Genomic DNA, 57,671 nt, shown 5'->3' with positions numbered 1-57,671 from the left:
TTTTCATGTGTTTTCAAGTAAAAGCAATAACGAACTAAATTCAAACGAACATGATCTCCGATATTTTTTAGATAATTAGTGATTTTTTCTAACATTAAATAATATGGATCCATCTTAAATGAACTGTCTGACTTTGAAAAAAAACGATACTTAGCATTAATACTTAAAAGTTTTGTATTTGGATACTCCCATGAGTATGCTTCTAATAAAATAGCTTTCAATACTGATTTATATGGTGAATCTATGCTTTTATAAAGTTGCCAAAGATTTGAACCAAAATATTCTTCTGCTGGAATATGATTTAGCTTTCCAAAATCAATCCATTCATCACTATTAATATAACCTAGTTTACATAAATTCTTTGTATATGTATCATAATCTTCTTCCATTTCTGGAGGAACAATTTGCCAAAGTAATCTTTTACCAGCTAATCGAACAGCTGAACGATAAAATTCATCAAGTAATAAAACATGCTGAGCAGAACCACAGTTTTCACAAGTCATTTCTTTAACATTGTTACCTCTAAAGTGTTTTTCGTCCATTAAAAAGAAATTAGCTTCAACTTTTTGAGTTTTTGCCCAGTTCGTAATCAGTAGACATTTTTTTGTTAGATTATTTCGTTGTTCATAATTCATTTTAGATGAAACAGTAACCCATATATCTAAATCACTAGAGGTATTTTGACCAATAGATGAAGTACTACCCATAGTGTATAGTCCTAAAATCGCTGGAACTTTAATATTTCTAAGTTTTTTATCAATCATCAATTCAATATCTGAAATAAACTTTTGTTGAATTTCATTAAATTGAAATCCGTAGATGCCAAATGGTACATCAGAATCATAATAACCAGGAATTGTTGGGTGATTGAAGTGAAGTAATGTAGGAATTAAGTGAAATACACGTCGGCTTTTTGAATCCATAAGTGCGATCGCCTGTTCAATACGTTTCTGATTTAGGCTATCTAATTTTTGTATTAAAGTTTTTGTATAAGCATCAGAAGACAAAAGAAATCCCTTGATTGAATAAAAAATATGGAATTTTTATTAAATTGCACTTTAAAATCGATAAACTAAATCATTCTAACATTTTTTTTTTTTTGGTAAAGAAAGAAAGAAGAAGAAGCAAATCAACTTGTTATTTAAGTGTTTTTTCCTTAGTTTAATTAAATTAAATATGACGTTTATGACTATATTTTATAGAAGAAAGTCTTACTTATGAAAATGGAACCTATAAAAATTGCCACTAGAGAAAGTCCATTAGCATTATGGCAAGCTAATTATGTAAAATCAGCATTGAAAGCTAAATATAAAGAGCTAGAAGTTGAGTTAATTCCTATAGTTACTAAAGGAGATATAATTTTGGATATTCCTTTAGCAAAGATTGGAGGTAAGTCATTATTTGTGAAAGAATTAGAAGTTGCTATATTAGAAGGACGAGCAGATATCGCTGTACATTCTATGAAGGATATTTCTACAGTTTTTCCAGAAAATTTAGGTTTGGCAGCTGTTTGTAAAAGTGAAGATCCTCGTGATGCTTTTATTTCCAATAATTATTGTTCTATTGATAATTTACCAATCGGTTCAGTTGTTGGTACATCCAGCTTACGTCGTCAGTGCCAAATTAAAGAATATCGTCCTGATATTATTATTAAGCAACTTCGAGGAAATATAGGAACACGTTTAAGTAAACTAGATAATAATGAATATGACGCTATTATTCTTGCTTCAGCGGGGTTAAAGAGATTGAAGTTTAATAAGAGAATTCGCAGTTTAATCAAAATAAACAGATTATTACCTGCCGTAGGTCAAGGTGCCATTGGTATTGAATATCGTCTTGATGATCAAAGAACATATAATATCATTTCTTCATTGAATCACGAAGATACAGCTATTCGAATTTCTTGTGAAAGGGCAATGAATTCTGTTTTGCAAGGTAATTGTCATGTTCCGATTGCTGGTTATGCTTCATTGAATGCTAATACTATTTCATTATATGGTTTAGTTGGGCAACCTGACGGATCACTAATTATACGAGGTAATATTACAGGATTTGTTAGAGATGCTACAAAATTAGGGGTTCAACTAGCTAATAAATTATTAGATGATGGAGCTCGTGAAATTTTAGCTAATTTAAATTCTGAATATTATACTTAATGACTGTAGTACTAGTCACTCGCCCAGATAAGCAAGGAGAAATATTATGTCAAAAATTGGCAATGAAGAATATTGTTTCTATTTATAATCCGTTAATACTTATTCAACCTGAACTTCAGCTAAGGATAATAAGTTTAGCAAAAAAACTTCATACCTTTGATATTATCATTGCTGTTAGTCAACATGCTGTAACTTACATGCAGAAAACTATTGCCTCTTCTTCTTTGGTTTGGCCTAAATCTGCCGAATATTTTGCTATTGGTAAAAAAACTGCACAGATATTAAGTAAAGCTACTCAACAAATAGTACATTATCCAAAGGAAAATGATAGTGAGCATCTTTTATCAATGTCAGAGCTTTCTCATGTAAAAAATAAAAAAGTTTCCATATTGCGTGGTAATGGTGGTAGGGAATTAATTTTTGAGACACTTTCAAAACGTCAAGCGATAGTAAGATATCAACAGATATATCAACGAGTTTTACTTCCATTAGAAAACTCTAATATTCAAATTCTTCAATGGAAAAATAAAGGTGTTGACAGTTTAGTCGTAACAAGTACTTTTCAACTAAAGTTTTTATTATCTCAAATAATAGAGCCATATCATCGAATTTGGTTTCAGGGGCTTGATTTATTTGTACCAAGTAAACGAATTGTTTTTGATGCAAAAAAAATGGGGTTCAATTATGTTATCAGTACAGGTAGTGCATCTAATGCTAAATTAGTAAAAGCTTTGTGCAGAAAAAATAGGAAATTATTTTATGGCTAGTAAAAATAGTAAGAATATTGATTCTATAAAAATAAAAAATCCAAATAAAATAAGTTTCATTAATTTAAATTTTAGAGAAGTTTTTGAAAGTAATATAATAATATTTAGTTTAATGATTATCTTTTTTTTTATCTCTATTATTTTTTCATTTCATAGACAAAGAATGAATTATAAAGAAAAGTTTTTTCAGGTAAATCAAAAACTAGAATTAATAAAAGAAAGAAATCAGGCAGAACTATATGAAATACGACAAGATATCAATAAATTAATAAATTTCATAAAAAAAATAGAAATTGATTTAGTAAAAAGTAATGTTAAAAATCTACATCCAAATGATTGGATATTATCTGAAATTGATTATCTCATTCGACTTGCAGAAAAAAAACTTTACTTTGAGTATGATGTCATTAGTAGTATAAAGTTAATGGAATTTGCTAAACAACGTCTTGAATCTCTTAAAGAGCCTGACTTGCTTGCTTTAAAAACAACAATCTTAAACGATATCAATTGTCTTAAAAAAATTATTTTAGTTGACTATAATAGTATAATTCTGAGTTTAATTAATTTACAACAGAAAGTAGATGAACTGCCAGTAGTTATTTTAGAGAATAAAAAAAGTAATGAACAAATATCAGTATCGGCTAATCATAGTAACTGGAGAGAGAATTTATTAATATCATTCAAAACTTTTGTAAATACTTTTATTAAATTTCGTGTTCATGACAGCAATGTTGTACCATTATTACCATTACAAAAGCAAGCATATTTAAAGGAAAATATTAAAATAAAGCTTGAAACAGCTATACACGCTATTTATCGAAAACAAGTTGAAATATATAAAGTTTCCCTAAACATTGTTGATCAGTGGGTATTTTCTTTTTTTGATAAGGATCATGATACAGTAATTAATTTTCATAAAGAGTTAAATAAATTAAAAAAACAGAACATTCAAGTTAGTCACCTAGTTAAGCTTAAGAGCCCAAATATCCTATTGAATATTAGGACAAAACGTTTAGATTTTAATGTTTAGTTTTCTAATATCACGAGGATATATTATGACTCTATTATTTTTTTTATTTATAATTATTGAAATTGGATTATTTTTAGGTACAAGATATTCTCAACAGAAAAATTATGTGCTAATTTCTTTAGAGAATATCACCATTGAAATGAGTATAACTACTTTAGTTATATTTTTGATTTTTTCTTTTTTAGGTGCATTCTTTTTAAAATATACAATTAAAAAATTGTTATTTCAAAGTTTAATTTTTTTTGGGTGGCTAAATACATTTAGAAAAAAAAGTTTATGTTATAATGAAGGTATAATGCATTTATTTGAAGGCAATTGGACAAAGGCAGAAAAAGCACTTCTTCAATCACATTCAGGATACCATAATTTGAAGTTATTGTATTATTTAATTGCTTCTAAAGCTGCACAAGAAATTGGTAATAAAGAAAAGTGTGATTATTATCTTCAATTAGCTAGTCAACAAAATAATTCAGAACTTGTTGTCCAAATAACTAAAGCTAAACAACAAATTCGTGAATCAGAATTCAACCATTCTTTAAATACTTTGTTGAGTTTAAAAGGGAAATATCCAAATAATAAAATTATTTTGAATTTACTTAAGATAATTTATCTAAAACTCAATTTATGGAGTCCTTTGCTAGAATTATTACCAGTTTTAATAAAATTTAAATTAATTGATTTAAATGAGCTGGAATTACTTACTCAAAATGCACAATCTGGTATATTATCTAATATTGCTAAGGAATACGGTAAGGATAGATTAATTAATTATTGGAGTAAATTATCGAAAAAATATAGATCCAATTATGATTTAATTTTTTGTTTTGCTAATCAGCTTATAATTTGTAAAGCTGATTTTGAGTCTTATCAAGTAGTAAAAGAAGCTATTAAAAATTTTCCAGATTCATCTATTTATACTTTGTTACCCAAGATGAATTTACCATATGATCGTTCTGTTCTAGTTTTTTTGAAAAACTGTTTAAAAAGGGATGCTAATAATATTGCTTTACATAGTGCCATTGCGCAGTTTTATTTGAGAGATCAAAATCTACATGCAGCTCATCAACATTTTAAGCAATGTCTTCCAATTTATATACGTTAATTTTTTTCATACTATTTTTTCTGTTTTATATAAAGTATAAATAATAGCTATAGGTATTAATTTTAATTGTAATTTCTAATTTATTAATAAAAGAAAAAGTGTACTTTATTTAATCAATGTTGAATTGAGTAATCTTATTTATTTAAGTTTAATCTTAAATAAGGTTCCGCGTAATTTTTTGTAAGTAGGTTTTTTTAGAGATATCTAGTGAAAAAAATTAGCATGTCATTCCAATCTATAGATGAATTAAAATTCTATATTAATATATGATTTTTTTTGATAGTCTTACCTTTTTGGTATTGAATTAAAAGGTTTTAAGTTATGTTATCTAAAATTCATGCTTACTATCAAATTATGCGTCTAGGTTCTCCTATAGGGTCGTTCCTTTTAATATGGCCTACATTATGGGCATTAATTATATCTTCTGAAGGCAATCCTAATTTCAATATTTTAGCAGTTTTTATTGCTGGAGCGTTTCTAATGAGAACAGCTGGTTGCGTAATCAATGATCTTGTAGATAGAAAGATTGATATTCATGTTAAGCGAACTCAAAATCGTCCCATTCCTGTTGGTTTAATATCTTCTAAAGAAGCTTTTTACCTTTTTTTAGTGCTTTCTAGTTTAGCTTTTGTTCTTGTAAGTATGACTAATTTATTAACTATTAAGTTATCTTTTATAGCAATTTTATTCGTTATTATTTATCCATTTTTAAAACGTATTACTCATCTCCCTCAACTGTTTTTAGGATTAACTTTCAGTTTTTCCATTCTTATGGCTTGGGCGGCTCAATCTAATGAACTTCCTGCAGAAGCTTGGTATTTATTTACAATTAATGTTCTTTGGATAATTGCTTATGATACTCAGTATGCGATGATAGATAGGGATGATGATCTTAAGATTGGACTAAAATCTACTGCTATCCTTTTCGGTCGTTTTGATAAAATCTGTATTGGAATCTTACAATTTTTAACTGTATTCATGCTAATTATCTTAGGAATATGGTATAAATTCAATATTTCTTTTTATTTTGGCTTATTCATTGTGAGTATTCTTTTTATATTTCAGCAATTTCTTATTAAGAATCGAGAACGTGAATATTGTTTTAAAGCTTTTCTTAATAATAACTATGTAGGTATGATAATTGCCATAGCTTTAAAAATCTCATATTTATAAGACTTTTATCACATAAAATAGTTCAGATAATTAATTTATTAAATTAAAGTTATTTTAAACAAGCAAACAAAATATCCTGCATTGCATTATCATTATGTGGATATGTCTGTGAATTGTGTTAATAAAGTGCACTAGTTAGTTTTTTTAGCTAAAAATAACCAATTATAAGTTTTAATTTTTTCATTGCATTTTTTTCAAGCTGACGAATTCGTTCTGCCGATACATTATATATTTCTGCGAGTTCCTGTAGAGTTGATTTAGTATCATCTAACCAACGAGATCGTACAATATGCTTGCTTCGTTCATCCAAGCTAGACAAAGCTAAGTTCAATCGATTATGAGTGTATATTTTCCAGTTATTTAATTCTATATTTTTTTCTGTATCTGAAGATTTATCCTCCAGGTATACAGAGGGTGAAAAATGAGTTGAGTCATCATTTTCTGCTAATATTTCGAAAGCTGTATCTTGTGCTGACAGTCGAGATTCCATTTCACGTACTTCTGAAGGTTCTACTCCTAGTTCTTTAGCAACAGTTTCAATTTCACTATTATTAAACCATCCTAAACGTTTTTTAGATCTGCGTAGATTAAAAAACAATTTTCGTTGAGCTTTTGTAGTAGCAACCTTAACAATTCGCCAATTTCTTAGTACATATTCATGAATTTCAGCTTTGATCCAATGGACTGCAAATGAAACAAGACGAACTCCAACTTCAGGATTGAATCTTTTTACTGCTTTCATTAATCCAATATTTCCTTCTTGCACGAGGTCTGCCATCGGCAGACCATATCCTGAATATCCGCGGGCAATGTGAATCACAAAACGAAGATGAGAAAGGATAAGACCTTTAGCCGCATTAATTTCGCCTTTATAATGTAGTTGTTTCGCAAGTCGATGTTCTTCATCTGCTGTAAGCATTGGGTAAGAATTAGCAGAACTAATATAATTATCTAGGCTATCTTGAGAAACTGTAGTTATGGAGTATCGTTTTTTTTCCATTTCAATTCCTATACAGAAAAATTTAGTAGTTGTATCAGTTATCAGTATCAATAAATTAGTAGTTATAATTTATTTTTTTATTCTAAATGACAAATTATAGTCCAAACAAAGCATCAATAAATTCTTCGCTATTAAATGGACGAAGATCATCAATAGCTTCACCAATACCAATGTAACGAACCGGAATTTTAAACTTATCAGCTATCGCAAATATAATTCCCCCTTTTGCAGTTCCATCTAATTTTGTTAGTGTAATACCAGTAATTGGTTGAATCTGATTGAATGATTTTGCTTGACTAATAGCATTTTGTCCAGTTCCAGCATCTAATGTAAGCATAATTTCATGCGGTGCAGAAATATCAGTTTTTTGAATTACACGAATAATCTTTCTTAATTCTTGCATTAAATTATTTTTATTTTGTAACCGACCTGCAGTGTCTGCAATTACTATATCAATTGTACGTGCTTTAGCAGATTTTATTGTATCATAGATAACTGAAGCACTATCTGAACCAGTATATTGAGATATAACTGGAACGTTGTTTTGTTTACCTAAAATTTTGATTTGTTCAATTGCTGCAGGACGAAATGTATCACCTGCAGCAAGGATAACCTTTTTATTCTGTTTTTGAAAAAGGTTAGTGAGTTTACCAATTGTAGTAGTTTTTCCGACTCCATTTACACCAACAACTAAGATAATAAATGGCATTTTTCTAGTATCTATTTTTAGTGGTTTTTCCACAGCATTTAAGATGCTTTTCATTTCTTCTTTCAGCAATCTATAGAGTACTTTAGTATTACTTAATTCTTTATACGATGCTGTTTTAAGCAGATTATCCATGATTTTTGTTGTACTATCAATTCCAACATCAGCAACTAATAATTGTTCTTCTATCTGATTAAATAAATTATCATCAATTTTTTTTCCATTAAATAAACGTAAAAATCCATTTCCAATATTGTTTTTCGTATAGCGTAGGCTATGTTTTAGGCGTGTAAGAAAGTTTTTAGTCATGTTTTTTATCCAAAACTAATCTGAGTTCAAGGGAAATATATGATATTTTTCTTTTTAATGAAACTGATTATATACTTTTAATAAAATCATGAACAATCGGATCTTTTCTAGAAAAAATTCTATATTTTCGCAGAGAAGGAAATACTAGTCAATTCTGGCTATTGTAAGTGCTATCATCTAATGATTATTGAAATAATCATTAGATGATAGCACTTACTTAGCTGATGGTCGAAGATTTATGCTAAAAAGTTATCAAAAAAATGTATCTAAAAAAAAACCTGGATTTATTCGTATAATTTCTGGTTCTTTGAAAGGAAGAAGACTCATTGTGCATAATATAGATGGATTGCGTCCAACTACAGATAAAGTAAAAGAAACATTATTTAATTGGTTGGCAAAATATATATATAAAGCTAAATGTTTAGACCTGTTTTCAGGTTCAGGGAGTTTAGGATTTGAAGCTGCATCTCGACAAGCAGAAAAAGTAGTTTTTGTTGAATTAAACTCAATTGCATTTAAACAAATTAGGGAAAATATTATATCATTAAACGGAAAAAATCTATCTGTAATTAATAGTGATGTTTTTCCTTATCTTAATCAAAAAGGCACACCCTATCACATTGTATTTATAGATCCTCCATTTAGAAAAAAAATGATTAATAATACTATTAAATTACTTGAAGAAAATGGTTGGTTAACAGATAATTCGATGATCTATGTTGAAAGCGAAAAAGAATTAATTTTAAATTTTATTCCAAAATATTGGAATTTATATCGCGAAAAAGCAGTTGGACAAGTCATTTGTCGCTTATTTAAGAGAAAAACTGATTAGATAAGTTTTTTTTATAGAGCAGTTCTATTTAATAATTTCAAATGAACTATAATTTTTTAACTTTTTATGAAACTTTTAGTATTATTAAGAACTTTTCACTTGAATACTACGAAACTTTGAGGGCACTATGAATTGTACTGATTCTTCTTTAACCTATAAGGATTCTGGTGTTAATATTGATGCTGGTAAAGCTTTCGTAGAACAAATTCAAGGCTTAGTGAAGCTTACTCGTCGTGCTGAGATTATAGGAAATTTTGGTAGTTTTTCTGCATTATGTGAATTACCTAATAAATATAAGCAGCCTGTTTTAGTTTCTAGTACTGATGGGGTAGGTAGTAAGCTGCGTTTAGCTTTAGATATGAATAAGCATGATACTATTGGTATTGATCTTGTTGCTATGTGCGTGAATGATCTTATTGTTCAAGGAGCTGAGCCTTTATTTTTTTTAGATTACTATGCTACTGGTAAACTTAGTATTAATACAGCATCTTCTGTGGTTTCAGGAATTGTCAAGGGTTGTCTTTTATCAGGTTGTTCATTAGTTGGTGGAGAAACTGCTGAGGTACCAAGTATTTATAAAGATAAAGATTATGATCTAGCTGGATTTTGTGTTGGTATAGCTGAAAAAGATAATATTATTGATAGCACAAACATAACTTCTGGTGATCTAATTATTGCATTAGCATCAAGTGGTTTACATTCAAATGGGTATTCTTTAGTGAATAAAATACTAGAACTATTCAATGTAAATAAAAATGAGAAACTTTCTGGATATCCCCTTATTGAACATTTATTAAGACCAACTAAAATTTACGTTAAATCAATACTAAAAGTTATTGAGAAGCATAATATTCATGGAATTGCTCATATTACAGGCGGTGGTTTTTTAGAAAATATTCCTCGCATACTTCCTGATGATGTAGAAGCTGTTATTAATTCTAGTAGTTGGAAATGGCCCCCTATTTTTCAATGGATACAAGAAAAAGGGAATATTGAAACTTATGAAATGTATCGTACTTTTAATTGTGGTGTTGGTTTAATTGTTATACTACCTGAAAAACAAGCTAATTCAGCTATAAAACTTTTTCAAAAAGAAGGTGAAAATGCTTGGATTATTGGTGAAATTATTCCTGTTCAATCCTTATCAGAGAAGGCTAAATTAAGATTTAGTTAAAATATAGTGAAAAGTATCGTAGTGTTAGTTTCAGGTTATGGATCAAATTTGCAAGCGATTATTAACGTTTCTAATCTTAAAACTAGTAAATTTAAAGTGGCTGCAGTTCTTTCAGATAAAGCATCATGTTATGCATTAGAGCGTGCAAAAAAGGCTAATATAACAGATATTTTTATTAATCCAGAATATTTAAATAGTAAAAAATCATTTGATAAGGAATTAATTTATCAAGTTGATAAGTTTAAGCCAGCGCTAATTGTTTTAGCAGGATACATGCGAATTTTAAGTGGTTTTTTTGTTCGTCATTATTTTGGAAGAATAATTAATATTCATCCATCTTTACTTCCAAAATATCCTGGTTTAAATACTTTTCAAAGGGTAATAAATTCAGGAGAAAAAGAACATGGTACAACTATCCACTTTGTCACAGAAAAAATTGATAGTGGTCCTATTATCTTTCAGGAAAAGGTGCCAGTTTTCAAAGATGATACCATACAAATTCTTTCTGAACGTGTAAAAACACAAGAAAACAAAATTTATCCTATCGTGATAACTTGGTTTATTGAGGGACGTTTAAAGATGCAATTTGGAAAAGCTTTTATGGATGGAAAACAGTTGTACATAAATAATAGTCATTTAAAATTGATCAAAAATGTAAGGTACTGATTATAGAGTATAATGGTCAACTCTTTCTTCAAAAGAATTTATTACAATTATAAGTATTATTATATCCTTTCATTATTGATAAAAAATCTTCTTTTCTCCAGTATATATTGCTTTTATTCGTTTCTTTTATAAAAGAACGCTTGAGTCGAGACAAGTTGTTTTTTTTCCAGTTATTATTTTTATTCTTAGATTTTATATTACATTTATCAAAATCAATAAGCCATATTTCCCCTTTATCATCAAGTAAAATATTGTAAATATTTAGATCAGAATGATTAACTTGTTCATTGTGTAATTTAGCAATCTCAGCACCAATATTTTGATATACATTTTCTGTTATTGGTTTATGTTTTAGAATTTGGCCAAGATTCTTAGCATCTACTATTCGTTCGCAAAGCAAATCAGCTTGATATAAGAAAAAGCCTCTTTTTATCACTCTAGCAGCAAATGGACGTGGAACATTTAATCCAAGATTAGTAAGTTTTTTTAATAATTGTAGTTCTTGATAAACTCGAGTTTTTTCCCAGCTAGAAAAAAAATACAAGTCTTTGATTAATTTCCCTACTAGTCCTCCCCTGTTATAGTGTCGAAGTACAGCTTGAGTTTTAGAAAGTTTTATAAACCATGTTGTTCCTCGTCCAATTGTTCTTCCTACGATTTTTTCATAAGAATCCCAATATTCTTTTGAAAATAAAGAGTGAGAAGGATTTTTTATCATTATATCATCATACCAAATAATTGTTTTTTTATGTTGTATTTTTTTGATCATAGTGAAATTTCTTGATAATACAATTAAAGTTATAGGTATATTCAATTTTACTTTACATTTAGTAAAGTATGCACTTAATTATTAACAAGAATTTAATTATAAATGTCTCTTTTTACTAAAGCTCCTTCATCTGTCTGTTTTTTAAGACTTTCGTCTATTGGTGATGTTTGTCATACTGTTGCTGTTATTCAAGCTTTGCAACAGTATTGGCCAAAAACAAAAGTGGTATGGATCCTTGGAAAAATTGAATTTGATCTGTTGGATAAATTAGAAAATGTTGAGTTGATTGTATTTGATAAAAATTCAGGATTAAAAGGTATGTGGAATGTATGGAGACAATTAAAAGGATATTATTTTGATGCGCTAATTCATATGCAAATAGCAATCAGATCTAGTATTTTAACTATTGGAATTAAAGCAAAATATAAAATTGGTTTTAACTTTAAACGTGCAAAAGAGTGTCAATGGCTTTTTACAAATAAAAAAAATCCTGATACAAAATCAAAGCATGTTCTAGATAGTTTTTTTTCTTTTATAGAATATTTAGGCGTCCCACCTTCAAAACCAAGTTGGAAATTACCAATAAATTGTATGCATCATCATTATGCTGATAATATTATTAAAAACCTTCCAACCATTATCATTTGTCCTTCATCTAGTAAAGAGGAACGTAATTGGTTACCAAATCGTTATGCTAAATTCGCAGATTATGTAATTAAAAAAGGTTATCAGGTTGTTATATGTGGATCAAATAAAAGGAAAGAACGAGATTTAGCTGATGAAATATGTCTTATTATGAAATATACTGCATTAAATCTCGTTGGTAAGACCAGTTTAAAACAATTAACTGCTTTATTAGCTAAATCTGAATTATTATTGGCTCCAGATTCCGGGCCTTTACATATAGCAACTACTCAGGGAACACCTGTTATAGGTTTGTATGGGCATAGTAATCCAGAACGAACAGGGCCATATAATAGTATTAAAAATGTTGTTAGTGTATATAAATATTTTATAGAGAAACAACGTGGTGTTTTAGTTGATGATTTGCCCTGGAGTACTCGGGTTAAAGGTTCATCTATTATGCAATCTATTACTTTAGAGAGTGTAGTTTTAGTTTTTGATGCTATAACGCGAGATAAAAAATTATGTTTAAGAAGCAATTTACGCTAGCTGTGGCTTTAATTGTAAAAAATGAAGAACGACATTTAAAGGAATGTTTAGAAACCGTTTATAAATGGGTTGATGAAATTGTTGTTTTAGATTCTGGTAGTACAGATAATACTGAAGAAATTGCTAGAAGATATACTAAGAAGTTTTTTGTAAATAAAGTATGGCTTGGTTTTGGAGAACAACGTCGATTAGCTCAATCTTATGTTAAATCAGATTATATATTTTGGCTTGATGCTGATGAACGAGTAACATTAGAATTAAAAAGAAGCATATTAAAAGTCATGTTTTCAAATAAATCCAATACGTTATACCGATGTTCTCGTTTAAGCTGGGTATTTGGTCGATTTATTCGTCACTGTGGTTGGCATCCTGAACGAATATTACGATTATATCCAACTAAACTAACCCAGTATAATAATTCATTGGTGCATGAAAAAGTCGAAGTTTTTTCTAATATGAATATAGAAAACTTGCCAGGAGATATTATTCATTATACTTATAAAAATATAAATCATTATCTGCTTAAATCAGCTTCTTACTCTAAAGCTTGGGCAGAACAACGTAAACAATTAGGTAAGAAAGGTAGTCTTAGTGAAGGTGTGTTTCATGCTATTAGTTGTTTTATTAGGATGTACATAGTGAAAGTTGGTTTTTTAGATGGAAAACATGGTTTTTTACTTTCTTTATTATCTGCTTATTCAACTTTTTTGAAATATGCTGAACTTTGGATTCAAACCTCTAAAAACCATTCAAATTATGTTGAAAAATCCAAACTTTAAGCTTTTCTAACACTTTAAATATATTAATGTTACTCATATCTTCATTATTACTTTTATTTTTTTCTCTATAAGGAGGATAAAAGGCAATATGATTCCCTTTTGTATTTATCGGTTTCCAACGAAGTGGTGTTGACGAGCGCTTGCTTGGAAAAAAACCAACTGTTGGGATATCAATTGCACCAGCGATATGCAATGGTCCTGTTGAACCAGAAATAAATAAATCAGAACATGCTATTGACATTGAGAAATCTATTAATCCATTATATTTATTGTATAGAATAGATATATTACTGTTATCCAACACTAGTGTTTTAAGGTATTTCGCTTGTTCTTCTTCTTTTGGACCTGCTGTTAATATGATTTCTCGTCCTTGATATAATCCGTCAATAAGTTGAGCATATTGTTCTAGTGATAAATTATTTGCTGAACCTCCAGTTCCTATATGTAAAAATATCCAAGGCTTATCTTTTGATATGTTAAGTTGGTTGACTAATTTATTTTTTTGTCTTTTTAATTGATTATGTGAAAAAGTCAGATATGGAGCATTAGGTTCAACAATAGGTTGGTTAATATCTTGCAAAAACGCATGTGCTAAATCTAAATTGTATTGAAATTCAGGCTTAATTGATTGGGAGCGTCTTTGTTTAAGGCGTTTGTTATAGAAAATTTGTGAGATTTTAGTTGCTGGTGCTAAGCGATATGGTATTCCAGATTTCCAAACTAGCATAGCATTGTAGATATTTGAAAAGAAGTTAATTGAATAATCAATTTTTTCTTCTTTAATTAAGTTAAGTGTTGTTAATATTTTATTTTGCGTTGGTTCTAATAAAATTTTATCAATCCAAGGACATAACTCAGCAAGTTCTATTGTATAATTAGGGACTAATGCTATGATTTTCCAATCAGGTAGTGTCATTTTTAACATAGCAAAGCTTGGCCAAGCTAACATAAAATCGCCAATTTTATCGTTGCGTATCACTAATAGTTTTTTCATTCTTTTAGATAGGTATATATAATATAAAAATTATCAATGGATAATGATTGAATAAGTTTAGCATATAGTGTTATGAGTAAAAATCAACTCTCTCGAGTTATTTATCCAGGTACTTTTGATCCAATAACTAAAGGTCACTTAGATATAGTTAAGCGTGCGTCAGATATGTTTGATGAAGTTATTATTGCTGTCGCATCGAATCCAAGTAAAAATACTATGTTTACTTTAGATGAGCGTGTTCACTTGATTCAAGAAGCCACGAAATCTTTTACAAATTTAAGTTTAAAAGGTTTTTCTGGATTTATAATAGACTTTATTAAACAAGAGAGAGTTAATATATTACTTCGTGGTTTAAGAGGAGTGGTAGATTTTGAGTACGAGTCTAATCTGATAAATGTATATCGTTACTTTATTCCGGAAATTGAAGGTATTTTTTTATCAGCATCAAAACAATATACTTGTATATCTTCAACCGTAGTACGTGAAATTGCCATTCATGGTGGTGAAGTTTATGCTTTTGTTCCTAAAGTTGTTGCTATAGCTTTAGATTCAAAATTTAAAAAAAATAAACATCTTAGTCGATAGTATAGGTTTATTCTTTTTTCGTTTAGTGTTTCTCTAAAGATTATTGGAATGGGAATAGATATTCTTTATCAACAGAGATAGCTATCCATTCCCCTTGCCAATTTTTTAGCAAGCAGAATTTTTTTTTTGGTAAAATATAATTGTTTGAGGATTTCTGGAATTAAAATAGTATGCTTTTATTATTTTAGGATTATCTAATGAAGAAATAATCGCATTATAGGTTTGCTGATTAATTTTAGTACCAATTATTGATTGCCATCGTTCAGCTAATTGTTCAGCTTTAACATGACCTGTTTTATTTTGGTTTATTATCCAATTTCCGTGAATTTTGTCTAAAGACCAATGTTGAAAATGTAATGATTTAAGTTCTAAATTTGGATTTAGAAGTTTAGCGTGAGATACGGTTTTATTTTCATTTAGATAAGTTTTAACAATGTTAGGGAGACTTAGAACAGTAATAAAAAAAGTGACACCGAGGATAAGAATATTATTCCAACGACGAGAAGAGTTATAAGTAGGCAAATTAAAATAAAACCTTTTTCATTTTTTAAAGAAGTAGATAAGTGTAAATATCTTAAAATTACTTAATTTTAGCTTCTTCATATATGACATGTTTACGAATTACTGGATCAAACTTCCTTATTTTGAATTTTTCTGAAAAATTGCGTTTATTTTTATCAGTTGTATAAAAATGCCCACTTCCAGAAGAAGAAATTAGACGAATTTTTTCTCGAGCACTCTTAGCCATTTTCGTATTCCTTTTAAAATTAAATAATATGCTTATTCTTATTCCGAATATCAGCAAGAACTGTATCGATGCCTTTCTTGTCAATAATCCGCATACCTTTGCTGCTTAATCGTAGTTTTATAAATCGTTTCTCACTATCTACCCAGAAACGATGAGTTCGTAGATTTGGTAAAAAACGACGCTTAGTAGCATTGCGTGCATGCGAGCGATTATTACCTGTTAATGGACGTTTGCCAGTTATTTGACATATTCGAGACATTAATTAAGCTCCAAAAATGAGTTTTAGTTAGACTTATTCTAACTTCCTAACCATTCCATTCTAATAATTTTATATAAATTTCTCAAGGTTTAAATAATAGTTTACTAAGCATCATCAATTTATCTTATTTTCTAGATATGTTTTTAAACCAGTTTTTGTTGTTTTTATCCACTATTTAGAATCATTAATAAAAACTAAATTGCAAATTTATAGGTTAATACTATAATGGTTCTAAAGTTAAGAACTTAGATTTATTAAAGTATAGGAAGTGACTATTTTAAGAGTCTTTCAATTTAACGCGGAATTTAAGTAGGTGTTTGTTCTGACTACTTCCTTCAAAAAATTTTAAGCTTGTTTTTATTGGTATATTGGAGAAAAAAGATGAGTAAAAAAATCTTGCAGTTGACTGATGACAGTTTCGAATTGAATGTCATTAGTGCTTCTGGAGTCGTTCTTGTAGATTTTTGGGCTGAGTGGTGTTCTCCTTGCAAGAGCATTTCACCAATTATTGACGAAATTTCGATTGAGTATGCAGATAAGTTAACTGTTGGTAAACTAAACATTGACCAAAACCCCGTTGTGCCAACTAAATTTGGAATTCGTGGGGTGCCCTCGTTACTTTTATTTAAATCTGGTGAAGTGATAGCAACAAAAGTAGGTGCGCTTTCTAAAGCTCAGCTAAGAGAGTTTTTAGATGCTTATTTGAAGTGATTTAGTATGCTTAATTTATCAGATTTGAATCAAAGTCTAGACTAGAAGATTAATTAATGCTAGTTTGTCGCTTCGTTTATTAAGAATTTTCATTTCTTTCTCATTCCCGAAACTAAATATAATCCTTAAATTAAACTAGAAAAAAACAGATGCATTTTGACTAAAAAAATATCCACTACAATGAATCTAACAGAATTGAAGAACAGGCCTGTTTCTGAGCTTGTGAAGCTTGGTGAGAGCTTAGGCCTTGAAAATTTGGCTCGTCTAAGGAAGCAGGATATCATCTTTTCCATTTTAAAAGCGCATGCAAAAATTGGTGAGGATATTTTTGGTGATGGAGTACTGGAAATCCTTCAAGATGGTTTTGGTTTTTTACGTAGTGCTGATAGTTCTTATCTAGCAGGACCTGACGATATCTATGTATCACCTAGTCAAATCCGTCGTTTCAATCTTCGTACAGGTGATTCTATTGCTGGTAAAATTCGTCCACCTAAAGATGGTGAACGTTATTTTGCATTATTAAAAGTTAATACTGTTAATCAGGATAAACCTGATAATGCGCGCAATAAAATTTTATTTGAAAATCTTACACCATTGCATGCTAATGAACGTATGATGATGGAACGTGGAAATGGTGCAACTGAGGATATAACAGCTAGAATATTAGATCTTGCCTCTCCAATTGGTAAAGGACAGCGAGGTTTGATTGTTGCTCCTCCCAAAGCTGGAAAGACGATGCTTTTGCAAAATATTGCACAAAGTATTGCTTACAATCATCCAGAGTGTGAATTGATGGTTATGCTTATTGATGAGCGACCAGAAGAAGTTACTGAAATGCAACGTTTGGTTAAAGGTGAGGTTGTTGCATCTACATTTGATGAACCTGCATCTCGTCATATACAAGTAGCAGAAATGGTAATTGAAAAAGCAAAACGTCTTGTTGAGCATAAGAAAAATGTAGTTATTTTGCTTGATTCTATTACTCGTTTAGCTCGTGCATATAATACTGTTGTTCCTTCATCTGGTAAGGTGTTAACTGGTGGTGTTGATGCAAATGCTTTACATCGTCCTAAGCGTTTTTTTGGTGCCGCTCGAAATGTTGAAGAAGGCGGTAGTTTAACTATCATTGCTACGGCTTTAGTAGACACCGGTTCTAAGATGGATGAAGTCATTTATGAAGAATTTAAAGGTACTGGTAATATGGAATTACATTTAAATCGTAGAATTTCAGAAAAACGTGTATTTCCAGCAATAGATTTCAATCGTTCAGGTACTCGTCGAGAAGAATTATTAACTAAAAATGATGAGTTACAGAAGATGTGGATTCTACGAAAAATTGTTCATCCAATGGATGAAATAGATGCAATGGAATTTTTAATTGATAAGCTTGCTATGACAAAAACAAATTATGATTTTTTTGATGCAATGCGTCGTTAAATAACGATAACAATAATAGATTTAAAAACCGATGTTCCTATATCTAGAATAATTAGAAAGGTAAATAACTATTTGTAAAATTTAGATTAATTCTTAATTTGTTTTTGAGTGTTATTCCTTCTACATAATAGGGTACTAATGGTTATGAGTTTTAGAAGTTTACGTGATTTTATTGATTATTTAGAAATAAAAAACCAGTTAAAACGAATTTCTTTTCCTATTGATCCTCGCTATGAAATTACTGAAATCAGTGATCGTATATTACGTTCTGTTGGAGGACCAGCTTTACTTTTTGAAAACCCTATTGGTTATAATATCCCAGTTTTGACAAATTTATTTGGTACGTCAGAGCGTATAGCTATGGTTATGAAGAAAGAAAATTTAAAAGGATTGCGTGAAATAGGAAATGTATTAGCCTATTTGAAAGAGCCTGAGCCTCCACAAGGGTTTAAAGATATAGTAGATAAATTTATCATTTTAAAACGGGTGTTTTATATGCCTGTAAAGTGTCTTCGTATAGGATTATGTCAACAGGTTGTTCTAAAAGGGAGTGAAGTTGATTTAGATAAAATTCCAATTATGAATTCTTGGAAAGGTGATGTAGCTCCGCTTTTAACCTGGGGATTAACTGTAACTAAAGGTCCTAATAAAAAACGGCAGAACCTTGGAATCTATCGTCAACAAAAATTAAGTAAAAATAAAATAATTATGCGTTGGTTACCTCATCGTGGTGGTGCACTAGATTTCCGAGATTGGATGGAAGCCCATCCGGATAGAGTATTTCCAGTATCGGTTGTATTTGGTGCTGATCCAGCAACTATATTAAGTGCAGTAATCCCTATACCTGATAATTTATCTGAATATGCTTTTTCTGGATTACTTCGTGGAAGACGAACTGAAGTAGTTAAGTCTATTAGTAATGAATTAAAGGTTCCGGCTAATTCAGAGATTGTATTAGAAGGTTACATTAATCCAAATGAATTAGCTAATGAAGGTCCTTATGGAGATCATACAGGTTATTATAATGAACAAGAAAGGCATCATGTCTTCACTATAACTCATATTACGATGCAAAGAAATCCAATTTATCATAGTACTTATACCTGTCGTCCTCCAGATGAACCTTCAGTATTAGGTGTTGCGTTAAATGAACTATTTATTCCAATTATACAAAAACAATTTCCAGAGATTAAAGATTTTTATCTTCCAGTGGAGGCTTGTTCTTATCGACTGGCTTTAATAGCCATAAAGAAGCAGTATCCTGGTCATCCTAGACGTATAATGATGGGGATTTGGTCTTATTTGCGTCAGTTTATGTATACAAAGTTTATTGTTGTTTTTGATGAAGATGTAAATATTCGTAATTGGAACTCTATTGTTCAAGCTATAAGTGAGAGAATGGAACCCATTCATGATATATTGATAATTGAACGTACTCCTATTGATTCCCTTGATTTTTCTTCTCCAATCATCGGTCTTGGTTCTAAGATGGGTTGGGATGTAACTATTAAATGGAAAGGTGAATTATCCTCAAATTCTAAAAAAAAACCAAATAAATATTCATCAGGAGACTTATGTTTTTTTGAGAAGCATATGCATATCATACAAAAACAATTCTCTAATATTGTTAATTATTATATATTAATGGAGGAGAATTATAGTCAAATAGTAATCGTATCTGTGCAGAAATATTCTTCAAAGCAAATTTTAGAAATAGCAGAAGGTGTTTTTTCTTTATTCGAAAAATATATTAATATTAAGTTTTTAATTATTTGTGATGAAGATATAGATATTCGTAATATGAATGATGTTATTTGGGCAATAACAACACGTTTAGATCCTGCACGTGATGTTATTTTTTTTAAAAAATTTAGTTCGCGATTTTGTCTTAATGCAACTAATAAATTTTCAGATGAAACTTCAAGAAAATGGGGTTTACCAATTCGAAAAGATTCTGCTGTAGTAGATCGAATAGATAAAATATGGGCTAAGCTAGATTGTTAATTTCTTTTCTTATAAAAGAAATTAAGTGCAATACTAAGACTTAAACATTTTAGTTTTTAGGTAAGAAATGTCTAATAAATGTAAGGTAACTCTTATTCAGTTACTAGAAGGAAATGTATATAGAATTTTACTGTGTCCAGAGTTAGAGTTATCTTTTAAAGCAGGACAGTATTTAATAATTGAAATAGGACAAGAAGATAAACGTGTATTTTCTATAGCTAGCAGCCCTTTACGTTACAAAAATCTTTTAGAATTACATATCAAATCATCTAGGAATAACATGTATACTTTGTCAACTATTAAAGCAATAAAGCAAGCTTTTAGGGGAGATGCTTATATAAATATTGATGGTCCATATGGGCAGGCTTGGATAAGAGAAAAAAGCCAACGAAAAGTACTTCTCATTGCTGATAGGAATGGTTTTAGTTATATACGTTCAATTTTTGAACATTGTATTATGGCAAATAAGAGTAATAAAATTTTTTTTTATTTGGGTATAGAAAAATCGAGTCAAATGTATGCTAAAAAAGAAATAATGGCTATTCAAAATAAAAATACGAACATTCATTTAATTTCAGTGATTAAAAATATAGATAATTGGCAAGGAAAGATAGAAAGTTTTCTCCAAGGCATTGAAAATGATTTTAAATCGTTAGAAAAGTACGATATCTATATAGGAGGTAGATTTGAAATGGCAACCATTGCTCGTGACCGGTTTATTCAAAATAAGCAGGCTAGTAGTATGCATATGTATTCTGATGCTTATGCTTTTATTTAAACACTAAATTACCGCATGAATTTTTTCAAAAAAATAAAAAAAGAGGGAGGAGGTATTTGTCTTACAACAACTAGATTGGATTAGATCTAATTAGAACTGGATAGGGTAATGACTAAGGCAAGCATCTTTAGCTAGTCTGATAGAATAAACATCTATACTGGAATTGAGTAAAATATAGTCTAAACTTCTGCTGTAGGTATTATGAGGAAGAGTATATATTTAGTTAGCTATTCCGTAAGAAGCATAGGCTAATTCCCTGTACCTACAAGTCTAGGTTAATATAAGGCATGTAAGTAGTTAGATGAATTTTGTTATCAATTCTATATTTGATAGTTCTTTTTCAAAATTTTCTTTTGAAGACAATAGGTGAATATTAAAAATTGCTGATGCTCCTTGAATTTCTAATATATCTACAAATGCTACTGAGTTTAAGTTTTTTAGTTGTTGTTCAATTTGGAAAATATCCAAAGGATTTTTCATCTTAGTAAATCTTATTTTTATTGTTTCTGATAACTTGTTTGTTAGAGTTAATGAGTTTTTGTTTGCGTAATAATTACTCAATTGATCTATCATTTCTTTATAAGCAAAAGCACCTGAATTTTTTCCAGTTATTGGTATTTTAGTATTAGAATTTGATATAGATGATGCTTTTTGATCGTATAAAATCCAATTAAGATTATTTTTATTATTATTTATAACAACCAAGACTGTATCTGTTTGATAACGTTGGCTAGCAACGCTTAGTGGTTTTAAAATTCCTCCCCATAAATCAGAAACTGTAATATTATTAATATCTTTAAAATCTCCTATAGGAAAAATTAATGGAAGTCCTCGTTTTTTGGCATTGTTTTTAATTGAAGTTGATAGTAGTGTTTCAGAAGATTCCCAGGAAATTTTATAGGTGTGATCTGATTTTTCGACTAGCCAAAGTAATAAATTTTCACGATTTTCTTGCCAAAATGGTATCTTGGCTTGTCTAAATAATGAACGAATATGTTCTCCACTGAAATACATTTGGATGCTTTGATGTTTATTTTTTTTAGAATAACTAATATGTGTTAAATATTGAGACGCCTTATTATTAATCGCATTTTGAATGATTTCATTATCCAGTACTTTTTTATCACCAGAAGAACGAACAATAACTTCTTTCATACCGATAATGCGATGTTCATCTAAACTTTCTTGGTTTTTTTTAGCTATAATTTCCGTATAGTATAAATTAACTTTAGTTACTGCATGAATTGGTAAATTCATCATTAGTAGAAAAATAGGTACAGTCAAACTTAGAATATTTCTGTTGCTTTGTTTTTTTTGATTTTTTTGCAAATACATATTCATTTTTTGGTACTTCTAGTTAGTGAAATAAAAATTATTATATGATATATTTCTGATAATAATTCTGTGTGATAGGTGTAAAAACAATTTTTGATTGCAAGCATTACAGAAATACTGGTACCTAGCGAGTATGGAGAAATTCATCGAGTAACTTATGAGTTTTTAGATTTTTTCCGTTTTCTTCTGCTTGTCTCAAGTAAGGTCTCAGTTCCTAGCATATATATATGAATAATGTTTTATATCATTATTTTTTTTACTACTGCATAATAAAAACCGTCCATATCTTCATCTCCTGGAAGAATTTGATAGCCTGGATGATCGGTTTTAGATCCTATTAATATTGCATTTTTAGTACGTTCTAGAAACGATTTTATTTGTAATTTATTTTCTTCTGGAATAACCGAGCAAGTTGAATATACCATAATTCCATCTGACTTCAATTCCTGCCACATCGCATCTATAATTTCGCTTTGTAATTCCGATAAAGTATCAATATCATTTGAATTACGTAGCCATTTTATATCTGGATGTCGACGGATTACACCAGTTGATGAACATGGAACATCAAGCAAAATTTTATCGAATTTATCTCCTTTCCACCATTTTTTTGGATAACGTGCATCACCACAAATTACATTTGCTTTTAATTTTAGTCGTTCAAGATTGTTATGTAAATTATTTAAGCGTGTAGGATTAATATCAAGTGCAACTACTTTAGCAGTATTAGTATATTCTAAAATATGTGTAGTTTTACCACCAGGTGCAGCACAGCAATCTAAAATTAGTTCATTTTCTTTAGGTTTTAAATAATTAACGGATAACTGTGCTGATGCATCTTGGACAGATATCCATCCTTTTTTGAAACCAGGGAGTATATCTACTTTACAGGCTGAGGCTAATTTTATTGCATTATCAGCTATTGAATGAATAGTATACTGAATACCTAAGTCATCTAGTAAATTTAAGTATTCATTACGTGTATGATATTGTCTATTTACACGTAACCACATAGGTGCTTTTTTATTATTTGCTTCGACAATGAATTGCCATTCTTTAGGATAGTTTTTTTTAAGTTTATCTAAAATCCAATTTGGGTGATTGTATTTTCCTGAATGCTCAGTGATGGCCATCTCATCAAGTTTATCTTTATTGCGTAAGTAGTTGCGCAATATTGCATTAATTAACCTGCTAAGATTTTTTGCACCAAGGATTTTGCTACTTTTAACTGTTTCATACACAGCTGCATGCCATGGAATACGCATAAAACTTAATTGATATATACCAACTAAGATAAGGTAATAAAAGATTTGTTTATCAGTCCTTTTAAATGGGTAATGAATTAAATAATTAGCAATTAATTCTAAGCGAAGCAAGTAACGAAAAACACCATAGCAAAGTTCTTTTAAAAAAGCTTCATCTTTAGGTTTAATATTATTTTTAGCTACATTCAAAGTACGAGTGAATGAGTTGCCCTTATTTAATACCTGAAAAAGTATTCTTGTAGCTAAAACACGAACATTCATAGCATATATGCCTTAATTTTTTAATTATAGACATCTTTCTAAGATGTTTTTTAATTTAATTGTTTGCTGATTTTAAACCAATCTGCCCGAGAATTGAGAATATCTTCTACTTTCATAATTTTTCTATTTGGAATTTGAAGCAACTCAAGGACTAAAGTTCCATTACCTGTAGCAACATATATGCCTGTTTTATCTGATTGTACGATTGTTCCTGCTGGTTTGTTAGTATGTCTTTTTACCGCGCTGCTTTTCCATACCTTAATGCTACAATGATTGTTATTAAAATAACTGACTGGCCAGGGATTAAAAGCGCGAATGCTTCGTTCAATATACTCTGCATCATGATTCCAATTGATTTTAGCTTCTTGTTTATTTAATTTCTGAGCATAGCATGCTAGTTTGTCATTTTGTTTTTGTGGGAACACATTATCTATATTAGTATTTTTCAAAAAATCTAATAAAGTTTTTGAGCCTAATCGAGCTAGTTTTTCATGCATAGAGGCACTTGTATCATTTGGTTTTATTGGTAAAGTAGCAGTTCTTAGTATGTCGCCAGTATCTAATCCAGTATCTATTTTTATTATACTTATGCCAGTTTTTTTATCACCTGATAAAATTGAACGTTGTATTGGTGCAGCACCGCGCCATAGAGGTAATATAGAACTATGAACATTAATACAGCCAAATTTTGGTGAATCTAATATTACCTTTGGGAGTAATAGTCCATATGCTACTACTACTATCAAGTCAGCATTTAGGCTTATTATTTGTTTTCTATTTTGTTCTGACTTAAAATCTTCCGGTTGATAAACAGGAATATTATGTTTTAAAGCTATATTTTTAATTGGATTTATAGTTATTTTTTGACCACGTCCTGATGGACGGTCTGGTTTTGTATATACTGCAATAATTTTATTTTCTGAAGATAACAGACTAATTAGGTGGTGAGTAGCAAAAGTTGGAGTGCCTGCAAAGATAATTTTTAATGGTTGAATCAAAATAAAATTTCCTTCTTTTCTTCTACATGAATTAAAACAGTAGATAAAGAATTAAGTATTAACTAAATTTAGATTGGTATCGTTTAATTTTTCTTAGCTTGTTAAGAACACGGTTACGTTTTAGAGGAGATAGATAATCTATAAATAGTCTACCTTCTAAATGATCTAATTCATGTTGAATACAAACTGCTAATAAATCATGAGCTTTAAAAGTAAACTTTTCACCATTTCTATTCATAGCTTTTATAGTAACTTCAGATGAACGAGATATTAAAGCAGTTATTTTAGGGATTGAAAGACAGCCTTCTTCAATGCTAATTTCACCACGCTTTTCAATTATTTTAGGGTTGATGAGCACTAAGGGTTTATTCTGCGTTTCTGAAACATCTATAACAATAATGCGTTGATGAAAATCTACTTGTGTTGCAGCAAGACCAAAACCGTGTTTCTGATACATTGTTTGAATCATGCTATCAATAATTTCTTTTATCTCAAAGGTAACTTCTATAACAGGTTTAGCCACAGTACGAAGTCGAATATCTGGGAAAGATAATACTTTTAACATAAATTATAATACACTTTAACTGTTTTATTTTTTTTGCCAAAAATTTTTCATATTTTAAAAAGTTTCTTGAAATACTATCAATATATGTCGGTAATTGATAGGTTTTTTGTATTCAAAATATTCAGTTATAAAAATTATTCAAAATAATGAACAATTTTTTATAAAATCAAAATTGTCATTCTTAAGTAAGAGTAATGGCATATACTTCAAAAGAAATGAAGAACTATATCAGTTGTATTCCAATAAGAAGGAGAAGTATACTTGTTTTGTTGAAGTCGTTAATAAGGACAGTCTCTTAAAAGATTGAATTTTTAGTGTATGTTGCTAAGTGTGTACGATAACTTTTTTTTGAAGGGAGAGTCCTCAGTTATGATGATGGATATATTAATGTATTTATTTGAAGCTTATATTTATAGCGATATAGAGTTAAAAGTAGATCAAGAAGCATTAGAAAGTGAGTTACTTCAAGCTGGTTTTCATGAAAAAGATATTGACAAAGTTTTAGATTGGTTAGGGGAATTAGCAGCGTTACAGAAAAGCGATGCATATTCTGCTATCTTAACTAGCTCTGAAACCTCTGCTCGTATTTATACTGATAAAGAAATACAAAGAATTAATTTAGAAAGCCGTGGTTTTCTTTTATTTCTTGAGCAAATTAAGGTATTAACTACTGAAACTCGAGAAATGGTAATTGACCGAGTAATGGGATTAGAAGCTAGTGATTTTGAATTAGAGGATTTGAAATGGATTGTGCTTATGGTTTTATTCAATGTGCCAGGGAATGAAAATTCCTATATATTATTGGAAGACTTGCTATGTGCTAAAGATAAAGGTCTTTTTCATTAGTAAAAATCGATTTATCTGCTATTGAAGAGAATTAATATAAATTTTTACTATAAGTAAAGGTAGTTTCTTTTATTTTTTCTCATTTGCTGTATAATTTTTTTGTATTCAATAGCATTGTGTTTTGAATACTTAGTTGCTTTTTTTCCATCAAGGCTGAAAGAGCACATTGTTTTTTTTGGCATGTGTCAAAAAAATCTTATATTGCTTGAGTTCATTAAATAATTAGTTATTGGAATATTAGAGAGTCCATTTTTGCTATTCACCTATTGTTAAAGCATCTAAAATTAAATTTTATTACCGTATTTGATATCTATCTGTTTAGTAAAGCATTCAAAGGTTTATAGAAATATTTATGTGCATTATATACTATCTGGTTAGTGCTAGTCTCAGGTTATTTTTAAAATAAATTTATTATCATAATAAATTACTATAATGTTATTGTGGAAAGTTTTTCTATTTAGATTAGATCTTTTCTTAAAGACATTTTTGATTATTATGATCTTAATATTTAAAGCTTAATAGTTAAAAGGAATAGCAGACAATGTCATTAGGAAGAGTGCCATGCATTTTAGTAATTAATGGACCAAATCTAAATATTTTGAGTATTCGAGAGCCGTCTTTTTATGGGTTTAAAACATTGGAGCAGATTATAGATATCTTAATTAATCAAGTTAAAAAAATCGGTATTCAATTACAGCATTTTCAGTCTAATTGTGAGTGTAAATTAATAGAAACTATTCATAGTGCTATTGATAGAATAGATTTTATTATAATTAACCCAGCAGCTTTTGCTCATACTAGTATAGCTTTGCGTGATGCTTTAATTGGAGTACATATCCCGTTTATTGAAGTACATTTATCTAATGTGTATTCTCGTGAATCCTTTAGACATTCTTCTTATTTGTCTGATAAAGCTGAGGGGATAATTTGTGGTTTCGGAGCTATGGGTTATGAATTAGCTTTATCTGCTGCCGTTGCATATTTAAAAAATCAAAATAATTAACCATTCCATGCTCTTTAGAGTGGATTAATTATTAGATAAGAGAAAGAAATATATGGATATTCGTAAAATTAAGAAGCTTATTGAACTAGTTGAAAAGTCTTCTGTTACTAAATTAGAAATTACAGAAGGTGAAGAATCAGTACGTATTAGCTGTGATAGAACACCTAAATCACATCCAACTTCAGTTTCAACTCCAACTTCAGTTTCAACTCCAACTTCAGTTTCAACTCCAATCGTTCATCAAGTTCTTTCTCCAATGGTAGGTATTTTCTATGGTTCTCCAAGTCCAGATGCAGAACCATTTATCAAATTAGGTCAAGAGATCAATATTGGTGAGACATTATGTATTGTGGAAGCAATGAAAATGATGAATCAAATTGAAGCTGATAAATCTGGAATTGTTACTGCTATTCTTGTTGAAGACGGTCAACCTGTCGAATTTAATCAACCGTTAGTTACGATTGAGTAATAGGAATTTGTTATGATAGAAAAATTACTGATCGCCAACAGAGGTGAAATTGCTCTTCGTATTCTTCGTACATGTAAGGAATTAGGTATTGCTACTGTAGCTGTTCATTCAGTAGTTGATCGCGATTTACAGCATGTATTGCTTGCAGATGAAACTGTATGCATAGGACCTGCAAATGGTATTGATAGCTATTTAAATATTCCTAGTATTATTTCTGCAGCAGAAGTAACAGGTGCTATTGCTATTCATCCTGGATATGGTTTTTTATCTGAAAATGCTAATTTTGCAGAGCAAGTAGAGCGTAGTGGTTTTATTTTTGTTGGACCTAAAGCTGAAACCATTCGTATGATGGGAGATAAGGTTTCTGCCATTACAGCAATGAAAAAAGCAGGGATACCTTGTATTCCTGGTTCCAATGGATTTTTAAATGATGATACTAGAAGGAATAAAGAACATGCTAAACGCATTGGTTATCCAGTGATTATTAAAGCATCTGGAGGTGGTGGAGGAAGAGGTATGCGTGTAGTAAAATCTGAAAGCGAGCTGATTCAGGCTATTGCATTAACTCGTTCAGAAGCTAAATTAGCATTTGGTAATGATAGCCTCTATATGGAAAAATTCTTAGGAAATCCTCGCCATATAGAAATTCAAATTATTTCTGATGGAAAAGGTTCGGCAATTCACCTTGGTGAACGTGATTGTTCAATGCAGCGTCGTCACCAAAAGGTAATTGAAGAAGCTCCTGCACCTGGTATTACTAAAGAAATTCGTGAAAAAATTGGAAAATGTTGTATAAATGCATGTATAAAAATCGGTTATCGAGGAGTGGGAACTTTTGAATTTTTATATGAAAATGAAAAATTTTATTTTATTGAAATGAATACTCGTATTCAGGTAGAACATCCAGTTACTGAGATGATAACAGGTATTGATCTCATTAAAGAGCAATTACGTATTGCTTCAGGAAAGTCCTTATCTTTATCACAAAAGGATATAAATTTTTCTGGGCATTCTCTTGAATGTCGTATTAATGCAGAAGATTCTGTTCGTTTTTTCCCTTCACCAGGAAAAATTGAACGGTTTCATGCACCTGGTGGTATGGGAGTACGTTGGGAATCGCACGTTTATGCAGGTTATACAGTACCACCAAATTATGATTCTATGATTGGTAAACTTATTACTTTTGGTGAAAATCGCAGTGTTGCAATTGCACGTATGAAAAATGCACTTTCTGAGATAATTTTAGAAGGTATTAACACTAATATTATCTTACAACAAGATATAATCAATGATAGAAAATTTCAACGTGGTGGTATGAATATCCATTTTTTACAAAAAAAGAAATAGTTTTTAACTAATAACAGTCAGAATAATATTATTATACCATGTTTGGGTTTATAAGATTATAATCATTGATATGCTTTAAAAATTGTTTAGCTTGTATAAATCCAGTCAGTCTCGCATTTAAAATATAGTTACCTTGTGCATCCCAGAACTCGATGCTTGGTAATCCAATTATGTTCATATATTTCAATAATTCGATATCTTGTGATGTGTTTTTGCTAATATCTATTTGAAGTAAAATAAATTTTTTTAATTTACTCCTAACATTAAATTGAGAGAAAGTATCCTTTTTAATTTTTTTGCATGTTATACACCAATTTGCATGAAAACTTACTATCGTTGGTTTTTCTGTTTTTTTTGCAAGTAATAATTGTTCTTCAAGTTCTTCAATATTATTAATTTGGATAAATTCTGTTTCCATTTGATTTGTTATGGTATTTTTATAGTGATATTTAATTACAGTTTGTATTGGTATGAGTAATCCAAGACAAACAATCACTTTAAGTATATTTAGTTTCCGGTTATAAAATATAGGCTTTTCAATATAACATAGCCAAACTAAGATACCTAGAATAAAAAACATCCATAATATAGCAGTATACTTTTCTGATAGAATACGCTCTAGAAGAAATATAGCTTGAGCAAGCAAAATAAAACCACAAATTTTTTTAATTGCATGTGTCCAAAACCCTGTTTTTGGAAGTACCTTGCTGCCAAAGATAGACGTAAGCATAAGTGGAATTCCCATCCCTATTCCTAATAAATACAATATACTTCCACCAATGATAAGATTTCCATTTTGTGCTACATAAAGCAATATTCCAGAAACAGGAGCAGTAGTGCATGGTGAACCAATTAAACCAGCAGTGGCTCCCATAAAAAATATTCCAAAATAGTTAGCATTTCTTTGTTTATTATTAAATATGCTTAGTTGTATTTGCATCTTGTTTGGTATGTATAAGTTATAAACACCAAACATTGACACTGCAAGAATACTAAATAGAATGCAAAAACAAATCAATATGTACGGATGTTGTATCATAGATTGAATTTGTAGCCCAATAAATGAAATAAATAAGCCAAGTACAGAATAAGTTATAGCCATCCCTTGGACATAGATAAATGATAGTATTAATGCTTTACTTTGTTTCCTTTCCTCACCTAATATCATACTACTTATAATTGGATACATAGGCAGCATACAAGGAGTAAAAGCTAAGGTAATACCAAGGGAAATAGATAACATTGCTATCTTAAAAAAATTAAAAATAGAATTTATTTGAGTATAATGATTAATGCTTTCAAATTTTTCTTCTCTTAAAGATTTTATTATATTACCTTTAGCAACTTCATTTACACTTAAGTTTTTATCTAAGTCATAGTAATTATGATTAAACTCATTAATAGATATTGTATGAATGGTTATGGGATAGCAAAAACCTAATTTTGCACATCCTTTATATTCGATAGTTAAAACCTGTCCTTGATAAGAGTTTTTCAAAGGAATTTCTATCAGCAGTTGTCTAGTATAAGTGTGATTTTTGCTAAATGATTCGTATTCATTATTTTGATTTTTAGTTAATTCAGAAAAAATATTTTTTTTATTGATAATGATAGTTGGTTGAAAAAGATAGTAACCTTCTTTTATTTCCCAAATTAAAAAAATGCTATTATCTTTTTTATACCAATTAAATAAAAAAGCTTTTTGAGAAGGGAGAATTTTATTTTTAAAATTTGAATTATTGTTTTGTTTATTAAAAAATTCTAATGATAATATTGTTTTTGGAATAATTAATAGAGAGAAAAAAACTAGTGTAGCAGTGATTAGGCGCATATATATACACTTTATAGTAAAAAACAAATCATGTTAAAAATCTAAGAAGTTTTTCTTTTAATTAGTATCTGTCATGATTTCACGGGAAAACACTTTTTCACAATAGTAACATTTAAGTTGAACATGTTCATTTTTTAGTCTGACATGAAAATTGCTTTCTATAGGTTCTCCATGAGAAATGCAGTTACTATTGGGGCATTTAAACACATTGTTGATATGTTTAGGTAGAGTTAGTGTTAATTTTTTTACTACTTTATATTCTTCTATTTGGTTTACTGTTGCTTTTGGTGCATAAAGAACTAATTGATTAGCTTGTTCTTTAGTTAAAAACACATTCTCTATTTTAATTAGATCTTTATGAATTAATGCAGATGATGGTAGATTAAGTCCAATAGTAATTCGTTCATTAACCTCATACATTTTGAATAGCTTGAGGAGTTTTATACCGATACGTGCAGGGATATGGTCAATCACACTGCCATTGCGAATTGCTTCTACTTGAAGTTGAGGTTGTTTATCCACGGGCATATATATTTCCTTGATGGCAAAGAACCAAGACTAATAAGGCTTCACGTGCATACATCCCATTTTCTGCTTGTTTAAAATAGTATGCGTATGGAGTTTTATCAACATTAATGTTAATTTCGTCCACGCGAGGTAGAGGATGTAAGACTTTCATATTATTCTTTGAATTTTTTAGCAAGTCCCTTGTTAAAATGAATCCTGATTTCATTTGCGCATATTCAGATTCATCAAAACGTTCTTTTTGCACACGTGTCATATATAGTACATCAAGTTCTGGTATTACTTCTTCAATATTAGTATGAGTGCTATAATTAATACCCATTTCTTTCAATTCATCACAAATATAGTCAGGCATTGCTAATATTTTTGGAGAAACAAAGAAAAAATGTGTGTTATTGAATTTACATAGTGCTTGAGTAAGCGAATGCACAGTTCGTCCATATTTTAAGTCACCAACAAATGCAATTTTCAGCTCATCTAACCTATTTTGTGTTTCGTAAATAGAAAACAAGTCCAATAAAGTTTGAGTTGGATGCTGATTAGCACCATCTCCAGCATTAATTATGGGAACATTCCTAGAAAACTCAGAAGCTAATCGTGCTGCACCTTCTTGAGGATGTCGTATTATAAAAGCATCAACATATGATGAAATGACTTGGATAGAATCAGCTAATGTTTCGCCTTTTTTTGCTAATGAAGTATTACTATCATTATCAAAACCAATGACTTTTCCACCCAATCGTTGTATTGCTGTTTCAAATGATAATCGAGTTCGAGTTGAAGGTTCAAAGAAACAGCTTGCTATCACCTTATTTTTCAATATATTAGGGTTTGCTTTGAGCTTAAGTTTGGCAGCAGTATCAATAATAAGTTCTAATTCAGAACGGGCAAGTTCAGGAATGGAAATAATGTGTTTACCAAACAAGGAATTTTCCATATGCACCACACATGATTTACATGTAAAGTCGAAGTTAGAATATTCATAACTGTTAAATTTCTAATTTGTTCGAAAAAGTAGCTCATAATGGTACTAATATTTTTACTCTATGTATACTAGTATATGACATGTTATTTAACATAATATTTCATAATATATGATGTATTAGAATATAAATAATCAGTATTTATATTCTAAATTAATTCCTATTATTAATTTAATAGATTAAAGGTCAGCATGATATGAACTAATTACTCTATCATATATGTTATTATTTTAATTTCAGTAAATAAAAGCAATTAAACTTTTAAAGTTATTTTTATTTAAATTGTATTAACATTAATACAATTTAAATTGAGTTTATAGTCGAAAATATAACAAGTTCTTAATTTCGAAGAAAGTTAAGTTAGAATAGGCTTAAATAAGATATTAAATTTATGGATTAATAACTATTTTATATACATATTATTAATATGTCATTGATATAAGTAGTAAATTAATGACTAATATAATATTTAAAACAGCAAAATCTGTATATAAGATCCAATTTAATAAAATTAATATTGAAGCAATATTGCTTTAAAAAATAATTAAACCAGAATTAAACGTATTGTTTTTATATATTGGTTAAATTATGGAAAAGAAAGTTCCTTTTATCTTAAATGGAAGTATTTATCAATCTTCTAATAAAAAAACTACAAGAGAGTTGTACATCAATGATAAATGCATCCAAGTGCCGTTAATAAATAATGAAGTTATTGAAATTATAAAAAAATATAATCATGATTCGACGTCAAAACTTCATACCATTATCAATTTTTTGTACACAGTAGGTCAACGTTGGAAAAGTGAGGAGTATTCAAGACGGAGAACTTATATAAGGAACTTAGTAACCTTTTTAGGTTATTCAGAACAAATGGCTAAATTAGAAGCCAATTGGATATCTATGATTTTATGTTCGAAAAGTGCTTTGTATGACATCATTACTAATGATTTAGGATCGCGTCATATTATTGATGAATGGATACCTCAAGATGAATGTTATATAAAAGCTTTTCCAAAGGGAAAGTCTGTTCATTTACTAGCTGGGAATGTTCCACTATCTGGAATAACATCTATTATACGTGCTCTTTTAACTAAGAACCAATGTATTATTAAAATGTCTTCTTCTGATCCATTCACACCAACTGCACTAGCCATGAGTTTTATTGATGTCAGCCCAACACATCCTATCACTCGTTCACTTTCAATCATTTATTGGTCTCATAGCGAAGATGTTATTTTAGCTAGTAAAATAATGGATGAAGCTGATGTTGTGATAGCTTGGGGTGGAGAAAATAGTATTAAATGGGCTGTTAAACATACACCTGCACATATTGATATACTTAAATTTGGACCGAAAAAAAGCCTTAGTATTATTGACAATCCTGATAATTTAACTGCTGCTGCAAGCGGTGTAGCTCATGATGTTTGTTTCTACGATCAACAAGCGTGTTTTTCAACGCAAAATGTTTATTTTATTGGTGAAAATTTTTACAAATTTAAAAAAGAACTACGTTCTAAGCTTGAACTATATTCTAAGATTTTACCTAAAGGCAAACAAGATTTTGAAAGTAAAGCTGCTTTTTCTTTAGCTGAAAGAGAGTGTTTATTTGCTGGGTATGATGTACAGGTTGGAGAGCAGAAAAATTGGATGATAGTTGAATCTCCAATGGATGTATTAACAAGTCAACCTTTAGGTCGTTGCGTATATATTCATCATGTTTTAGATATTCAAGATGCTTGTAATTATATCAATAAGTATACAACTCAAACAGTATCTATATACCCATGGAAATCTTCTTTTAAATATAGAGATAAATTAGCCTATTATGGTGTGGAAAGAATCGTTGAATCAGGGATGAATAACATATTTCGAGTTGGTGGTGCCCACGATACAATGCGTCCTTTACAAAGACTAGTTAGGTTTGTTTCTCAGGAAAGACCATTCGATTTTACTACAAAAGATGTTGCTGTAGAAATAGAACAAACCAAATTCTTAGAAGAGGATAAATTCCTCGTTTTTGTACCATAAATAGGAGTTTGTTACATGAACAATGAGGTTGTTAATTCTACAATTGATCACATACTGAAGATTGGTAATAACCAAACAATTCGTATTTGGGAAACTCCTCCTAAAGAAAAATCGCCTAATAGAGATAATATAATTCTCATATCCAGTGGATTTGCTAGAAGAATGGATCATTCAGTAGGTTTATCTGAATATTTATCAACTAATGGTTTTTTAGTTATTCGTTATGATTCCCTTAATCATGTTGGTTTAAGTAGTGGAAATATTGATAAATTTACTATGACAATTGGAGAAAAAAGTTTATTAGCTGTAATTCATTGGTTGAATGATAGAGGTTTTTACAATATTGGTTTAATTGCGATTAGTTTATCAGCAAGAATTGCCTATCAAGTAGTTTCTAAAATCAGTTTGTCTTTTTTGATTACTTCTGTTGGTGTTGTCAATCTAAGAAATACTTTAAAAAAAGCATTAGGTTTTGATTATCTACGTTCATCAAGTGAAGATTTTCCAAGTACATTAGAGCTTAAAGGATATAAGTTAGAAGCAAAAAACTTTTTTCTCGATTGCCTCAAGCATCATTGGGCGGATCTTTCTTCTACTATAGATAGAATGAAAGATTTTAGTGCTCCATTTATTGTTTTTATTGCTAGTGATGATGTCTTAATTGAACAAAATGAAGTTTTAGAAATGTTATCTAACATAAAATCTGGTTGTTATAAAGTCTACTCCTTATTAGGCAGTCCTCATGATTTATCTAAGAACCTGATTATATTAAGAAAATTCTATTCATCGATAACTAAAGCTGCAATAGGTTTAGATATAGGAAAGTTGAATCTTTTTGCTTCCATTGATGAACCTGAGTTTGAGAAGATAACTATTAGTACAGTTAATGAACGTAGATTAAAAATTAAGATTGCAAGCCAGTCTTAGTTTTTGTTATTTAAAATTTCATAAAAAAAAGGAGGAGAAGGAAGAATGCAGAAACTTATCGTCTTAGTTTAAAATATCTATAACTTTAAGCTAAAAAAATATACCTAATATTTATGGTACAGCTTGTTTTAAATAATTATAGGGAATATAGAATATGAAATATGGAAATTTTTTACTTACTTATCAACCTCCTCAACTTGACCAAAAGGAAGTAATTAAACGTATGGTTAATTTAGGTAGAGCATCAGAATCATGTGGTTTTGATACAGTTTGGTTATTAGAGCATCACTTTACTGAATTTGGTTTGCTTGGCAATCCATATGTTGCAGCAGCTAATTTGCTTGGAGCAACTAAAACATTAAATGTTGGCACTGCTGCAGTTGTCTTACCAACTGCTCATCCAGTACGACAACTTGAGGATGTAAATCTTCTTGACCAAATGTCAAAAGGTCGTTTTAAATTTGGCATTTGCAGAGGTTTATATGATAAAGATTTTCGTGTTTTTGGTACTAATATGGATGAAAGTCGTGAGCTTATGAATTGTTGGTATGACATTATGTTAAAGGGAATGGAGAAAGGTTACGTGTCATCGGATAGCGAGCACATTCAATTTCCAAAAGTTACTGTTTCTCCCAGTGCTTACATTGAGCGAGGTTCACCAGTATACGTGGTAGCCGAGTCTGCTTCAACTACTGAATGGGCAGCAGAACGAGGTTTGCCTATGATATTAAGTTGGATTATTAATCAAAATGAGAAAAAAGCACAACTGGAGCTTTATAACGAAGTGGCTCTTGAACATGGTCATGATATTTCAAATATTGACCATTGTCTATCATATATAACTTCCGTTGATTATGATTCAAATAAAGCTAAAGATATTTGTCGTGATTTTTTAGCTCACTGGTATGAGTCTTATTTAAATGCTACTACTATCTTTGATGATTCAGACCAAACTAAAGGTTATGATTTTAATAAAGGCCAGTGGCGTGACTTTGTACTGAAAGGACATAAGGATACTGGTCGTCGTATTGACTATAGTTATGATATTAACCCAGTTGGAACTCCAAAGGAGTGTATCGATATTATTCAATCTGATGTTGATACAACCGGTATTAGTAATATTTGCTGCGGTTTTGAAGCTAATGGTTACGAAAAAGATATTATTGCATCGATGAAGTTATTCCAGTCTGATGTGATGCCCCACCTAAAAGAAAGAAAAGTAAGCATGGCAAACTAGAATAAAAAGGAATTATGTATGAAATTTGGATTGTTTTTTCAAAATTTTCTTACTAAAGGTCAATCATCGGAGTCAATTTTAGATAATATGATGGAGATTGCTACTCATGTTGATGAACTTAATTTTAAACAAATCTCTGTTTATGAGAATCATTTTTCACCTAATGGTATTATAGGTTCTCCATTAACTGCTTCAGGGTTTTTATTAGGGTTTACTAAAAAAATAAAAATTGGTTCACTAAATCATGTTTTAACTACGCATCATCCTGTTAGATCAGCAGAAGAAGCCTGTTTGCTTGATCAAATGAGTGAAGGACGGTTCATTTTTGGCTTTTCAGATTGTGAAAAGATTAGCGAAATGGAATTTTTTAATCGTCAGGTGGATTCTCAAGAGCAGATATTTAGTGCTTGTTATGATATTGTAAATGAGGCATTTACTACCGGATATTGTCATCCTGATAATGATTTTTATAGTTTTCCGAAAGTATCAATTAATCCACATGCTTTTACTTCTGGTGGTCCTAAACAATATGTAACAGCGAGCAATATGAAAGTTGTTAAATGGGCTGCGATGAAAGCATTACCGTTGATTTTTAAGTGGAATGATAGTAATGATACTAAATCAAAATATGCAAATTACTATAAAATTATAGCAAACGAGCACGGGGTAGATATTTCTAATGTTGAGCATCAATTAACATTGATGGTTAATGAAAATATTGATAGTAATCTTGCTAAAGAAGAAGCCAGAGAATATCTTTCTGATTTCGTTAAAGAAATGCATTCTGATGAAAATTATGAAGCTAAGCTAGATGAACTTATCGATGAAAATGCAATTGGTAATTTCGAGGAATGTATGATTTCTGGCAAATTAGCATTGGAGAAGTCTGGAGCATCCCATTGTTTAATGTCGTTTGAATCCATCCAAGATATTGTACGTCAAAAATCGGTTATTGATTTAGTTAATGAGAATATTGGTAAATATCATCACACATAACATGTTACCAGAGAAATTCTTAAAAATTAAACGAGCGGTGGCTTTCTTTGCCACTGCCTTGGTTCTTACTTTAAGCTAAGAGAGTTGTTATTGGATTTAGTAGGATAGAAACTTATGAGTATTACTTCCCATATCCATGTAAAAGTAGAAAATATTAATGTTAGTTCAGAAATTGATAATTTGATCTTCATGAGTTCTCCATTAGATTTTTCCTATAAAGCTCAAAAAGAGATTCAAAAAAAATTAATTTTACAAACATTTCATCATCACTATATACATAATATTGCTTATCGAAATTATTGTCAGGTATTAGGTGTTGATGACAGCATTTCAAATATTAATGACATTCCTGTGTTTCCTACTTCAATATTTAAACATCGTAAGATATTGACATCTGATAAAAGTGAGATAGAAAACTGGTTTACTAGCAGTGGAACTCAAGGTATTAAAAGTTTAGTACCTCGTGATCGTGTTAGTATTGAACGTTTATTGGGTTCCGTCAGCTATGGCATGAAATATGTAGGGAATTGGTTAGAAACTGAAATGGAGTTAGTAAATCTTGGACCGGATAGATTTCATGTTAGTAATATCTGGTTTCAGTATGTAATGAGCCTAGTTGAATTACTTTATCCAACAACTTTTACTGTCCAGAATGAAAAAATAGATTTTGAACTAACACTAAAAACTTTAAATAAAATTCAATCTTCTAATAAGACTATTTGTTTAGTCGGACCACCTTATTTTGTATTTTTACTTTGTGAATATATGGAAAAAAATAAAATTATTTTTAATGGATCAGACCAATTATATATCATTACTGGAGGTGGTTGGAAGAATCATAATGATAAATCTCTTAATCGTTTAATGTTCAATCAATTACTAATAGATAAATTCCAACTTGCAAATCAAAGTCAGATTCGTGATACTTTTAATCAAGTTGAACTGAATACATGTTTTTTTGAAGATCAGCAACAAAGAAAAAGAGTACCACCTTGGGTATATGCTCGAGCTTTAGATCCTGAAAGTCTTAAACCAGTTATAAATGGTAAAAAAGGGATATTGAGTTTTATGGATGCTTCGGCAACAAGCTATCCAGCTTTTTTAATTACTGATGATATTGGAATTATTTCAGAACATACTACTGATGGTTTACTTGGGACAAGTATTGAGGTAATAGGTAGAATGAAAAAAACTAGTGCTCAAAGAGGATGTGCTTTAAGTATGTCTAGGGCTTTTGCTAATAATGCTTAAGGGAGAACTATGATTGTGCAGTGTACTGTGACTGATATTGATCGGGTATCAACTCAAGTATATAAGGTGTTTTTAAAACCGGAATTTAATGTTGTATTTAGAGCTGGACAGTATTTAAAAATGAATATTAATTCAAAGAGCTATGCTTTTTCAATTGCTAGCTGTCCATCGAAACAAAATTTAATTGAATTACATATAGGAGAAAGTGAGAAAGCAGATAAAAATAATTGTATTATTTCATCTTTTCAGAAAGCATTATATCAAGATAGTACGATTCAAATAGATGTTCCCTATGGTGATGCTTGGCTGCGTGAAGATAGTTGCAGACCGATTTTATTAATCGCTGGTGGTACAGGTTTATCTTATGTAGTTAGCATATTAAAGAAATGTATTAATGCAGGAATGGAACAATCAATCTATTTATATTGGGGAGTAAGGAATATTAGTTTGCTTTATGTACATGAGGAACTAGTTAATTTAACAACGAAGTATAGTAATATGCGTTATATACCTGTTTCTGAATCTGTAGATGATGAGAATTTTGTTAAAAAAGGTACTGTCCTCGATATTGTACTGAGTGATTTTCAGGATCTTGCTAAGTTTGATATTTATATGTGTGGTCCAATGAAAATGATCAAATCAACGAAAGAAATGCTTTGTACGCATAGAAAGGCAAGCATAATTAGAATGTTTTCTGATGCACTTGCTTATATTTAAATGTGGTACCTCTAAGAAAAATAAAAAATGTTCAACCTCTAAGAAAAATAAAATTGGAAATGTGCAACCTCTAAGAAAAATAAAATTGGAGTTGTGTCTTCTTTTATTCTTTATATAATTCGTTAGTTCAACGATAATTTTAAATTACTATAAGGGAAAAATTTATGAAGAAACTGCTCTTTTTTTTCGTTTTGGTATTTCATCTTTGTTTTTCATCAGTAGCAATTTCAACTGAAAAAGAAGTAAATGTATACTCTTATCGTCAACCTTTTTTGATCGAGCCGATTTTTAATGAATTTACTGAAGATACTGGTATTAAGGTTAATATAAAGTTTGCTAAGAAAGGTTTAGTAGAAACCTTACAAAGGGAAGGTAAATATAGTCCTGCTGATGTTATATTAACTGTAGATATTAGTCGTCTTATGGAGTTAAAAAATAAAGGAGTAGTGCAGAGAGTTAAAAATAAGGTGATTGATTCAAATATTCCTTCTCAGTATAAAGATGGGGAGAAAGAATGGTTTGCTTTAACCTTACGTGCTCGTTCTGTTTATTCATCACGTGATCGAATAGGGAAACTAGATAAAAATTTTTCCTATTCAGATTTAACTAAACCAAAATTTAAAGGTAAAATATGTACGCGTTCAGGTAAACATCCTTATAATTTATCTTTGGTTGCTTCAATGATTGCTCATAAAGGGGAAAAGCAAACTAGAGAATGGCTAGAGGGATTGAAGGTTAATTTAGCCAGAAAACCTCAGGGCGGTGATCGAAGTCAAGTTAAAGCTATAAAGGAAGGTTTATGTGATCTTTCTATAGGTAATAGTTATTACTTAGGTAAGATGCTTAATGATGATAATCAAAGGGCATGGGCTGAATCAGTTTATATTAATTTTCCAAGAATAAATGCTAAAGGTACACATGTTAATGTCAGCGGTATGGCTATGGCTAAATACGCACCAAATAAAGCAAATGCGATGAAGCTTATGGAATTTTTATCTGATGATAAAGCTCAGAAAATGTATGCTGAATTAAATCATGAATATCCAGTTAAAAAAGGAATTAAACGTTCACCATTAGTTGAGTCTTGGGGACGTTTAAAAGCAGATAATATTCCTCTAGATGAGATTGCTTCTCATCATTCAACTGCTATTAAACTTTTAGATTCAGTTAAGTTCGATCTCTAATTAGCATTAGAATGTAATATATAGAAAAGGGAGATACTAATACATTGATTTCTCCCTTTTCTGTATATAATGAAAGATAATGAAAAACAAAACCTTTTGGCAAAACAGAAGTGCATGTTTAGCCTTATTGCTACTTTTTCCTATATTAGCAATATTTTATACTGCCTTTGGCGATACGGATACGGATAAAATCTTTTCCCATTTAATGTCAACTGTACTTCCTACCTATACTTTTAATACCATGATTTTAGTGCTAGGGGTGCTTTTCCTTTCTATGATTTTTGGATTATCTACTGCCTGGTTAATGGCTATGTGTAAACTTCCATCAGAACGATTTCTTCGTTGGGCATTAGTTTTGCCACTAGTAATGCCAGGTTACATTGTAGGATATATATTTACTGATTGGTTAGATTTTGCAGGTCCAATACAGATTTTGCTACGCAGCTTAACTGGATGGAAAGCAGGTCAGTATTGGTTCCCAGATATTCGTACTTTACCAGGTGCTATCATTGTGCTAGCACTTGTCTTTTATCCTTATGTTTATCTTCTTTGCCGTGCTGCATTTATGGAGCAAAGTATAGTATTTCTTCAAACTGCAAAGCTACTTGGATATTCCCCATTGGAGAGTTTTTTTCATGTTTCACTTCCTCTAGTTCGTCCCTCAATAATCATTAGTTTATCTTTAGTTGCAATGGAAACTATTGGTGATTTTGGGACTGTCAGCTATTTTTCTGTAAGTACGCTTACTACCGCTGTTTATGATACTTGGTTAGGGTATTCTAGCCTAGCTGCAGCTGCTAAAATTTCAATTATTATGTTATTTTTTGTTTTTATCATTATGAGTATAGAACAATATAGTCGACGTAAGAAAAAAATATTTCAAATGCAGTTTAATAATGCTGAAAACTTTTATTATAGATTAATTGGTTGGAAAAAATGGCTAGCATTAGTCTGGTGTTGGGGTCTAGTTTCTATTGCATTTTTTTTACCTTTATCACAGTTATGCATTTATGCTTATCATTATTTTGAAACTAGTTGGACAGGAAAGTTTTCAGTATATGTATTAAATAGTATAAAAATATCAGTAATAGCGGCTTTTTTTTGCTTATGTATTTCTTTGATTATAAATTTTTGTAATCGAATTAGTCCAAATTATAGAAGCATGATATATATGCGAGTATCATCAATGGGATATGCTATACCTCCAACTGTATTAGCTATTGGTGTAATGGCTTCTGTCTTATTAATGGATAGAGTTGCTAATGTTATTTTAGAAAAATTCAATTGGTGGCAACCTGGTCTGATATTTTCAAGTTCTATATTTACCTTGATCTTTGCAATGGTTGTTAGATTTTCTGCAGTTGCTATTGGTAGTATTGAAAGTAGTTTAAGTAAAATCTCTCCTTCTTTAGATATGGCTTCTAGAACTATGGGCTGTAATTCAAATCAAATGTTATGTCGTATTCATTTACCTTTAGTACGTAGAGGTTCGCTTATTGCAGTATTATTAGTATTTATTGAATCAATGAAAGAATTAAATGCTGGATTATTATTACGTCCCTTTAATTTCGAAACTTTAGCTACTTATGTATTTAATTATGCTTCAGATGAACATTTAGAATTAGCAGCTCTACCGGCAGTATTACTTGTGTTAGTAGGAATAATTCCTCTTATGATTATCAATTATTCTCTTAGGAGTAAAAGTACTAATGAGCTATGCATTATCTATTCAAAATCTAACTTATAAATATAATTCGCAAATTGTATTGAAATGTCTTTCTTTAGATATTCAACATGGTGAAATTGTTTGTTTGTTAGGTGCTAGCGGTTGTGGAAAAACAACACTTTTAAAAGCAATAGCAGGTTTGTTACCTTTATCTTCTGGAGTTATTCGATTAAATTGTATGGTTGTTGATGATGGAATAAATAGATTACCACCAGAAAAACGCAATATTGGCATGATATTTCAAGATTATGCATTATTTCCACATTTGACTGTTTCTGAGAATATTGCTTTTGGTCTACGTAATATGAATCAAAAAACAAAAATGCATAGAGTTGATGAAATGTTGTTATTGGTTCATTTATCTGGTTATGGGGAACGTTTTCCTCATCAACTGTCTGGCGGTCAGCAACAACGTGTTGCAGTTGCACGCTCACTCGCATATAAGCCTGATTTATTGTTATTAGATGAACCTTTCTCTAATATCGACACTCAAGTAAAGTATGATTTGATTACAGATATACGTAAGCTTTTTAAAGCTCAAGGTGTCACTGCTATTTTTGTTACTCACAGTCGAGAAGAAGCTTTTATTTTTTCAGATAAAATGGCCATAATGAACTATGGTGTAATTGAACAATATGGTTTAGCATCAGATCTATATCGTTATCCGTTAAGTAAATTTGTTGCTGATTGTTTAGGTGGAACTAACTACTTTCCTGCAAAACGATTATCAAAATTTCAATATCAAACAGATTTTGGTTTAATTAAAGCAAAAGCTCATCGTAATATTAGTTTTGGAACTGAATGTGAATTATTATTTCGTCCTCAACAGGTAAAGATTACTTCTGATAAAAATAGTAATATCAAAATTTTAGAGAAAACATTCATGGGAGAGCAATGCTATTATATTATTGAAGCAAATGGGAAATATATTTCATCTGTGTCTAGCTCACGAGAAATGTTAGATTTAGGACAAAAAGTATCAGTAAAATTAGACGTGAAGGATATTATAGCTTTTTAATATTCTGTTTGTTGTTAATACATAATATCATTTCTACATTGGTTTTATTAGAAATAGAAGGTTATATTTTTTATTTTATAGATTTTTAAAATTACGTTAAAATACTCCGCTAATTTTTAGTATTTTAAGGCTTGATTATTTCTTTTTCAAAATTTAATCGAGTTAATTGATTGATTTTAAAGTAAATACTCAAGGGAGTACTTAATGTTCCAGGTTAAAAAAATATCAATAGTTAGTCGTGCTGTATTATCAGGATTAAGCTTATTATCATTTGTAATACAGGCAAATACTTTTAATTATAATTATTTTGAAATACGAACAGGATTTCAACCTGAGATGGCAGGTCTTGAGCTTAGTACTTTATTGACTGAAAATTCACATTTTGTAGCTCGTATTGATAGTGAATTACAAGGTGATTGGGATACAGCAATTGGTGTTGGATTTAACGGACCAATTAATAAATTTTCTGATATTTATGGTCAATTTTTAATTCACTACCTTTCTTATCCTTTAAAAATAAATCCTTTTGGTAAGAAAATAATTGAGAAAGAAATTAATTTTGGTGGTCGGTTTTGGTTAACAGAAAAAATAGAAGCTATTGGTCGTATTGGTCGTGTTAGTCGACAGGGGTCTGTTTTTCATGTTGGGGCTAGGTTTCATTCAACAGAAGAACTTTCTATTTCTGCAGAAATGAGAAAAAATGCTAATTACAGGACAAGGGCTACTATATCAGTGCGTTTTGAATTTTAAAAAAGATATTCTTAATTTATATTACTGATTCAGTAATTAAAAATATTAATCATTTTAATTGATATTTTTATTATTTATTTTACTAAAAAGTAATTTATATAAGAATTTTTTATACCGTTAGAATTTAGCATTAGTGATTACCAATATACGTCTTACTTAAATATAAGGAGTGATAGTGAGTGATTTTTATCAACTTTCAATAAATACTTTGCAGGGTAATATACTCAATTTTAATTCTTTTAGAAATAAAGTTGTATTAATCATAAATACTGCTAGCTTGTGTAGTCTAACACCACAATTAAAAGGTTTTCAAAGATTGCATGCAAAGTATCTTAAGAAAGATTTAGTAATTTTAGCTTGTCCATGCAACCAATTTGGCAATCAAGAACCAGGGAATACAACTGATATTCAAAATGGTTGTTTAATTAGATATGATCTTGATTTTGTTTTTAGTGAAAAAATTGAAGTTAATGGTAAAAACAGCCATCCAGTATTTATTTATTTAAAAAAGCAATTACCTGGTATTTTCGGCAATTACATTAAGTGGAATTTTACTAAGTTTTTAATTGATAAAAAAGGCATCCCTGTTAAACGATTTTCACCTATTGTAACACCCAAATCATTAGAAAAATATATTGTTCAAGCTTTAAATAAGCCAATAATTTAGAGCATACTTGAATAAGTATGTAGGTAGAAATTGAAACTGTTTTTTTTGATTTTAAAATAAGTACTGTAGACTTTTTTAAGCATAATCATCATCATAAAATTTTATAGAGAGATAATTCATGAAAAAGTATCAGTTTGAATTTATTGAACTTGTCATAGAAATGGGTGTTTTAAGATTTGGTAATTTTTTTTTAAAATCTGGTAGAAAAAGCCCTTATTTTTTTAATTCTGGTCTATTTAATACGGGTTATTCACTTGTACGATTAGGGCGTTTTTATGCCGATGCTTTAGTCCACTCTGGTATTAAATTTGATATTCTTTTTGGTGCTGCTTATAAAGGGATTCCAATTGTAACTAGTACAGCTATTTCATTAGCTGATTCTTATGGTATCAATACAAATTATTGCTTTAATCGAAAGGAAGAAAAAACTTATGCAGAAGGTGGTAATTTAATAGGTGGAAAAATTAAAGGTCGAGTTATATTGCTTGATGATGTGGTAACTTCTGGTAGTGCGATTCGTAAATCTATGGAGATTGTTCAAGCAAATAACTCAAGCACGGTTGGTATTTTAATCGCACTTGATCGCCAAGAGAAAGGAGATAATAAATACTCAGCTATTGATGAAATTCAAAAAGACTTTGATTGTCCTATTATTTCTATTATTAAACTGATTGACATATTAACTTACCTGAAGGATAAAGAGATTTTTAAAGTTCATTTTAGGTCACTACAAAAGTACTATTCCACACATGTCGTTGAATAAATTAATTGGATTTAAGTGTGATTAATTAGGTATAGATTTAGTCCATTCTATCTAGTTGTTTTTCATATTTAATAAAAATAGAGAAAATAGTAACTGCATTATCTTAATAAATATAAAAAAGAGAACTTTTTTTTCGTAATAATTGTTATTATTGATTGTATTAATAAAATTAATGAAAATATGTTTTATTATTTAAGTGATAATATGAAAGAAGTAGTGGAAAAATTAAGTAAAGAAAAGAAACAAAAGGGTTGATTCATATTCTATTTCATCAAATTTAATGTTATAAACAGTGATGTATCTCTTTTTTTTTCGTTTGGAATAAGTGGTTGTGGATATCTATAACTAATGGAAATACTGGGGTTTTATATAATATTGCCACTAGGCTTAATTGAGATTTTGAAATAAATTCAACGGGTGAACTTTTTATCTGTTGATAAAATTTGTAACAATGATTTGTATTCTTAATGATTCCTGCACCAATAGCTGCAATTAGAGAATAATCTGTTTTAAGTTTGATTTCAGCTCCAGTAGAAATGTTTTGCAAATAATCAAGCGCTTCATTAGCTATTTCTTCAGTATAAGCTAAATAAATCGTTTGTTGTTCTATTTTAAATTGAAAAGCAAGTGGTTCTAATTGAATCAGTTTAAGATTTTTTAAAACATTAGATACAATGGTGTTAAAATTATTATTTTGATGAAAAGTCAGATGGATAAGTAATACTTGTTCGAGTGATGTGATAATTTTAGCTTTATAACTAACTTCAAGAACCCGTTCAATTCGTGTTAAACCTGATTCTGGTTTTTTTGTACTTCGTAAAGTTAAATCCATCTTTTTACTTTTAGCAACAGGTTGAAGAGTTCGACTATGAAGTACTGGAGATGCCAAACGTGCCAGTTCGCTAGCTTCATCTAAACGAAGTAATGGTAAAAGATATGCATTATCAACAATACGTGGATCTGCACTGTAAATTCCCATGACATCACTCCAAATAGTAACCTTTGATACTTTTGCTAGGGAACCGATGATTGTTGCAGAATAATCTGATCCGTTACGACCAAGTAAGACTGTGTTTCCGTGTAAATTTTTTGCCATAAAGCCAGTAATAATTAATCTCTGATTAGTATATTTAGTCAAAGCTTTTTTGATTAATGGATAAGAGCTTTTGCTATCAATTTCTGGTTGTGCACTAGAATTTGCACGTAAAAGGGTTCTAGAGTCTTGAAGTACTGATTGTAAATTTTCTTGACATAATAAGGAGGTTAAAAGTCGTGCTGACCAAAGTTCACCATAACCAAGAACCATAGCTTTTTTTGATTCATGTAATGTTCTAGTTAGTTCTTGGAGTATGCTAAATTCATTGTCAAGTCTAGATAGCAGTTGCATACGTATTTTCCCATTTAATAATTCTTTAACAAGTTCAGTTTGAAATTGATATAGAACTTGTAAAGTTTTACTCGATAATTTTTTGTCTTTAAAGGAATTTTTAAGAAATTTAATTAAATAGTCAGTCGTATTACCTGCAGCAGAAACTACAATTAGATCTTCACTATTTGAATATTTTTTTAGAATTTGAACAACATGTCGATAGCACTCTTTACTGGCAAGACTGCTGCCACCAAACTTATGTAGCTGACGAGAAAAGGTCATGTATACTATTCCTAAATTAGTTAACTTTTATTGATTTTTTAATATTAAAGAAAAATTTCTATTTTTGAAATTGAATAACATAGATGAAAGAGTAGCTTTTTTAGATGCAATTTTTACTATAGGTTAAGGCATCAAGTTGTATAAAATGAAATCAGGCATCTTAATTACCACGTAATGAAAAAGTGTTTCATTTACTTACTAATAAAAAGAAAAGTATTTATTTTATCTTAGCTAGATAAAGTGCCAAAACGCTTATTAAATCGATCAATTCGACCACCAGTATCTACAACGCGTTGTGTCCCCGTATAGAATGGATGACACTGATCGCATACATCTAGATATATAGTGTTTTTGTTTAGAGTTGAGTAAAACTTGAATGAATTACCACAGGAGCAAATAGCGTTTATCATTTTATATTCTGGGTGGATTCCTGATTTCATGATGAGATTAACCTTAAATTAGTTTGTGTCACCACCCGATTAAAATTTTCAGTCGGATATTACACTTGATTAAATAGATAACAATTATAGCGATTATATTATTTCCCTTTTTTATTTGTAAGGGTGATCTGAATAATAAAACTAAATTAACATAATAATAAATTTCTACTGTATAATCAATAGTTCTAATGATTATTAGATCCATTAAATTACATTTTTTAAAACTTGTGAATTTCATGTCTTTATCAATTGCCCGCGTTGTACTGCCAATTTATTTAGATCAGAAGTTTGATTATTTAATACCTAATGGCCTTTTTCCTGTTGTAGGTGGACGAGTTTTTGTCCCTTTTAGAAAGAAAATATTACTAGGTATTGTTATTGAGTTAGTTAATGAATCTAAATGTGCTGATAATAAATTAAAATCAATTAATAAGGTCTTAGATAGTAATATATTATGGTCAGAATCTTTGTATTCTTTGCTCAATTGGTGTAGTCAATTTTATCAGTATTCTCTTGGTAAAATCCTATATAACGCATTACCAACTTCGTTAAGAAAAGGTAAACCAGCTGAATTAAGTATTCTTGTATGGCAATTAACAGATATAGGGAAAAAACAATTGATGAAAGATTTCGGTCGTGCAGTCATACAAGCCAAGGTTATAAAAATGCTAGCACTTGGTGATCTTAATCATCGAGTTTTTATAGATTCTGGTATTAGCATATCAGTGTTAAGCAGGTTAAGAAAAAAAGGCTGGATTCATTCTTTAATTAAGAAACCAGTTATTTCTCCCTGGACAAAGTGTATTGAAACTGGCGAAGATAAAATAAAATTAAATAAAGAACAAGTAATAGCAGTTGAAACTGTAATAAATAATCAAATCAAATTTGCTTGTTATTTATTAGAGGGAGTCACTGGTTCAGGAAAAACTGAAGTATACTTGAATTTGGTTAAATACATATTAAAGAAAGGGCGTCAAGCTTTAGTTTTAGTACCAGAAATTGCTTTAACTTCACAAATAATTAATCGGTTTAGAAGACGATTTAATGTTCCAGTAGAAGTAATCCATTCAGATATAAATGATAGTAAGCGTTTAAATTCTTGGTTATCTGCACGAGATAATATATCTGGTATTGTGATTGGTACTCGTTCTGCATTGTTAACACCATTTTATAATTTAGGAATTATTATAGTTGATGAAGAGCATGATATTTCCTACAAACAGAAAGAAAATCCTTGTTATCATGCTCGTGATATTGCTGTGATGCGTGCTAGTAAAGAAAACATTCCAGTAATTTTGGGTTCTGCTACTCCAGCTTTAGAAACATTATATAATGTTTCAATTGGAAAATATCATCATCTTACCTTAACTCAAAGAGCAGGTAGCTCGGTAGCTGTTAAGAATAAAGTATTTGATATTAGAGGAGTATATTTAAAAAGTGGGCTTTCTCCTCTATTGATTTCTAAAATTCGTAAACATTTAAATAATGGGAATCAAATTTTTTTATTTTTGAATCGTCGAGGTTTTGCTCCTATAATTATGTGTCATGAGTGCGGGTGGATTATTAAATGTAAACGTTGCGATGCTTATTGTACTTTTCATCAGTTTAGTAATGAGATGCACTGTCATCACTGTGGTTCAAAACGTTCTCTATTTTGTAAGTGTCAAGATTGTGGGTCTGTAAATCTCATAACAGTCGGAGTAGGAACTGAACAGTTAGAGAAAAAGCTAGAAAAAATATTTCCTAACTACAAAATCATTCGGATTGATCGGGATTCTATTCATAAAAAAAGCACTTTAGATCTTGTTCTTAAATCTATTTATTATGGTGAATATCAAATTTTAATTGGCACTCAAATGTTAGCTAAGGGACATCATTTTCCTAATGTTACTTTAGCAGTTTTATTAGATATTGATAGTGCATTATATAGTAGTGATTTTAGAGCATCTGAACGTTTAGCTCAGATGTTTATTCAAGTTTCAGGCAGAGCTGGAAGAGCTAATAAGATGGGAGAAGTAATTCTTCAAACACGCCATCCAGAGCATCCTTTACTAAAAGTTCTATTAAATAAGGGTTATCCTGATTTTGCAAATATTGCATTACAGGAACGTAAATTAGCAATGTTACCACCATACACATTTTTGACATTATTTAGAGCAGAAGAGAAAAATCTTAAATTAGTAAAAAAATTCTTATTGGAAGTAAAGCTTATTCTTAAAGAACATTCATTATTCAATACTACGTGTACACTTCTTGGCCCTATGCCTGCGCCATTATCAAAGCGAGCTGGTAAATCACGTTGTCAATTGCTTTTACGAACGCAAACTCGTTCATTAATGCAAAAAATATTAGCATCTTCTAGAATTGCCATTAATTCATTACCAATAGCTAATAAAGTTCGTTGGTCTATAGATGTAGAACCACAAGATTTTGATTAATAATACTAATTATATACCTTTAATCAGTATCTTATACTAATTATTATAAGTTCTGAAAAAACATCAGATAATATCTGTTATTTTTTTTGGAGAGAATTTCCTTTAATTTTAGTTTTATTTGTGCTTTATCTGATATGAATAAGTGTATTAAGCTACAATAAATATTTATTTATATATGACCAGTTTTATGATGAGTTTTAATATTTTAATCCAATCTTTAAATAATAAACAAAGTGAAGTGGTAACAGCTCCTTTAGAAAATGCACTAATACTTGCTGGAGCAGGAAGTGGAAAAACTCGTGTATTAGCTTATAGAATTGCCTGGTTGATATCCGTCAAAAAAATTTCACCATTTTCAATTATGTCTGTTACTTTTACCAATAAGGCAGCAATAGAAATGCGTAGTCGGATTGAAGGTTTATTAATGGATGATTATTCTGATATATGGAATGGAACTTTTCACGGGATTTGTCATCGAATTTTACGTGTGTATTTTGCAGAGGCTAATTTATCTAAAGATTTTCAAATTATTGATGCTGAAGATCAGATTCGATTATTGCGACGTTTAATTAAGAATAAAAAGCTTGATGAAAAAAAATGGCCAGTAAAACAGATAATGACTTGGATAAATAAAAAGAAAGATAAAGGGTTACGACCACAGCATATTGACCCTTATCTTAACCCTGTAACTAAAATAAATTTGCAAATTTATTCGGCTTATCAAGAATTATGCGATCGTTCAAATTTAGTAGATTTTGCTGAAATTTTGTTACGTTCACATGAACTTTTAAGAGATAATGAAAAAATAAGAGCATATTATCATAGTCTTTTAAAGTATGTTTTAGTTGATGAGTTTCAAGATACAAATAATATTCAATATGCTTGGTTACGTATGATAGTAGGAATTGATTGTAATATAATGGTTGTTGGTGATGATGATCAATCTATTTATGGTTGGCGGGGGGCAAAAGTAAAAAACATTAAGAGATTTACTTTTGATTTTCCTAGTGTTCGTACTATTCGTTTAGAGCAGAATTATCGTTCTACTAAAAATATTTTAGAAGCTTCTAATGTCTTAATTTCTAATAATACTCAGCGTATGGGTAAAGAATTATGGACTAATGAAGAAAAAGGAGATTTTATTTCGATTTATTCAGCTTATAATGAACTAGATGAAGCAGATTTTGTTGTAAAAAAGATTCAAGAGTGGAAAGAACAAGGAGGTTTATTAAATTCCGTTGCCATTTTATATCGCAATAATATTCAATCTCGTTCACTTGAAGAAGCTTTAGTTCAAGCTAACGTACCTTATCATATGTATGGTGGTATAAGATTTTTTGAGCGCCAAGAGATTAAAGATGCATTAGGTTATTTGCGATTAATAAATAATAGTAATGATGATTCTGCTTTTGAGCGTATAGTGAATACGCCAACGAGAGGTCTTGGTAATAAGACATTGGAAAATATTCGTCTTATTGCTCGAGAACGTCATATCCCAATGTGGGAAGCAAGCATAGCTTTATTAGATGAAAAAATACTAGCAAGTAGAGTAGAAAAATCTTTAGGTCAATTTATTGAATTAATAACTATTCTAAAGACAAATACATTAGGAATGTCACTACATAAACAAACTGATTATGTAATTCGATGTTCTGGTTTGCTTTCAATGTATCAGAATGAAAAAGATAAAAAAATTAAGTCTCGTATTGAAAACTTAGAAGAATTAATTTCTGCAACATATCAGTTTGAAAAAGATGAAAAATCTAAAGAAATGAAATTGTTAACAGCATTTTTAACTTATTCCTCTCTTAGGTCTGATGAAAATCAAACAGGTGAATTTGAAGATGCTGTTCAGTTAATGACTTTACATAGTGCAAAAGGTTTAGAGTTTCCATTAGTATTTATAGTTGGATTAGAAGAAGGTCTTTTCCCCAGTCAGATATCTATAGAAAATTCATTAAGTTTAGAAGAAGAACGTAGGTTATGTTATGTAGGAATGACTCGTGCTATGGAAAAACTTTACATAATTCATGCTGGAGTTCGTCGATTATATGGTCAAAATAAGTACAGAAAAGCATCTAGATTTATTAGTGAATTACCAGAAGCATGCTTAAAAAAATACGTATGATAACTCGAGTAACCTATGAAGTAGGTAATGTTACTAATACTGGATTTATAAACACTCTGGGAAAAGAAAAGTTGAAAAGGAATAATTATTAATTTTGAAAATATTACTTCTAATAATCGTATTCAAGTAGTTTTTAATAATTTTGGAGTTAAATAGTTTATTATTCCCTATTCAAGATTATGGAAGTATTAATCTATTTACTTTTATTCCGTAGAAAATACCGGTAAATGCAAATTTAATTTGGAGCGGGCTAGGTGTTTCTATTACAATTAATATTATTGAAAATTATATTTTTGCCCTTAGTTATTTGGTTTTATTTTAGTGTTATTACTATTGAGTATTGGTGGGTAGAAAATTTATTATCTATTCCTGCATTTTATCTATTTTATTATCTGATTTTAATGTTATTCTTTGTATTCTTTAGACATTGGTTCCATTCACTAATTTGTGTTTTATTTGTTTTTATGTTCATTTTTATTACACCACCAACGAGTCGTGTAGCCGTAGAAAATTGTTCTAAAACTGTAAATATTATTCAATTTAACATGTTTTATAAAAATCAGGATATTAATGATTTCATTAATTATTTAATATCTAATCCAGTAGATTTAGTTGTATTACAAGAAGTAGGCTTAAAACAAAGGGAAGAACTAATACTTTTGAGTGATATATATCCCTTTCAATATGGAACAGAACCATCAATTAGAATTCCTGTTGTCAGCCAGATGATTTTAAGCAAATCACCATTGTTGGATATGTCTTTTTTTCATACGCATGATGGTTGGGATATTGTTAATGGTTTATGGCATTCTTCATCAGAAGAAATTATTAGGTTTTTTTCTGTTCATCTACCTTCTCCTAGAACAAAAAGTCTATGGTCTCGTCGAAATATGCTTTTAAGTACTATGGAATATATAGTTAACCAATATCAACTGGATGATATTCTGATAGTAGGAGATTTTAATCTTTCATCAAATAGTGCGCGTTTTTATTCTCTATTCTCAAAATTTCAAACAGAACCAGTTGTAACTTGGCCAAATTGGAATTTTTTGCTTGCTTGGCCGATTATGCCATATTTTAGCATGATTAGTATTGATCATTTATGGTTTAAATCTGCCAATACTGATTGGCAGATTTGCAGCCGTTCATCAAAAGAATCTATATCATTAAAGTCTGACCATAGAATGGTGTTAACAAAGATAGGCCATTAAATCTACCTCGTTTTGTTTATGGTTAGCTACTACTATTCTTATCTTAGAATATATAGTGTTCATGAAATTCTTATTTTAAGATATATGTTATCCTACTTGTTAATTGTTTGTAAGGATACTTCTAAGTATATAAAAGTTTTATTTTAGGTAGATTAACTTATAAGGTGTAGTATATAAATAAAATTAAAAGGTTATAAGACAATGTATATCTAATTGATATTAGTGTCTTAGCTTTTATTAAAAAGGCTGCTTTACATTTTTTTAGGAGAATTACTTTATAAAATAAAAATTTTCCCCAGCCTTTTTTTTTCACTGTCCGACCATATAGAATATGGAACTGTACTATTTTTCATATCTAGAAAATTTACAGTATCAATAGTAGTATTGTCCTATTTAATATTTTTTTGGATTTAAAAAATTTCTCTAAGGATTAATTTTTGTTTCTAGTATTTGAAATTGAAATTAGATTTCCCAAATTTGAGGGAGAGCATGATTAAGAAGATTGGTGTTTTAACAAGTGGTGGTGATGCACCTGGTATGAATGCAGCAGTTCGTGGTGTTGTTCGTACTGCATTAGGAGAACATTTAGAGGTATATGGTATTTTTGATGGTTATCTTGGACTTTATGAAGATCGTATTAAGAAACTTGATCGTTCAAGTGTCTCTGATTTAATTAATAAAGGTGGTACTTTCTTAGGATCAGCACGTTTCCCAGAATTTAAAAATATTCTTGTTCGTAAGAAAGCCATCAGGAATTTAAAAAAATACTATATTGATGCTCTTGTTGTTATAGGTGGTGATGGTTCTTATATGGGTGCTCAAAAATTAACAGACATGGGCTATCCATGTGTTGGTTTACCTGGTACAATTGATAATGATATTGCAGGTACCGATTATAGTATTGGTTATTTGACTGCCCTAAATACAGTTATTGATGCTATTGATCGTTTGCGAGACACTTCTTCTTCTCATCAGCGAATTTCTCTTGTAGAGATTATGGGACGTCATTGTGGTGATTTAACTCTTATGTCGGCAATTGCTGGTGGTTGCGAGTATATTATCACGCCAGAAACAGGTTTAGATAAAGAAAAACTTATTAAGCATATTCAAGATGGTATTGCAAAAGGTAAAAAACATGCCATTATTGCTTTAACTGAGTTAATGATGGATGTGACCGAACTAGCAAGAGAAATTGAATGGGCAACTGGTAGAGAAACTCGTGTAACAGTTCTAGGTCATATTCAACGTGGCGGTTCGCCTTCAGCATTTGATCGCGTATTAGCTTCTAGAATGGGAAATTACGCTGTTCATTTATTAATTGAAGGTTATGGTGGTCGTTGCGTTGGTATTCAGAAAGAGAAACTTGTTCATCATAATATTATTGATGTAGTTGAAAATATGAAGCGTCCAGTTCGTAACGATTTGCTTAAAGTAGCAAAAGAATTATTCTAAATTAGGTGAATTATACGCTTATTGACTGTAAGTAGAAATGAATTTTTCAAATCGGGAAATTGCACTTTCAAGTTCGTTAATATACGGTAGAGTAACAATCCTAAAGTGATCAGGTCTTGGCCAGTTAAATCCTGTACCTTAGACTAGTAAGACTTTTTCTTGGATCAAGAAGTCGAGTACCATTTATTAATGCTTTGATATCCACCCAAAGCTGTTTGAATGGCGTGTTGCATTGGTACGTTAGCGCATAATCGCATAGAAGTTAAAATTTCGAGTCCAGTAACATATTCTTGAGCCTTATGTTTTGGACCAGTTATAAACATCCATCCAGCACGTAAACCACATACACGATAAGATTTTGATAAGCCATTAAATGTTACTACTAATATATCTTCAGTGAGTGCTGAGATAGAAGTGTATGTTACGTCATCATACAGAATTTTATCATAAATCTCATCTGAGAAAATTATTAATTTGTTTTTTCTTGCAATTTCAATAAATTCAAGCAGAAAGGAATCATCATAAACAGCTCCTGTTGGATTATTTGTGGATTATTTGGATTGATTAGTACAATACCACGCGTCTTTGGGGTGATTTTTTTCTTTATATCATTAAGATCAGGATACCAATTAGCTGCTTCATCATAAATATAGTGAATAGCTTTTCCACCAGATAATGAAATTGATGCGGTCCATAATGGGTAATCAGGTGCAGGAACAAGCATTTCATCTCCATTATTAATCAGTGCTTGCATTGATATTAAAATTAACTCAGAAGCTCCATTTCCGATATATACAATCTTCTACATTAAGGGTATGAATGCCTCTTTTTTGGTAGTATTGAACAATTGCTTTTCGTGCAGAGTAAATGCCTTTTGCATCAGAATAACCTTGTGACATTGGCAAGTTACGAATTACATCTACAAGAATTTCATCTGGAGCATCAAATGGAGCATCAAAGCCAAACGAAGCTGGATTTCCAATGTTTAGTTTAAGAATCTTTTGTCCTTCTTGTTCCATTTTTGTTAGCATGTTTCAGCACAGGTCCCCTAATATCATAGAAAATGTTACTAAATTTCGACGATATTCCAACAAAATTACGCATTAGAAGTTTCCAATGTCATTAATGTAATTACTGTTCTAATATAAAACTAAAATAGAGGAGGATCTTGAACTATCAGATATACTTACTCTGAGGATATCAAACTAATTTACATTCATGCTTTAAGTTGATATCTGATGCAGCAAGCAGAGATCTAGCAGCCCTTTTCAGGGCCGTTAGATCTCTCCTGAAGAATTAATAACAGATGATAACCTAATTTAGAAACTAGTCTTAACACCTACAGCAATACCAGTTTGATTATCATCCTTGTTATTGCCGGCAACTTCTACGTAAGCAGTACTATTTTTTGCAAAATTATACCCAGTATTCACATGCCAAGCTCGAAAGTTTTTTTCATCTGCGTTTTTAGTAACGAATTTATTAACACCAGCACCAAATTTCCAGCTATTTAGTGTGTAATCTCCAGCTAGATAGTAGTTATCGCGTTTTACTTTCTCTGCAGAAGAAAGGTCACCTTGCATTCGATAATAAGCTGCTGATACATTTGCATTTGGAATACCAGCAAATTTAGTTTCTACAGCCACGAGGCGCTCTTTAGAAGTTACAGCTGACGCTTTGATATCTCCATAAGCAACAGAAACATCAAAGTTAGCTACACGTACGCCAACTCGACCATCTAGATATCTTCCGGACTTTCCTAAACTAGAAATATTCTCATTTTTATCTTGCGAATAGGAAAGATTAGTATAGAACATATCAGTATCTAGATCATAACGTATCATTTCATCATTACATATAACTTTATTCCCTTCTTCACTTAATAGAAAGGCTTTTTCACCTAATTGATAATCTGAAGCAATACCTACATCATCTATAACACCACAAATGCGCCCGACTTTTATAGAACCTAAAGACTCAGAACCCAATTTAATGTACACGTCACCCATCATACCTTTTTGATTATTTTTATCTCCATCATATTCTAAGTAACCAGCAACTTTAAGGTCATCGTTGATAGCATAGCTAGCACCAATACCAAAATCTGCGTCATCGATTTTCTGCTCAAAGTGAGAGCCTTTTTTAAGATCCTTTAAATAAACGACGTCAACCCCACCACTTAGGTTAATTTTAATCCCATCATTATCGTACAATGCAACACCAGCTTGAGCAGAACTTGCTGCTATAACACCTAAAGCTACTAGAGTCTTTTTCATAATAATCCACTGCCTTTTTTCTTGATAAATTGGGATGCCTATATGTATGCTTCCCTGTATATGTTTTTTTTGATAACGACTAAACCCTTTCACTAATTTGAACAACGTTACCGTTTTCAAAATCCAGAACTAGATTGCAAAAGATCCTATCTCCTGTCAAATAGAATATAAATTTATTATAAAAATAAAAAAATCTTTAAATATCATAATGTTATCTTATTTAAAGAATAT

The 57,671-nt window shown here is 30.0% G+C and carries 49 protein-coding genes and 6 pseudogenes (1 of these 55 running past the window's edge); 36 read left to right on the top strand and 19 right to left on the bottom strand.

Features of this window, described 5'->3' with window-relative positions:
* A protein-coding gene (locus CF66_RS02915) for a class I adenylate cyclase (protein WP_034411581.1) crosses the window boundary here: on the bottom strand, positions 1–1,007 show its 5' portion. 1,483 nt of this gene lie to the left of the window's left edge; only the first 1,007 of its 2,490 coding nucleotides appear in the window; its start codon is at positions 1,005–1,007; the stop codon falls past the left edge of the window.
* Positions 1,008–1,217: 210 nt separating this feature from the next.
* Here CF66_RS02915 and hemC point away from each other — a divergent pair, with 210 nt between their 5' ends.
* The 5 genes from hemC (at position 1,218) to ubiA (ending at position 6,228) form a co-directional block, all read left to right on the top strand.
* Entirely contained in the window at positions 1,218–2,156 is a 939-nt protein-coding gene (hemC, locus tag CF66_RS02910) for a hydroxymethylbilane synthase (protein WP_034411560.1), read from the top strand.
* Positions 2,156–2,923, top strand: a complete 768-nt coding sequence (locus tag CF66_RS02905) for a uroporphyrinogen-III synthase (protein ID WP_016504136.1) — start codon at positions 2,156–2,158, stop codon at positions 2,921–2,923. The genes hemC and CF66_RS02905 overlap by 1 nt, the downstream gene beginning before the upstream one ends.
* Entirely contained in the window at positions 2,916–3,953 is a 1,038-nt protein-coding gene (locus tag CF66_RS02900; protein WP_052541667.1) for a uroporphyrinogen-III C-methyltransferase, read from the top strand. Before CF66_RS02905 ends, CF66_RS02900 begins: the two co-directional genes overlap by 8 nt.
* Before the next feature lie 25 nt (positions 3,954–3,978).
* Positions 3,979–5,055: a heme biosynthesis HemY N-terminal domain-containing protein gene (locus CF66_RS02895; RefSeq protein ID WP_016504134.1), complete on the top strand. Its 1,077-nt coding sequence runs from the start codon at positions 3,979–3,981 to the stop codon at positions 5,053–5,055.
* Between the two features lie 321 nt (positions 5,056–5,376).
* Complete coding sequence (gene ubiA / locus CF66_RS02890) at positions 5,377–6,228, top strand: 4-hydroxybenzoate octaprenyltransferase (RefSeq protein WP_034411558.1); 852 nt, start codon at positions 5,377–5,379, stop codon at positions 6,226–6,228.
* Positions 6,229–6,376: 148 nt separating this feature from the next.
* On the opposite strand, the gene rpoH is transcribed toward ubiA, so the two are convergent.
* Complete coding sequence (gene rpoH / locus CF66_RS02885) at positions 6,377–7,228, bottom strand: RNA polymerase sigma factor RpoH (protein ID WP_016504132.1); 852 nt, start codon at positions 7,226–7,228, stop codon at positions 6,377–6,379.
* 94 nt (positions 7,229–7,322) lie between these two features.
* Positions 7,323–8,240: pseudogene (ftsY, locus tag CF66_RS02880) on the bottom strand (signal recognition particle-docking protein FtsY); the annotation flags it as partial.
* A gap of 241 nt (positions 8,241–8,481) precedes the next feature.
* Between ftsY and rsmD the strand changes: the two are divergent.
* The 3 genes from rsmD (at position 8,482) to purN (ending at position 10,915) form a co-directional block, all read left to right on the top strand.
* Positions 8,482–9,075, top strand: a complete 594-nt coding sequence (rsmD, locus tag CF66_RS02875; protein WP_016504130.1) for a 16S rRNA (guanine(966)-N(2))-methyltransferase RsmD — start codon at positions 8,482–8,484, stop codon at positions 9,073–9,075.
* A gap of 127 nt (positions 9,076–9,202) precedes the next feature.
* Complete coding sequence (gene purM / locus CF66_RS02870) at positions 9,203–10,249, top strand: phosphoribosylformylglycinamidine cyclo-ligase (protein ID WP_016504129.1); 1,047 nt, start codon at positions 9,203–9,205, stop codon at positions 10,247–10,249.
* 6 nt (positions 10,250–10,255) lie between these two features.
* Positions 10,256–10,915 (top strand): phosphoribosylglycinamide formyltransferase, encoded by a 660-nt coding sequence (gene purN / locus CF66_RS02865; RefSeq protein ID WP_034411556.1) that lies wholly within the window; start codon positions 10,256–10,258, stop codon positions 10,913–10,915.
* A 28-nt stretch (positions 10,916–10,943) separates the two neighbouring features.
* On the opposite strand, the gene CF66_RS02860 is transcribed toward purN, so the two are convergent.
* A complete protein-coding gene (locus CF66_RS02860; protein WP_155993929.1) occupies positions 10,944–11,684 on the bottom strand; it encodes a 3-deoxy-D-manno-octulosonic acid kinase in 741 nt (246 codons plus the stop codon).
* Positions 11,685–11,786: 102 nt separating this feature from the next.
* Between CF66_RS02860 and CF66_RS02855 the strand changes: the two genes are divergently transcribed.
* Entirely contained in the window at positions 11,787–12,857 is a 1,071-nt protein-coding gene (locus CF66_RS02855) for a glycosyltransferase family 9 protein (protein ID WP_034411555.1), read from the top strand.
* Positions 12,833–13,636: a glycosyltransferase family 2 protein gene (locus tag CF66_RS02850; protein ID WP_016504125.1), complete on the top strand. Its 804-nt coding sequence runs from the start codon at positions 12,833–12,835 to the stop codon at positions 13,634–13,636. The genes CF66_RS02855 and CF66_RS02850 overlap by 25 nt, the downstream gene beginning before the upstream one ends.
* On the opposite strand, the gene CF66_RS02845 is transcribed toward CF66_RS02850, so the two are convergent.
* The gene (locus tag CF66_RS02845; RefSeq protein WP_034411553.1) at positions 13,596–14,630 is read right to left on the bottom strand and encodes a glycosyltransferase family 9 protein; all 1,035 of its coding nucleotides are present in this window, start codon (positions 14,628–14,630) and stop codon (positions 13,596–13,598) included. The two genes, CF66_RS02850 and CF66_RS02845, sit on opposite strands and share 41 nt — an antisense overlap.
* Before the next feature lie 72 nt (positions 14,631–14,702).
* Between CF66_RS02845 and coaD the strand changes: the two genes are divergently transcribed.
* Positions 14,703–15,215: a pantetheine-phosphate adenylyltransferase gene (gene coaD, locus CF66_RS02840; RefSeq protein ID WP_034411551.1), complete on the top strand. Its 513-nt coding sequence runs from the start codon at positions 14,703–14,705 to the stop codon at positions 15,213–15,215.
* Between the two features lie 105 nt (positions 15,216–15,320).
* Here coaD and CF66_RS02835 read toward each other — a convergent pair whose 3' ends face one another.
* Genes CF66_RS02835 through rpmB form a run of 3 tightly spaced genes read right to left on the bottom strand, consistent with a single transcriptional unit; the run spans position 15,321 to position 16,222 of the window.
* Positions 15,321–15,737: a hypothetical protein gene (locus CF66_RS02835; RefSeq protein WP_016504122.1), complete on the bottom strand. Its 417-nt coding sequence runs from the start codon at positions 15,735–15,737 to the stop codon at positions 15,321–15,323.
* A gap of 58 nt (positions 15,738–15,795) precedes the next feature.
* The gene (gene rpmG, locus CF66_RS02830; RefSeq protein WP_016504121.1) at positions 15,796–15,963 is read right to left on the bottom strand and encodes a 50S ribosomal protein L33; all 168 of its coding nucleotides are present in this window, start codon (positions 15,961–15,963) and stop codon (positions 15,796–15,798) included.
* 19 nt (positions 15,964–15,982) lie between these two features.
* On the bottom strand, positions 15,983–16,222 hold the full coding sequence (rpmB, locus tag CF66_RS02825; RefSeq protein WP_016504120.1) for a 50S ribosomal protein L28: 240 nt from the start codon (positions 16,220–16,222) through the stop codon (positions 15,983–15,985).
* Between the two features lie 381 nt (positions 16,223–16,603).
* Between rpmB and trxA the strand changes: the two genes are divergently transcribed.
* The 4 genes from trxA (at position 16,604) to fre (CF66_RS02805) (ending at position 21,152) form a co-directional block, all read left to right on the top strand.
* On the top strand, positions 16,604–16,933 hold the full coding sequence (gene trxA, locus CF66_RS02820; RefSeq protein WP_016504119.1) for a thioredoxin TrxA: 330 nt from the start codon (positions 16,604–16,606) through the stop codon (positions 16,931–16,933).
* 180 nt (positions 16,934–17,113) lie between these two features.
* Entirely contained in the window at positions 17,114–18,370 is a 1,257-nt protein-coding gene (gene rho / locus CF66_RS02815) for a transcription termination factor Rho (RefSeq protein ID WP_016504118.1), read from the top strand.
* A gap of 144 nt (positions 18,371–18,514) precedes the next feature.
* Positions 18,515–20,374, top strand: a complete 1,860-nt coding sequence (locus CF66_RS02810; protein ID WP_034411549.1) for a UbiD family decarboxylase — start codon at positions 18,515–18,517, stop codon at positions 20,372–20,374.
* Between the two features lie 67 nt (positions 20,375–20,441).
* A complete protein-coding gene (fre, locus tag CF66_RS02805; RefSeq protein WP_016504116.1) occupies positions 20,442–21,152 on the top strand; it encodes an NAD(P)H-flavin reductase in 711 nt (236 codons plus the stop codon).
* A 297-nt stretch (positions 21,153–21,449) separates the two neighbouring features.
* Here fre (CF66_RS02805) and CF66_RS02800 read toward each other — a convergent pair whose 3' ends face one another.
* The 4 genes from CF66_RS02800 to def form a co-directional block, all read right to left on the bottom strand.
* Entirely contained in the window at positions 21,450–22,493 is a 1,044-nt protein-coding gene (locus CF66_RS02800; RefSeq protein WP_052541666.1) for a DUF2066 domain-containing protein, read from the bottom strand.
* A 233-nt stretch (positions 22,494–22,726) separates the two neighbouring features.
* Positions 22,727–24,013 (bottom strand): 16S rRNA (cytosine(967)-C(5))-methyltransferase RsmB, encoded by a 1,287-nt coding sequence (rsmB, locus tag CF66_RS02795; protein ID WP_034411547.1) that lies wholly within the window; start codon positions 24,011–24,013, stop codon positions 22,727–22,729.
* A gap of 50 nt (positions 24,014–24,063) precedes the next feature.
* Entirely contained in the window at positions 24,064–25,011 is a 948-nt protein-coding gene (gene fmt / locus CF66_RS02790) for a methionyl-tRNA formyltransferase (RefSeq protein ID WP_016504113.1), read from the bottom strand.
* 58 nt (positions 25,012–25,069) lie between these two features.
* Positions 25,070–25,576, bottom strand: coding sequence for a peptide deformylase (def, locus tag CF66_RS02785; protein ID WP_016504112.1), 507 nt, complete (start codon positions 25,574–25,576; stop codon positions 25,070–25,072).
* Positions 25,577–25,945: 369 nt separating this feature from the next.
* On the opposite strand from def, the gene CF66_RS02780 reads away from it, so the two are divergent.
* The 5 genes and pseudogenes from CF66_RS02780 to accC all read left to right on the top strand — a co-directional run bounded on the left by CF66_RS02780 (position 25,946) and on the right by accC (position 29,241).
* Positions 25,946–26,422: a DUF494 family protein gene (locus CF66_RS02780; protein ID WP_016504111.1), complete on the top strand. Its 477-nt coding sequence runs from the start codon at positions 25,946–25,948 to the stop codon at positions 26,420–26,422.
* A 541-nt stretch (positions 26,423–26,963) separates the two neighbouring features.
* Complete coding sequence (gene aroQ / locus CF66_RS02775; RefSeq protein WP_016504110.1) at positions 26,964–27,425, top strand: type II 3-dehydroquinate dehydratase; 462 nt, start codon at positions 26,964–26,966, stop codon at positions 27,423–27,425.
* Between the two features lie 52 nt (positions 27,426–27,477).
* A pseudogene (locus CF66_RS04750) lies at positions 27,478–27,534 on the top strand (hypothetical protein); the annotation flags it as partial.
* A 3-nt stretch (positions 27,535–27,537) separates the two neighbouring features.
* Positions 27,538–27,894, top strand: a pseudogene (gene accB / locus CF66_RS02770) (acetyl-CoA carboxylase biotin carboxyl carrier protein); the annotation flags it as partial.
* A 12-nt stretch (positions 27,895–27,906) separates the two neighbouring features.
* Positions 27,907–29,241: an acetyl-CoA carboxylase biotin carboxylase subunit gene (gene accC, locus CF66_RS02765; RefSeq protein WP_034411545.1), complete on the top strand. Its 1,335-nt coding sequence runs from the start codon at positions 27,907–27,909 to the stop codon at positions 29,239–29,241.
* Positions 29,242–29,272: 31 nt separating this feature from the next.
* Here the strand turns inward: accC and dsbD are convergent, their stop codons facing one another.
* Genes dsbD through pyrB form a run of 3 tightly spaced genes read right to left on the bottom strand, consistent with a single transcriptional unit; the run spans position 29,273 to position 32,534 of the window.
* Positions 29,273–31,072, bottom strand: a complete 1,800-nt coding sequence (gene dsbD / locus CF66_RS02760; RefSeq protein ID WP_034411544.1) for a protein-disulfide reductase DsbD — start codon at positions 31,070–31,072, stop codon at positions 29,273–29,275.
* A gap of 57 nt (positions 31,073–31,129) precedes the next feature.
* Entirely contained in the window at positions 31,130–31,594 is a 465-nt protein-coding gene (gene pyrI, locus CF66_RS02755; protein ID WP_034411542.1) for an aspartate carbamoyltransferase regulatory subunit, read from the bottom strand.
* Positions 31,587–32,534 (bottom strand): aspartate carbamoyltransferase, encoded by a 948-nt coding sequence (pyrB, locus tag CF66_RS02750; RefSeq protein WP_016504105.1) that lies wholly within the window; start codon positions 32,532–32,534, stop codon positions 31,587–31,589. The genes pyrI and pyrB overlap by 8 nt, the downstream gene beginning before the upstream one ends.
* Before the next feature lie 634 nt (positions 32,535–33,168).
* On the opposite strand from pyrB, the gene luxC reads away from it, so the two are divergent.
* The 12 genes from luxC to pyrE all read left to right on the top strand — a co-directional run bounded on the left by luxC (position 33,169) and on the right by pyrE (position 45,844).
* Complete coding sequence (luxC, locus tag CF66_RS02745) at positions 33,169–34,608, top strand: long-chain-fatty-acyl-CoA reductase LuxC (RefSeq protein WP_016504104.1); 1,440 nt, start codon at positions 33,169–33,171, stop codon at positions 34,606–34,608.
* Between the two features lie 15 nt (positions 34,609–34,623).
* The gene (luxD, locus tag CF66_RS02740) at positions 34,624–35,535 is read left to right on the top strand and encodes a fatty acid reductase transferase subunit LuxD (RefSeq protein ID WP_016504103.1); all 912 of its coding nucleotides are present in this window, start codon (positions 34,624–34,626) and stop codon (positions 35,533–35,535) included.
* A gap of 154 nt (positions 35,536–35,689) precedes the next feature.
* Positions 35,690–36,772 (top strand): luciferase subunit alpha, encoded by a 1,083-nt coding sequence (luxA, locus tag CF66_RS02735; RefSeq protein ID WP_016504102.1) that lies wholly within the window; start codon positions 35,690–35,692, stop codon positions 36,770–36,772.
* 18 nt (positions 36,773–36,790) lie between these two features.
* The gene (luxB, locus tag CF66_RS02730; protein ID WP_016504101.1) at positions 36,791–37,768 is read left to right on the top strand and encodes a luciferase subunit beta; all 978 of its coding nucleotides are present in this window, start codon (positions 36,791–36,793) and stop codon (positions 37,766–37,768) included.
* A 114-nt stretch (positions 37,769–37,882) separates the two neighbouring features.
* Positions 37,883–39,019 carry a long-chain-fatty-acid--protein ligase LuxE gene (luxE, locus tag CF66_RS02725; protein ID WP_016504100.1) on the top strand — a complete coding sequence of 379 codons (1,137 nt, stop codon included), beginning with the start codon at positions 37,883–37,885 and terminating at the stop codon, positions 39,017–39,019.
* 9 nt (positions 39,020–39,028) lie between these two features.
* The gene (gene fre / locus CF66_RS02720; RefSeq protein ID WP_034411540.1) at positions 39,029–39,736 is read left to right on the top strand and encodes an NAD(P)H-flavin reductase; all 708 of its coding nucleotides are present in this window, start codon (positions 39,029–39,031) and stop codon (positions 39,734–39,736) included.
* Positions 39,737–39,900: 164 nt separating this feature from the next.
* Complete coding sequence (locus CF66_RS02715) at positions 39,901–40,920, top strand: Fe(3+) ABC transporter substrate-binding protein (RefSeq protein WP_034411537.1); 1,020 nt, start codon at positions 39,901–39,903, stop codon at positions 40,918–40,920.
* Positions 40,921–40,999: 79 nt separating this feature from the next.
* The gene (locus CF66_RS02710) at positions 41,000–42,667 is read left to right on the top strand and encodes an ABC transporter permease (protein WP_051348153.1); all 1,668 of its coding nucleotides are present in this window, start codon (positions 41,000–41,002) and stop codon (positions 42,665–42,667) included.
* On the top strand, positions 42,630–43,664 hold the full coding sequence (locus CF66_RS02705) for an ABC transporter ATP-binding protein (protein WP_016504096.1): 1,035 nt from the start codon (positions 42,630–42,632) through the stop codon (positions 43,662–43,664). Before CF66_RS02710 ends, CF66_RS02705 begins: the two co-directional genes overlap by 38 nt.
* 204 nt (positions 43,665–43,868) lie before the next feature.
* Positions 43,869–44,414: a hypothetical protein gene (locus CF66_RS02700; RefSeq protein WP_016504095.1), complete on the top strand. Its 546-nt coding sequence runs from the start codon at positions 43,869–43,871 to the stop codon at positions 44,412–44,414.
* A gap of 175 nt (positions 44,415–44,589) precedes the next feature.
* On the top strand, positions 44,590–45,081 hold the full coding sequence (locus tag CF66_RS02695; protein WP_034411535.1) for a glutathione peroxidase: 492 nt from the start codon (positions 44,590–44,592) through the stop codon (positions 45,079–45,081).
* A gap of 118 nt (positions 45,082–45,199) precedes the next feature.
* On the top strand, positions 45,200–45,844 hold the full coding sequence (gene pyrE, locus CF66_RS02690; RefSeq protein ID WP_016504093.1) for an orotate phosphoribosyltransferase: 645 nt from the start codon (positions 45,200–45,202) through the stop codon (positions 45,842–45,844).
* Between the two features lie 304 nt (positions 45,845–46,148).
* Here the strand turns inward: pyrE and CF66_RS02685 are convergent.
* Positions 46,149–47,495, bottom strand: a pseudogene (locus CF66_RS02685) (aspartate kinase); the annotation flags it as partial.
* Between the two features lie 227 nt (positions 47,496–47,722).
* Positions 47,723–47,935, bottom strand: a complete 213-nt coding sequence (gene rpmE / locus CF66_RS02680) for a 50S ribosomal protein L31 (RefSeq protein WP_081697384.1) — start codon at positions 47,933–47,935, stop codon at positions 47,723–47,725.
* 236 nt (positions 47,936–48,171) lie between these two features.
* Here rpmE and priA point away from each other — a divergent pair, with 236 nt between their 5' ends.
* The 4 genes and pseudogenes from priA to pfkA all read left to right on the top strand — a co-directional run bounded on the left by priA (position 48,172) and on the right by pfkA (position 55,164).
* The gene (gene priA, locus CF66_RS02675) at positions 48,172–50,373 is read left to right on the top strand and encodes a primosomal protein N' (protein ID WP_034411534.1); all 2,202 of its coding nucleotides are present in this window, start codon (positions 48,172–48,174) and stop codon (positions 50,371–50,373) included.
* A gap of 187 nt (positions 50,374–50,560) precedes the next feature.
* Positions 50,561–52,657, top strand: a pseudogene (gene uvrD / locus CF66_RS02670) (DNA helicase II).
* A 308-nt stretch (positions 52,658–52,965) separates the two neighbouring features.
* Positions 52,966–53,712 (top strand): endonuclease/exonuclease/phosphatase family protein, encoded by a 747-nt coding sequence (locus tag CF66_RS02665; RefSeq protein WP_187649143.1) that lies wholly within the window; start codon positions 52,966–52,968, stop codon positions 53,710–53,712.
* Between the two features lie 489 nt (positions 53,713–54,201).
* Positions 54,202–55,164 carry a 6-phosphofructokinase gene (gene pfkA, locus CF66_RS02660; protein WP_016504088.1) on the top strand — a complete coding sequence of 321 codons (963 nt, stop codon included), beginning with the start codon at positions 54,202–54,204 and terminating at the stop codon, positions 55,162–55,164.
* A gap of 18 nt (positions 55,165–55,182) precedes the next feature.
* Here the strand turns inward: pfkA and CF66_RS02655 are convergent.
* Positions 55,183–56,268, bottom strand: a pseudogene (locus CF66_RS02655) (pyridoxal phosphate-dependent aminotransferase).
* 215 nt (positions 56,269–56,483) lie between these two features.
* The gene (locus CF66_RS02650; protein WP_141631651.1) at positions 56,484–57,545 is read right to left on the bottom strand and encodes a porin; all 1,062 of its coding nucleotides are present in this window, start codon (positions 57,543–57,545) and stop codon (positions 56,484–56,486) included.
* Positions 57,546–57,671: the final 126 nt, after the last annotated feature.

This window comes from Candidatus Photodesmus anomalopis (assembly GCF_000731785.2).
GTDB lineage: Bacteria > Pseudomonadota > Gammaproteobacteria > Enterobacterales > Vibrionaceae > Vibrio > Vibrio anomalopis.
Note: the sequence above shows the minus strand (reverse complement) of the source record. Positions and strands in the feature narration are given on the sequence as shown.

Bases quoted from the DNA above. Each gene is read 5' to 3' on its own strand.
- CF66_RS02710 (WP_051348153.1), top strand. From the start codon at position 41,000: ATGAAAAACAAAACCTTTTGGCAAAACAGAAGTGCATGTTTAGCCTTA.
- coaD (WP_034411551.1), top strand. From the start codon at position 14,703: ATGAGTAAAAATCAACTCTCTCGAGTTATTTATCCAGGTACTTTTGAT.
- pfkA (WP_016504088.1), top strand. From the start codon at position 54,202: ATGATTAAGAAGATTGGTGTTTTAACAAGTGGTGGTGATGCACCTGGT.
- ubiA (WP_034411558.1), top strand. From the start codon at position 5,377: ATGTTATCTAAAATTCATGCTTACTATCAAATTATGCGTCTAGGTTCT.
- pyrB (WP_016504105.1), bottom strand. From the start codon at position 32,534: ATGGAAAATTCCTTGTTTGGTAAACACATTATTTCCATTCCTGAACTT.
- luxD (WP_016504103.1), top strand. From the start codon at position 34,624: ATGAACAATGAGGTTGTTAATTCTACAATTGATCACATACTGAAGATT.
- luxE (WP_016504100.1), top strand. From the start codon at position 37,883: ATGAGTATTACTTCCCATATCCATGTAAAAGTAGAAAATATTAATGTT.
- CF66_RS02700 (WP_016504095.1), top strand. From the start codon at position 43,869: ATGTTCCAGGTTAAAAAAATATCAATAGTTAGTCGTGCTGTATTATCA.
- hemC (WP_034411560.1), top strand. From the start codon at position 1,218: ATGAAAATGGAACCTATAAAAATTGCCACTAGAGAAAGTCCATTAGCA.
- rsmB (WP_034411547.1), bottom strand. From the start codon at position 24,013: ATGAATGTTCGTGTTTTAGCTACAAGAATACTTTTTCAGGTATTAAAT.
- CF66_RS02845 (WP_034411553.1), bottom strand. From the start codon at position 14,630: ATGAAAAAACTATTAGTGATACGCAACGATAAAATTGGCGATTTTATG.
- accC (WP_034411545.1), top strand. From the start codon at position 27,907: ATGATAGAAAAATTACTGATCGCCAACAGAGGTGAAATTGCTCTTCGT.
- pyrE (WP_016504093.1), top strand. From the start codon at position 45,200: ATGAAAAAGTATCAGTTTGAATTTATTGAACTTGTCATAGAAATGGGT.
- CF66_RS02800 (WP_052541666.1), bottom strand. From the start codon at position 22,493: ATGAATATGTATTTGCAAAAAAATCAAAAAAAACAAAGCAACAGAAAT.
- purM (WP_016504129.1), top strand. From the start codon at position 9,203: ATGAATTGTACTGATTCTTCTTTAACCTATAAGGATTCTGGTGTTAAT.
- CF66_RS02715 (WP_034411537.1), top strand. From the start codon at position 39,901: ATGAAGAAACTGCTCTTTTTTTTCGTTTTGGTATTTCATCTTTGTTTT.
- def (WP_016504112.1), bottom strand. From the start codon at position 25,576: ATGTTAAAAGTATTATCTTTCCCAGATATTCGACTTCGTACTGTGGCT.
- rho (WP_016504118.1), top strand. From the start codon at position 17,114: ATGAATCTAACAGAATTGAAGAACAGGCCTGTTTCTGAGCTTGTGAAG.
- CF66_RS02810 (WP_034411549.1), top strand. From the start codon at position 18,515: ATGAGTTTTAGAAGTTTACGTGATTTTATTGATTATTTAGAAATAAAA.
- rpoH (WP_016504132.1), bottom strand. From the start codon at position 7,228: ATGGAAAAAAAACGATACTCCATAACTACAGTTTCTCAAGATAGCCTA.
- CF66_RS02905 (WP_016504136.1), top strand. From the start codon at position 2,156: ATGACTGTAGTACTAGTCACTCGCCCAGATAAGCAAGGAGAAATATTA.
- rpmG (WP_016504121.1), bottom strand. From the start codon at position 15,963: ATGGCTAAGAGTGCTCGAGAAAAAATTCGTCTAATTTCTTCTTCTGGA.
- CF66_RS02860 (WP_155993929.1), bottom strand. From the start codon at position 11,684: ATGATCAAAAAAATACAACATAAAAAAACAATTATTTGGTATGATGAT.
- aroQ (WP_016504110.1), top strand. From the start codon at position 26,964: ATGTCATTAGGAAGAGTGCCATGCATTTTAGTAATTAATGGACCAAAT.
- CF66_RS02900 (WP_052541667.1), top strand. From the start codon at position 2,916: ATGGCTAGTAAAAATAGTAAGAATATTGATTCTATAAAAATAAAAAAT.
- luxA (WP_016504102.1), top strand. From the start codon at position 35,690: ATGAAATATGGAAATTTTTTACTTACTTATCAACCTCCTCAACTTGAC.
- CF66_RS02705 (WP_016504096.1), top strand. From the start codon at position 42,630: ATGAGCTATGCATTATCTATTCAAAATCTAACTTATAAATATAATTCG.
- CF66_RS02895 (WP_016504134.1), top strand. From the start codon at position 3,979: ATGACTCTATTATTTTTTTTATTTATAATTATTGAAATTGGATTATTT.
- fre (WP_016504116.1), top strand. From the start codon at position 20,442: ATGTCTAATAAATGTAAGGTAACTCTTATTCAGTTACTAGAAGGAAAT.
- dsbD (WP_034411544.1), bottom strand. From the start codon at position 31,072: ATGCGCCTAATCACTGCTACACTAGTTTTTTTCTCTCTATTAATTATT.
- priA (WP_034411534.1), top strand. From the start codon at position 48,172: ATGTCTTTATCAATTGCCCGCGTTGTACTGCCAATTTATTTAGATCAG.
- fre (WP_034411540.1), top strand. From the start codon at position 39,029: ATGATTGTGCAGTGTACTGTGACTGATATTGATCGGGTATCAACTCAA.
- luxC (WP_016504104.1), top strand. From the start codon at position 33,169: ATGGAAAAGAAAGTTCCTTTTATCTTAAATGGAAGTATTTATCAATCT.
- CF66_RS02850 (WP_016504125.1), top strand. From the start codon at position 12,833: ATGTTTAAGAAGCAATTTACGCTAGCTGTGGCTTTAATTGTAAAAAAT.
- luxB (WP_016504101.1), top strand. From the start codon at position 36,791: ATGAAATTTGGATTGTTTTTTCAAAATTTTCTTACTAAAGGTCAATCA.
- CF66_RS02665 (WP_187649143.1), top strand. From the start codon at position 52,966: ATGTTCATTTTTATTACACCACCAACGAGTCGTGTAGCCGTAGAAAAT.
- rsmD (WP_016504130.1), top strand. From the start codon at position 8,482: ATGCTAAAAAGTTATCAAAAAAATGTATCTAAAAAAAAACCTGGATTT.
- rpmE (WP_081697384.1), bottom strand. From the start codon at position 47,935: ATGAAATCAGGAATCCACCCAGAATATAAAATGATAAACGCTATTTGC.
- rpmB (WP_016504120.1), bottom strand. From the start codon at position 16,222: ATGTCTCGAATATGTCAAATAACTGGCAAACGTCCATTAACAGGTAAT.
- CF66_RS02855 (WP_034411555.1), top strand. From the start codon at position 11,787: ATGTCTCTTTTTACTAAAGCTCCTTCATCTGTCTGTTTTTTAAGACTT.
- CF66_RS02780 (WP_016504111.1), top strand. From the start codon at position 25,946: ATGATGATGGATATATTAATGTATTTATTTGAAGCTTATATTTATAGC.
- trxA (WP_016504119.1), top strand. From the start codon at position 16,604: ATGAGTAAAAAAATCTTGCAGTTGACTGATGACAGTTTCGAATTGAAT.